The sequence below is a fragment of the Scytonema sp. PRP1 genome (genome assembly GCF_036697665.2).
GTDB lineage: Bacteria > Cyanobacteriota > Cyanobacteriia > Cyanobacteriales > Nostocaceae > Kalymmatonema > Kalymmatonema gypsitolerans.
The window spans coordinates 1-55,124 of record NZ_JBAHYJ020000037.1 but is presented as its reverse complement, the minus strand read 5'-3'; the positions used below and the strand labels follow the sequence as shown (position 1 = coordinate 55,124).

General features: G+C 42.7%; 47 protein-coding genes and 2 pseudogenes. 26 read left to right on the top strand and 23 right to left on the bottom strand.

Annotation, left to right across the window (positions count from 1 at the left end):
- Positions 1 to 686 precede the first annotated feature (686 nt).
- From V5G28_RS07335 to V5G28_RS07320, 4 genes are all read left to right on the top strand, one after another.
- Positions 687 to 905: a hypothetical protein gene (locus tag V5G28_RS07335; RefSeq protein WP_336230034.1), complete on the top strand. Its 219-nt coding sequence runs from the start codon at positions 687 to 689 to the stop codon at positions 903 to 905.
- A gap of 48 nt (positions 906 to 953) precedes the next feature.
- Positions 954 to 1,391 (top strand): nitrogen fixation protein, encoded by a 438-nt coding sequence (locus V5G28_RS07330; protein ID WP_336230033.1) that lies wholly within the window; start codon positions 954 to 956, stop codon positions 1,389 to 1,391.
- 199 nt (positions 1,392 to 1,590) lie between these two features.
- Positions 1,591 to 2,745 carry a phosphotransferase family protein gene (locus V5G28_RS07325; RefSeq protein WP_336230031.1) on the top strand — a complete coding sequence of 385 codons (1,155 nt, stop codon included), beginning with the start codon at positions 1,591 to 1,593 and terminating at the stop codon, positions 2,743 to 2,745.
- A gap of 123 nt (positions 2,746 to 2,868) precedes the next feature.
- Entirely contained in the window at positions 2,869 to 3,972 is a 1,104-nt protein-coding gene (locus tag V5G28_RS07320; protein WP_336230029.1) for a T3SS effector HopA1 family protein, read from the top strand.
- Here V5G28_RS07320 and V5G28_RS07315 read toward each other — a convergent pair.
- Positions 3,969 to 4,328, bottom strand: a complete 360-nt coding sequence (locus V5G28_RS07315; protein ID WP_336230027.1) for a DUF5615 family PIN-like protein — start codon at positions 4,326 to 4,328, stop codon at positions 3,969 to 3,971. The two genes, V5G28_RS07320 and V5G28_RS07315, sit on opposite strands and share 4 nt — an antisense overlap.
- Positions 4,306 to 4,842, bottom strand: coding sequence for a hypothetical protein (locus tag V5G28_RS07310; RefSeq protein ID WP_336230026.1), 537 nt, complete (start codon positions 4,840 to 4,842; stop codon positions 4,306 to 4,308). The genes V5G28_RS07315 and V5G28_RS07310 overlap by 23 nt, the downstream gene beginning before the upstream one ends.
- 84 nt (positions 4,843 to 4,926) lie before the next feature.
- Here V5G28_RS07310 and V5G28_RS07305 point away from each other — a divergent pair, with 84 nt between their 5' ends.
- The 3 genes from V5G28_RS07305 (at position 4,927) to V5G28_RS07295 (ending at position 7,434) form a co-directional block, all read left to right on the top strand.
- Entirely contained in the window at positions 4,927 to 5,085 is a 159-nt protein-coding gene (locus V5G28_RS07305; protein WP_336230025.1) for a hypothetical protein, read from the top strand.
- 537 nt (positions 5,086 to 5,622) lie between these two features.
- Positions 5,623 to 5,769 carry a hypothetical protein gene (locus V5G28_RS07300; RefSeq protein WP_336230023.1) on the top strand — a complete coding sequence of 49 codons (147 nt, stop codon included), beginning with the start codon at positions 5,623 to 5,625 and terminating at the stop codon, positions 5,767 to 5,769.
- Positions 5,770 to 6,093: 324 nt separating this feature from the next.
- Positions 6,094 to 7,434: a tetratricopeptide repeat protein gene (locus tag V5G28_RS07295; protein WP_336230020.1), complete on the top strand. Its 1,341-nt coding sequence runs from the start codon at positions 6,094 to 6,096 to the stop codon at positions 7,432 to 7,434.
- 101 nt (positions 7,435 to 7,535) lie between these two features.
- Here V5G28_RS07295 and V5G28_RS07290 read toward each other — a convergent pair.
- The 7 genes and pseudogenes from V5G28_RS07290 to V5G28_RS07260 all read right to left on the bottom strand — a co-directional run bounded on the left by V5G28_RS07290 (position 7,536) and on the right by V5G28_RS07260 (position 15,252).
- Positions 7,536 to 8,228, bottom strand: a pseudogene (locus V5G28_RS07290) (IS1 family transposase).
- 315 nt (positions 8,229 to 8,543) lie between these two features.
- Positions 8,544 to 9,281, bottom strand: coding sequence for a peptidylprolyl isomerase (locus V5G28_RS07285; protein WP_336230019.1), 738 nt, complete (start codon positions 9,279 to 9,281; stop codon positions 8,544 to 8,546).
- Positions 9,282 to 9,412: 131 nt separating this feature from the next.
- The gene (locus V5G28_RS07280) at positions 9,413 to 10,945 is read right to left on the bottom strand and encodes an HlyD family efflux transporter periplasmic adaptor subunit (protein ID WP_336230018.1); all 1,533 of its coding nucleotides are present in this window, start codon (positions 10,943 to 10,945) and stop codon (positions 9,413 to 9,415) included.
- Between the two features lie 63 nt (positions 10,946 to 11,008).
- Positions 11,009 to 13,738: a peptidase domain-containing ABC transporter gene (locus tag V5G28_RS07275; RefSeq protein ID WP_336230017.1), complete on the bottom strand. Its 2,730-nt coding sequence runs from the start codon at positions 13,736 to 13,738 to the stop codon at positions 11,009 to 11,011.
- A complete protein-coding gene (locus V5G28_RS07270; protein ID WP_336230015.1) occupies positions 13,719 to 14,351 on the bottom strand; it encodes a helix-turn-helix domain-containing protein in 633 nt (210 codons plus the stop codon). Before V5G28_RS07270 ends, V5G28_RS07275 begins: the two co-directional genes overlap by 20 nt.
- A gap of 147 nt (positions 14,352 to 14,498) precedes the next feature.
- Entirely contained in the window at positions 14,499 to 14,840 is a 342-nt protein-coding gene (locus V5G28_RS07265) for a hypothetical protein (RefSeq protein ID WP_336230013.1), read from the bottom strand.
- A gap of 160 nt (positions 14,841 to 15,000) precedes the next feature.
- A complete protein-coding gene (locus tag V5G28_RS07260; RefSeq protein ID WP_336230011.1) occupies positions 15,001 to 15,252 on the bottom strand; it encodes a hypothetical protein in 252 nt (83 codons plus the stop codon).
- Positions 15,253 to 15,489: 237 nt separating this feature from the next.
- On the opposite strand from V5G28_RS07260, the gene V5G28_RS07255 reads away from it, so the two are divergent.
- The 4 genes from V5G28_RS07255 to V5G28_RS07240 are packed head-to-tail and all read left to right on the top strand — an operon-like array spanning position 15,490 to position 21,672.
- Complete coding sequence (locus V5G28_RS07255; protein WP_336230009.1) at positions 15,490 to 17,142, top strand: sigma factor-like helix-turn-helix DNA-binding protein; 1,653 nt, start codon at positions 15,490 to 15,492, stop codon at positions 17,140 to 17,142.
- 10 nt (positions 17,143 to 17,152) lie between these two features.
- Complete coding sequence (locus tag V5G28_RS07250; RefSeq protein ID WP_336230006.1) at positions 17,153 to 18,409, top strand: DUF1822 family protein; 1,257 nt, start codon at positions 17,153 to 17,155, stop codon at positions 18,407 to 18,409.
- Positions 18,402 to 20,852 (top strand): CHASE2 domain-containing protein, encoded by a 2,451-nt coding sequence (locus V5G28_RS07245; RefSeq protein WP_336230005.1) that lies wholly within the window; start codon positions 18,402 to 18,404, stop codon positions 20,850 to 20,852. Before V5G28_RS07250 ends, V5G28_RS07245 begins: the two co-directional genes overlap by 8 nt.
- On the top strand, positions 20,845 to 21,672 hold the full coding sequence (locus V5G28_RS07240) for a DUF928 domain-containing protein (protein ID WP_336230003.1): 828 nt from the start codon (positions 20,845 to 20,847) through the stop codon (positions 21,670 to 21,672). Before V5G28_RS07245 ends, V5G28_RS07240 begins: the two co-directional genes overlap by 8 nt.
- 119 nt (positions 21,673 to 21,791) lie before the next feature.
- Here V5G28_RS07240 and V5G28_RS07235 read toward each other — a convergent pair whose 3' ends face one another.
- From V5G28_RS07235 to V5G28_RS07220, 4 genes are all read right to left on the bottom strand, one after another.
- Complete coding sequence (locus V5G28_RS07235) at positions 21,792 to 22,046, bottom strand: hypothetical protein (RefSeq protein ID WP_336230002.1); 255 nt, start codon at positions 22,044 to 22,046, stop codon at positions 21,792 to 21,794.
- Between the two features lie 450 nt (positions 22,047 to 22,496).
- Positions 22,497 to 22,673 carry a hypothetical protein gene (locus V5G28_RS07230; protein WP_336230001.1) on the bottom strand — a complete coding sequence of 59 codons (177 nt, stop codon included), beginning with the start codon at positions 22,671 to 22,673 and terminating at the stop codon, positions 22,497 to 22,499.
- A gap of 154 nt (positions 22,674 to 22,827) precedes the next feature.
- Positions 22,828 to 25,479, bottom strand: a complete 2,652-nt coding sequence (locus V5G28_RS07225) for a CHAT domain-containing protein (RefSeq protein ID WP_336230000.1) — start codon at positions 25,477 to 25,479, stop codon at positions 22,828 to 22,830.
- A 15-nt stretch (positions 25,480 to 25,494) separates the two neighbouring features.
- Positions 25,495 to 28,545, bottom strand: coding sequence for a two-partner secretion domain-containing protein (locus V5G28_RS07220; protein ID WP_336229997.1), 3,051 nt, complete (start codon positions 28,543 to 28,545; stop codon positions 25,495 to 25,497).
- 679 nt (positions 28,546 to 29,224) lie between these two features.
- Here V5G28_RS07220 and V5G28_RS07215 point away from each other — a divergent pair.
- From V5G28_RS07215 to V5G28_RS07205, 3 genes are all read left to right on the top strand, one after another.
- A complete protein-coding gene (locus V5G28_RS07215; RefSeq protein ID WP_336229996.1) occupies positions 29,225 to 30,082 on the top strand; it encodes a ParA family protein in 858 nt (285 codons plus the stop codon).
- A gap of 22 nt (positions 30,083 to 30,104) precedes the next feature.
- A complete protein-coding gene (locus tag V5G28_RS07210; RefSeq protein WP_336229993.1) occupies positions 30,105 to 30,545 on the top strand; it encodes a hypothetical protein in 441 nt (146 codons plus the stop codon).
- A gap of 66 nt (positions 30,546 to 30,611) precedes the next feature.
- Entirely contained in the window at positions 30,612 to 31,469 is an 858-nt protein-coding gene (locus tag V5G28_RS07205) for a macro domain-containing protein (RefSeq protein ID WP_336229991.1), read from the top strand.
- 54 nt (positions 31,470 to 31,523) lie between these two features.
- Here V5G28_RS07205 and V5G28_RS07200 read toward each other — a convergent pair whose 3' ends face one another.
- Both V5G28_RS07200 and V5G28_RS07195 read right to left on the bottom strand, forming a co-directional pair.
- On the bottom strand, positions 31,524 to 32,945 hold the full coding sequence (locus V5G28_RS07200) for a hypothetical protein (RefSeq protein WP_336229989.1): 1,422 nt from the start codon (positions 32,943 to 32,945) through the stop codon (positions 31,524 to 31,526).
- Positions 32,946 to 33,399: 454 nt separating this feature from the next.
- On the bottom strand, positions 33,400 to 34,485 hold the full coding sequence (locus V5G28_RS07195) for a tyrosine-type recombinase/integrase (protein WP_336229988.1): 1,086 nt from the start codon (positions 34,483 to 34,485) through the stop codon (positions 33,400 to 33,402).
- 283 nt (positions 34,486 to 34,768) lie between these two features.
- On the opposite strand from V5G28_RS07195, the gene V5G28_RS07190 reads away from it, so the two are divergent.
- Positions 34,769 to 35,371: a hypothetical protein gene (locus tag V5G28_RS07190; RefSeq protein ID WP_336229986.1), complete on the top strand. Its 603-nt coding sequence runs from the start codon at positions 34,769 to 34,771 to the stop codon at positions 35,369 to 35,371.
- 75 nt (positions 35,372 to 35,446) lie between these two features.
- On the opposite strand, the gene V5G28_RS07185 is transcribed toward V5G28_RS07190, so the two are convergent.
- The 3 genes from V5G28_RS07185 to V5G28_RS07175 form a co-directional block, all read right to left on the bottom strand.
- Positions 35,447 to 36,337: a DUF4351 domain-containing protein gene (locus V5G28_RS07185; RefSeq protein ID WP_336229985.1), complete on the bottom strand. Its 891-nt coding sequence runs from the start codon at positions 36,335 to 36,337 to the stop codon at positions 35,447 to 35,449.
- A 475-nt stretch (positions 36,338 to 36,812) separates the two neighbouring features.
- Positions 36,813 to 37,958: a hypothetical protein gene (locus V5G28_RS07180; protein ID WP_336229983.1), complete on the bottom strand. Its 1,146-nt coding sequence runs from the start codon at positions 37,956 to 37,958 to the stop codon at positions 36,813 to 36,815.
- A 191-nt stretch (positions 37,959 to 38,149) separates the two neighbouring features.
- Positions 38,150 to 39,106, bottom strand: a complete 957-nt coding sequence (locus tag V5G28_RS07175; RefSeq protein ID WP_336229981.1) for an NAD-dependent epimerase/dehydratase family protein — start codon at positions 39,104 to 39,106, stop codon at positions 38,150 to 38,152.
- A 138-nt stretch (positions 39,107 to 39,244) separates the two neighbouring features.
- On the opposite strand from V5G28_RS07175, the gene V5G28_RS07170 reads away from it, so the two are divergent.
- Positions 39,245 to 40,129: a helix-turn-helix transcriptional regulator gene (locus tag V5G28_RS07170; RefSeq protein WP_336229980.1), complete on the top strand. Its 885-nt coding sequence runs from the start codon at positions 39,245 to 39,247 to the stop codon at positions 40,127 to 40,129.
- Here the strand turns inward: V5G28_RS07170 and V5G28_RS07165 are convergent.
- The gene (locus tag V5G28_RS07165) at positions 40,057 to 41,079 is read right to left on the bottom strand and encodes a glutathione S-transferase family protein (RefSeq protein WP_336229979.1); all 1,023 of its coding nucleotides are present in this window, start codon (positions 41,077 to 41,079) and stop codon (positions 40,057 to 40,059) included. The genes V5G28_RS07170 and V5G28_RS07165 overlap by 73 nt on opposite strands.
- Positions 41,080 to 41,111: 32 nt before the next feature.
- Between V5G28_RS07165 and V5G28_RS07160 the strand changes: the two genes are divergently transcribed.
- Positions 41,112 to 41,258 (top strand): hypothetical protein, encoded by a 147-nt coding sequence (locus V5G28_RS07160; RefSeq protein ID WP_336229978.1) that lies wholly within the window; start codon positions 41,112 to 41,114, stop codon positions 41,256 to 41,258.
- A 105-nt stretch (positions 41,259 to 41,363) separates the two neighbouring features.
- Here V5G28_RS07160 and V5G28_RS07155 read toward each other — a convergent pair whose 3' ends face one another.
- Positions 41,364 to 42,335, bottom strand: a complete 972-nt coding sequence (locus V5G28_RS07155) for an EamA family transporter (RefSeq protein WP_336229977.1) — start codon at positions 42,333 to 42,335, stop codon at positions 41,364 to 41,366.
- Positions 42,336 to 42,486: 151 nt separating this feature from the next.
- Here V5G28_RS07155 and V5G28_RS07150 point away from each other — a divergent pair, with 151 nt between their 5' ends.
- From V5G28_RS07150 to V5G28_RS07135, 4 genes and pseudogenes are all read left to right on the top strand, one after another.
- Positions 42,487 to 42,966: a MarR family winged helix-turn-helix transcriptional regulator gene (locus V5G28_RS07150; RefSeq protein ID WP_336229975.1), complete on the top strand. Its 480-nt coding sequence runs from the start codon at positions 42,487 to 42,489 to the stop codon at positions 42,964 to 42,966.
- Positions 42,967 to 43,262: 296 nt separating this feature from the next.
- A pseudogene (locus tag V5G28_RS07145) lies at positions 43,263 to 44,599 on the top strand (DEAD/DEAH box helicase); the annotation flags it as partial.
- Between the two features lie 18 nt (positions 44,600 to 44,617).
- Positions 44,618 to 44,971 (top strand): hypothetical protein, encoded by a 354-nt coding sequence (locus tag V5G28_RS07140; protein ID WP_336229971.1) that lies wholly within the window; start codon positions 44,618 to 44,620, stop codon positions 44,969 to 44,971.
- Between the two features lie 78 nt (positions 44,972 to 45,049).
- Complete coding sequence (locus V5G28_RS07135; protein WP_336229969.1) at positions 45,050 to 46,093, top strand: hypothetical protein; 1,044 nt, start codon at positions 45,050 to 45,052, stop codon at positions 46,091 to 46,093.
- A 243-nt stretch (positions 46,094 to 46,336) separates the two neighbouring features.
- On the opposite strand, the gene tnpC is transcribed toward V5G28_RS07135, so the two are convergent.
- A complete protein-coding gene (gene tnpC / locus V5G28_RS07130; RefSeq protein ID WP_336229968.1) occupies positions 46,337 to 49,072 on the bottom strand; it encodes an IS66 family transposase in 2,736 nt (911 codons plus the stop codon).
- Between the two features lie 20 nt (positions 49,073 to 49,092).
- On the opposite strand from tnpC, the gene V5G28_RS07125 reads away from it, so the two are divergent.
- The gene (locus tag V5G28_RS07125; protein ID WP_071599780.1) at positions 49,093 to 49,455 is read left to right on the top strand and encodes a hypothetical protein; all 363 of its coding nucleotides are present in this window, start codon (positions 49,093 to 49,095) and stop codon (positions 49,453 to 49,455) included.
- Here the strand turns inward: V5G28_RS07125 and V5G28_RS07120 are convergent.
- Complete coding sequence (locus tag V5G28_RS07120; RefSeq protein ID WP_336229967.1) at positions 49,373 to 52,576, bottom strand: plasmid replication protein, CyRepA1 family; 3,204 nt, start codon at positions 52,574 to 52,576, stop codon at positions 49,373 to 49,375. The genes V5G28_RS07125 and V5G28_RS07120 overlap by 83 nt on opposite strands.
- Positions 52,577 to 53,055: 479 nt before the next feature.
- Between V5G28_RS07120 and V5G28_RS07115 the strand changes: the two genes are divergently transcribed.
- The 4 genes from V5G28_RS07115 to V5G28_RS07100 all read left to right on the top strand — a co-directional run bounded on the left by V5G28_RS07115 (position 53,056) and on the right by V5G28_RS07100 (position 54,683).
- On the top strand, positions 53,056 to 53,232 hold the full coding sequence (locus V5G28_RS07115; RefSeq protein ID WP_336229966.1) for a hypothetical protein: 177 nt from the start codon (positions 53,056 to 53,058) through the stop codon (positions 53,230 to 53,232).
- A gap of 152 nt (positions 53,233 to 53,384) precedes the next feature.
- Positions 53,385 to 53,639: a FeoC-like transcriptional regulator gene (locus tag V5G28_RS07110; RefSeq protein ID WP_336229965.1), complete on the top strand. Its 255-nt coding sequence runs from the start codon at positions 53,385 to 53,387 to the stop codon at positions 53,637 to 53,639.
- A gap of 54 nt (positions 53,640 to 53,693) precedes the next feature.
- Positions 53,694 to 54,335 carry an IS630 family transposase gene (locus V5G28_RS07105; RefSeq protein ID WP_336229964.1) on the top strand — a complete coding sequence of 214 codons (642 nt, stop codon included), beginning with the start codon at positions 53,694 to 53,696 and terminating at the stop codon, positions 54,333 to 54,335.
- A 141-nt stretch (positions 54,336 to 54,476) separates the two neighbouring features.
- Positions 54,477 to 54,683, top strand: coding sequence for a hypothetical protein (locus V5G28_RS07100; protein ID WP_336229963.1), 207 nt, complete (start codon positions 54,477 to 54,479; stop codon positions 54,681 to 54,683).
- 40 nt (positions 54,684 to 54,723) lie between these two features.
- Here the strand turns inward: V5G28_RS07100 and V5G28_RS07095 are convergent.
- Positions 54,724 to 55,124: hypothetical protein (locus V5G28_RS07095; RefSeq protein ID WP_336229962.1), on the bottom strand; the 401-nt coding region annotated here is incomplete at its 5' end.

Genomic DNA, 55,124 nt, shown 5'->3' with positions numbered 1-55,124 from the left:
AGGCGATTACGCAAACGGTAAGTTTGAGTTGATAAATAGTCTTGGTTTGCGACCCCCCACGTCTACCGAGAGATAAATGTCGGTCATTCCAAATAGAGTGCGAATAGATACCGCCATATGTTAGCACAGCCATATCACCAATCGCCTCCAAAAATCCACATATTTTGCACCAAATGGCTACCTAATGGCTGCCTATTCTGAATAATGTTAAAGATGAAAGTCTTGACAAATTGTGCTTAAATTGCACCAATAGTTGTGCTTGGGAGCCATCACGCAATAAACAAAGAGCCTCAGTTTATTGGCGATTTATCACTCAAATTACAGCGTTTGTACCCGTCATAGTAACTGTGGCGGACTACTAGGGACACCAAAAAACCTTGGGATATTTTCGAGACATAAATATTTTAGTTATTTGTATAAATTAAGTTAGATATTCTATGGTGCAGGTGCTTGAAGTTTGAGTAACCGCAGCATGGTACGCAGGCAGTATAACTAAACTCAGTTAAAAATTATTTTATAAAAAAATGTCATCTTTTGGGACAAAAAAGTTTTAGTTGTGTCTCATCTAAAGTTACAAAAAATGGTGTAATAACTTTCCTATTACCTAGAATTTGAAAACAGATTAGGCAATTACGCTGCTCAGTGTTTCAGCCTAACTACAGTTACAAATTAAGAGGAAAATCCAAATGGACGCAAACCAAAGAAAGTACAAAGGTCAAGTTGAAATTAATGATTTGATTGGTGATGCCGTGAAAAATGCGGTCTTCAGACGGCATCAGGTTATAGATTCAGAAGACGCTTTATCAGCTTTGTCTGATCATGAAGCGGGAAGCATTGCAGGTGGTGTTACCGTAGCTGGTGGCATTCGTCGTCCGTTTCCACTAGAGGATTCGGCACTTGCTTAATTGTCAGCCTTCAACTGTAAGAGATACTTTTTGTGGGAGGGTGAATTAATGCAAGAGATTGCTACTGATAAGACCACACTTTGTCCCAGTGCTAGACCAGAATGGCAAGACAGTATTGTCTTCGCCGTAATCGGTGGGACAGTGGCAGAACCTCGTGTAGCTTACCTCAACCAGTCGCAACCAGTCACCGATGAACTCATAGCAAAAGCCAACCCAGTAACACCTACTGAAATATTTAGGACGGCGGCACCCTGTGCGGCTATGGCTTGTCAGCATTTTGATGGCAAAGATTGTCGTCTGGCAATGCGAATTGTCGAGAAATTGCCTGCGGTAGTGGAGGAATTGCCCCCCTGTTCTATACGCCGAGATTGTCGTTGGTGGCAGCAGGAAGGTAAGGCAGCTTGTATGCGTTGTCCGCAAGTTATTACCGATAACTACAATGCGTCTGAAATAATGCGTAACGTGGCGACAGCTACTACTGCTTAAGCGAAGCTACCATAGCACTCTTAAATAATTTGTGAAATACTTCCTGATAACTGTCCTTTGTCAATAGTCATTAGTCATTTGTAATTAATAAGGACTCATAACTATTGACAGCGGATTTACTTGAAGAAGCCGTGCAAGCCGTTGTTGTTTTTAAAACGAAGAAGGCTTTAGACAGAATTGAGAAAGAAGCTGGTGTGTTATGGCATTTCTATTGAACCATCACAATGTTTTTGATTATTTAGTTGAGCTTTGCAATCAGTCAGAGCAACCTCTCAGTAAGGTAGAGCCAGTTGCAGCCAAGAATTTTAACTTATTAGTGACTTTTGCAGACGATCGCAAACTACTGGTTAAGCAGGAACGGCATAATCAGGAAGGGAAAGCGGCTGGTGAGTTTTTAAGTGAGTGGCGAATTCAAGAATTCTTACAGCGATTTTCAGAACTGAATCACCTGCGTCCATTTTTACCAGAGGTGCTGCATTTTGATAGGGAGAATTCCATTATTGTCAAGAGCTACCTCGATGACTATCGGGATTTAATGGATTTCTACACTAAGGAAAATAGTTTCAACAGTGAAATCGCTGCGGCGATTGGCACAATGATTGCAACTGTCCATAGTGAGACTTTCAACCGCCAAGAGTATCAAGATTTTTTCTCTAAAAATCGGGAAAATTCAGCTTCCGACCAAGTGACGAATTTGATACGAGGGTTGGAAAGGATTTCGCCAGAAATTTTTGGTTTAGTACCTGCTGATGGGTTGAAATTTTTTGCCCTCTATCAGCGGTATGATAGTTTGGGGCAGGCGATCGCGCAATTGGCTAGTGCTTTTACTCCCTCTTGTCTCACCCACAATGACCTGAAACTGAATAATATCCTTTTGCAAAACAATTGGGAGCAAGCAAGTAACCCTATTGTGCGGCTAATTGATTGGGAACGTTCTGCTTGGGGAGATCCAGCTTTTGATTTAGGAACGGTGATTGGTAGCTATGTGCAAATCTGGCTGGGTAGCTTAGTTATTAGTAATTCTTTGAGTATTGACGAATCTCTGCGTTTGGCAATAACTCCCTTAGACAAACTTCAGCCTTCGATTTTTAGGTTAATCCAAGCTTATTTTCACACGTTTCCAGAAATTTCAGAACACCGTCCTGATTTCTTACAGCGGGTGGTGCAATTTGCAGGTTTCGCTTTGATTCAACAGATTCAGGCGATGATTCAATATCAAAAATCTTTTGGCAATACGGGGATTGCCATGCTTCAGGTTGCTAAGACGTTGTTGTGTCGTCCGGAACAATCAATGCCAACGATTTTTGGTACTGCTGCTGAATTAAAACAGACTCGGATTGAAATTCCTGGCTAATAACTTAAGCCCGTTAAAACGGACTAAAAACTTATATTTATTTGTAGCAATTAGCCTTGAAGTTAATTTTGGGGCGAACAAAGAAAGCTTGAACATAGGGGAAATCCAAAATACTTGCATCAAATGACACAATTACTCAATTTTCCATCAATTCAACAGTCAACTGGCGTAACTGGGCAATTACTAGATGTTCTAGAAGATATTGTTCACAAAGTTGAAATTCATTCTGATTTCTCCATTCGCCATCCAGATTATAAACCGTTGGAACTGCCAGCAGAGGCGGTTGACCGTTTTCAGAAAATGCCTGAACAGATGCAGCAAAAATATCTGAGTTTGCAACTGCGGAGTTTTCTCTACGGTATATATTACAACGGTTCTATGCGAAGTACCCTGGCACTAGATGGGGAGGAAAATGGTCTAAACCTAGATTTGGAGAATAATACTTTCTTGGGGGTAGATATCGCGTTTTATCAGCAATTACATGAAAGTAATTGTGGAGAGGGCTATTTTGACCCTGGCTGGTCTGTTTTAAGAGAAGAAACTGACGGTACTTTAGCGATGAGTAAGGGCAGTTTGAGGCTGCATATTCAACGGGATAAGCATCTTCAACCTGCTGAAAGATCCGCCGCTGTAGGTGAATTAGTGGCTATCCGGATGCCAAAGAATCTAGTGCAAAATGGCTTTTATATGGCAGTGGGCAATGCAGGATTACAAAGTCAGCAGCATTTAGAACAAGCACAACAAATAGTACGTATTTACTTCAACTTAACCCCCTCTGGTACAGTAGAAGTCATGAGGAATTTAACCCAGCAGTTAAATGCTATTTCTATTGGGTTTAGTTTTAAAGTTCTCTACAACCCAGGAGACTACAAGCGTTACGATTCAGGCGTTTTATATTTTGATAAGAGGGATTATGAGGCAGTTAGTGAAGTTTTACAAGCTGTTTATCAGCAGAAAGAATCGCATTTTAAGTCAAACGTTCCCCTATTCACCAAGCAGTTAGCACTAGGGTTGGGGTTGGCAGAAGAACCAGACCAAAAGTTTGGTGTTCAGGAAAGCTTTGGGATGAATCGCTGTCAGATTGTGGCAAATGGGTTACTAAAAGCTTGGCATCAAGGGGATGACTCGCCAAAGGTAAGAATGCAGGCTATCCTTGGGCAATTTTCTCATTTGGGAATTGATTTGCAGCGTCCTTATCTCAATGCCAATTCAGAGGATATTTATTAGTAGTTCCATTGATTGAGGGGAATAAACTGATTGGCTAGGCTATAGTCCGATGCTTCGATGTTGGCGATGGACTTGACGATACTCAGGTAGCTCATGCTTTTTGATGGGTCAGAGTGCTGGTAGACTGCTAAGATGCCGGGATGATTTGGGTTTGCTTTGTGCAGAGTCTGGAAGTCATCGCAGTTGCGGGTCAGTAATACACGCTCTTCAAGTCTTGCATAGTCAAGTACAACTGAGTCAGGCTTGCTCATTAGAGCTGCTTCGTTGACTGTTATAACATCATGACCTGCACTCCGTAATAAATTAACTAAACGTTTTGCCTGGGAGTCTTCATCAATGAGTAGTTTTAGGCTCAAGGGAGACTCCTTGTTGTTCGAGGCGGTAACGCTCTTCTTCTGCTTCAAGCTTAAGGAGTTCTTGGTGACTTTCGCAATAGTGAATAGCTTCCTCAATGGCAGCAAGGGGGAGGTTCCAATTATCTGCTGCCTCTTCTATTGACATCTGGTTAGCAATCATATCCTGCCAGACAGTCGAGGCAAGTAATTTTCGCCCTTTAATGTAAAGTTGCCGCCGCCAAGGGTGAGGGCGTTCCACTAGATATTGCCAGTCGCCTGTTTGGGGAGATTCAAGTTCTGGGATAAGTAGGCGGACTTGCCCTTCTCTTGTGTGGAGAAATAGTTGAGTACCTGGACGCATGTGACGCTTGAGAGTGACCATTAGGTCGATGGAACGCAGGATTGTTTCTTTGGTATTAGGAGCAGCGATCGCATCACGTAGCCAGTTGAGCTTTGCTTCTTGTTCTGGAGTAATGTTGAAGTTCTGTCGCTTGGTTTCTACCGTTTCTGGATTAGATGATATCGGCGTGGTCATATTACCTTATAACTAGGAATTAGCTTGGTAAGTACAATATGAGTATATCATCCTCATCAAATCTCTTTACCAACGAGGCTCCCCATGTCGAGAGCAATATCTCCGATTGAGCATTTCTTACCGCTTCATCCTCCGAAAGAAATCTTGTCTACCATATATGACTTGCCTTTTGAAGACCCGGAGTCAGCAGGTTTGCTTAACGAGTACCGTCTGTGGCACTCCCAGTTGTGTAGCGCTACATGAGTGCCCACACATCTATGCGATCGCGCAGTTGGCAACACGCTCTTTCATCTGTCGGATTCCTATAGTCCATAACTGTATTATTTATATCCCTTTTATAGCAACTAAAATCTTGAAAAAAGCGAATAAATCATAGACTGTGTTGAGGTCAGAGGACGAAGACCTCACTCATGTAGTTGACTGAGCTTGGGATATTTCGGATTTCCAGAAGAATACTTAAAAGAAATATGGTCAAGTGGAAGAGATAACTGATTAGCGATTGCTCAAGGGGTAGTGGCGAAGTAAAGAGTTATTACAGCGATTTTCTCACCTTGACTTAAATGCCTGTAAATTTATATTTAGTTATTTGTTTTAATATCTAATAATAATTAAATATTATTTGGGCTGACTATATTAGGATATAAATGGATTATTTATGTCATTTTTATTATTAACAAAGCCCTTGAAAAAAAATTCCAAATAATCAATTATAGTTATGGGATAAGGCAATAAAAAGTCTAATCTCGAATGAAATCACTTGACTTAAGAGGACATGGTTCGATGGCTAATATTAAAATCAACAAACTGAAGCTCGATACCAACAAATCAGAAGAGATGATTGATCTGAAAGCCGAAAATACTGATTTTACGGCTTTTAAGACCCTGCGCGGCGGTTTAGCTGCTAGTAAGCCCTGTTGGCGCTGTTAATTAATAATATTCTAAAAAAGTTCCCGACTCACGACAAATCATTGTGAAAAAGGGAAGTATTTTTAGGATGTTTGTTAGTCCCACAGTAGTTATGTTGACTCATAATACTGTGGGTTTATTTGATAAAAATGCTAACTTTTATTTGCTGTGGTGTTTTTTGCCTAGCTTAAATAATAGGAGAAAAGACTAGCATTCTTTTGATATCCTGTACCTTGGATTTAAGTTAAAAATGGATTATTTTTAACGGCATCGTCTACTCTTTAGCATTGCCATTCCTTACGAGTTAATTCAACAATTCAGCATTACAAAAAACAAGAGATATTTATGCTTTTACTCGATACTTCACTGATAGCTTGGCTAAATCAACCGTACATCGATCTAGGTTCTTCCAACGGTGGAGCCTTACATACTTATGGAATAGAATTCAGTTATTGCAATTTAATCAGTGAGACATCATTTACTGATACACCAGTGCCCTACGGAGTACAAGTGATTCTTCCTTCCTCTTTTCGAGAATCTTTGCTAAAAGAAACTGGTATGCTTCAATACCAAGTTAATCACCCATTACAAATTGCCAATGAGTTACGAACTGAGCGATGGAACAAGCTTTGTGATTATTTGACCTGTTACCATGAGCTTCAGACTGTTACAAAGCTCCGGGCTATGAATCTTTTGGGAAGCTTGTGTCTACATCAAACTGTCCTAGAGTACGTACCAGAGATGTCGGGTTCAGAGATAGCTAGTGATCCAGTACTTGCTGCACTGGCTTTTTGTCGAGCTATTTCAAGTCTGCTTTTACGAAGTGAATCCAGCAACCTCAACAACTTGGAGGAGTTTGAAATCATTGCTAATAATGCTCCACATGGCAGTCGGGTAAGGTTGAGTGCCGCTCTCCAGCTTGTAGTCCAGTATGCAAAAACTTTCAGAAATTTGGCAAGTGCAGAGTTTTGGAGATCAATTGCTGCCAAGGAAATCCAAGATATTAAACCTTATATTGATGATTTTGGTTACAGACTCTTAATGAGTGTCTACTATCGTGCTGTTGTTTTTGTTCCCCTTCTACATGGGGATAAAGACAAGGTAATCGAGGAAATGGATCTGTGCGAATTCTATGCAAAAAACCTAAGTTGTAAGAATGAAGTGCAGGAGATAGTAGCGAATGAGAACCGGAATATTGTTTTAGAAAGTCGAACCAAAGAAGCTTTGTGGCTCGGTGACATAGATTTAGCAGAGGAGCGAGCTAGACAGTTAACCCAGATGGATACGTTAGATCCCAGATATCGTCTTGAGTTGGGAGAAATTTTAATTAAGCAGCGCAAAATTGAGGAAGCAGCCAAGGTGTATGCTTCAGCAACTAGGCTAGGCCCGCCAGGAACAGCGATCGCTTGGTTTATGAGAGGTCAATGCCACGAGTCACTGGGTGAAATGGAAATAGCCTGCGATTGTTATCTAGCTTCGCTGCACATAGATCCAGAGGCTATTTCAGCTGTAGAACGACTAACTAATTTAGCTACTTATCTCGGCAACTCAGCGATAGTGAACTGGAGTAGACTGCGTTTAATGGAACTACAAGAGCAACAACAAGGTATGCCAAAACAGCCCAAAGTCTCATATATAAGAGAAGCTTCTTCTGAACTTAAGACGGCCGCAGAGGCAATGATCTGATAATTTAGAGTAAAACTGAATTGATATTAAGTTATCAGATTAGCAATTTAACTAAAGGTTGCAGTTGACGTTGGCTAGGCGTTGCATAAATGCGGGATGATTTAATTCAATATAGGTATTTCCTGATACTTCAAGTAATGAAGTAATAATCGAATTGAATATTTCAGCATATCTACTGATTTGGAATAGCACAATGTTTTGCGATGCAGTCGTGCTAAGTAGTGACGCAAGCGGGTATTTTCGCCTTCTACTCTGGTCATATATGTTTTACTCACAATTTGGTCTCCATCAGGGATAAAACTGGGGTAGACTTTCCAGCCATCTGTCACATAGAAATAGCTCTTCCACTGTTTAACAATTTCCCACAATGGCTCAAACGTTTCGGCACTATGGTCTCCTAAACGAGCGGCTAAAATACCCTGATCGAAGTGATTTACTGCTGTCCAGAGCCAAATTTTGTTTTTTTTGAACCGATGAATGTCTCTAATTCATCCAGTTCTCCAACTTCTGGAATGATATCTTCTTTTGGTACATCTGGAAGTTTTTCTCCTAATTGTTTGACCCAATAAATGATAGTAGTATGATGCACACCTTTAACTCGTTCAATTCCGCGAAAACCCATACCGTTCAGGTACATTTTTAAGCATTCTTGTTTCAGATCCTCTGAATATCCTTTTGGCGGATTGTACAGGTCGATAAATTGGCGATCGCATTCACTGCAAATGTGATGCGTGTTTACCTCTTCGCTTTCCGTTCTTCCGAATCTCCGTAGAACCACAGTATGGACATTGCACAGTAGATAACCTCAATTCCTCCCTCTATTATGCAATGCCGACGTTGGCTATTCTAAGGGATGATTTATATGTGATGATAAACAGTGCAGATATTGCCAAATCATCCCAAAGCGCAACACAGCAAACAAGTTTGTTTTGGGACTTCCAAAAAATAAATTATCCAGTAGTGGCGTGGCAAGACTAAAATGGTGTATGTAATAGCTAAAGGCTCGTAGTAGGGCTTTAGCCCCAAAAAACCATAAATCTAATGCACAAATTTAGCCAAGCCACGCTACTACGGTCATTGGTTGGATATTTTTTTAATTGGAAGTACCTTTAGTCAAGCTTTAAATTAAATTCAACTTGCGCGGCTTGTTCTTTCAGCCAATTAGTATATAAATCGGCAGCAATTTTTTCGCGCAGTTGCTCATCTAATTGAAATTGAATAATGTCTTCTATCAGAATCAAACTTATTCCCGTAGCAGTTACAATTGGTTTAAGGAGATGTGGTGGTTTAGCTGCAAAGACAGCAGCAGAAATTTCTGGCTTTAAATCTTTGCGATGTACTATCCCTTGATATCCACCTTTTCGACGTAATTCCGTATCCTGGATGTATTTGTGAGCAACATCAAAAAAACTCATCTCACCTTCCTTAATCGCATAAAAGAGTTCTATCGCCAAGTCTTCATCATCCAGAACAACCTCATACATGACCACAGCAGCATAATCTAGTTGATTTTCAAAGAAATAGGGTTCAACTTTATCTGCAAACAGATGAGCGGCTAACTTCCCAGAAATGACGGTGCTGTAAACAATTTCTTCATAATCATCTATAGAAAGACTATGTTTTTCCAACCATGCCCAGGTATCATCAGCACTAATAAGTTTGTTCATTAACCGAATTTGGTCTGCTGCTTTTTGCAATTCTTCAGTCTCTACTTTTATACCTGCCTCAGCTGCGGCATTTGCAATAACCTTGCGGGTAACAATTCCCTCAATGAACTCAGGAACTTTGTAGGATAGCTTGACTTGGGAAAGAATATCTTCGTTGGTAATGGTAATAGGTTGAGACATGATTTTTCTCCTATGTAGATAGACGTAGATGCTAAATTTGAGAAGGCAGAGCCGGCAGAGCCTCCAAGCAACGCATTCCTACGCAGAGGATAGGAAAGAGAAATTAGCTGCAAAGCCTATAAACAGACGCTCTACAATTTCAAACCACCCTGCTGCAACTGCTTAAATGGGTCAAGCAGAAAATCAATAATTCGACGCTGGCGCACAATTACCTCAGCAGTCGCCGTGTCCCCAGGACGCAACCCAATACACTTATTAGGAGTGGGAATACAATGCTGATTTAGGGCAATTTCCAAGTTATAAGCTGCCACTTTGCCATTAGGTGTGTCCACTTCTGAGGTAGTAGGAGAAATCTCCACTAACTTGCCTTCCACTATTCCATAATCCTGAAAAGGATAAGCATCAAACTTTAGCTTTGCTGGCAATCCTTTCCGCAAAGAACCACTCTCAGTCGTCGCCATCAGCGCCCGAATAATTAGCGGCGAACCTTGGGGTGCAATCTCCGCCACCATTGTTCCCGGTTGCACTACAGACCCAGCCCTTTGAATCGGCAACTGAAACACTGTACCGTTCACAGGGGCTTTTAACACTCGTTGTCCTAACTGAATCTTTAATGATAAAATCTGACTTTTACTTTGAGCAATTTCTGCCTTCAGCGTACTAATTTCCGTCTCCATATTCTTCTGTTGTTCCTCGCTTTTTAAGATAGCCAGCTTACCGGAACGAGTCAAAGTCTGATAACTCCGTTCCTGTTCCTTTAGTCGCAACTGAGCCTGTTCAATATCCGCCTTGGCTTTGCGAATAGTCCGCTCATAACTACTTTGTTGTTCTGCCAAACGTAGTTTAGATTGCTCAATATCTGACTTACTTTGTTCATATACCTTTTGCTTTTCTTTAGCTATATCTTGCTTTTCCACTAAATTAATCTCTGGAACAACTCCCTCCTGCCTTAGCTTGCTATAGCGTTCAACCTCTCGTTGGGAACTCGCTAAACTACTTTCCACTAACTTACTGGCAGTTTGACTATGCTCAAAAGTTTGCCTTGCCTGATTGACTTGAGCTAGTTTTTCTGACTTTTGTAAGTCATAGGAATTACTAAGAGCATCAAGATTCTGCCTAGCCTGGTCAATTTGAGCCTGCTTTTCCAACTGTTGAGCTTGATTTTGTTGCTGTTGAGTCGCCAAAGCCACAACTAACTGATTCTTAGATGAATTTAACTGAGAAAGCCGATTTAATTGACCCTCTAACTTATCTTGCACCTGCCGCAAGTCCGCCTTAACCAATTCCGATTCCAACACCAACAAAGTCTGCCCAGCCTTAACCGCATCACCCTCCTTTACCGAGATTTGGGCAACAGTTCCTGGTACAGCAGCATCTAGCCTAACTGTCTTGCCCTTAGGCTCAAGTCGCCCTCTAGCAGTACCCGTTTCATCCACCTTAGACAGCATTGCCCAAGGTAAAACGATAGACACAAAAACTACCAAAAAATACAGCAATCCCCTTGTCCAAACCAGAGGTAAACTATCAAGTGATTCCTGAGTTACGTCAGACCAATCATTAGTTGATATTGTTGGTGTTATTCCTGGTGTTTCGGAGGTTAAAACTAGTTGCTGTGCATCCTCATGCACTTCGTTTGAAACCCGTCCATTCAATGTATTTGTCATGATTTTTTATCACACAATTTTGGATTGTAGAGACGTTGCATCCGAAAGTTCTACATTAGGTATTCACGCTGCTGCATCCAACTGCTGTTGATTGAGGTAGAAATAATGCCCTCGCTTCGCCATCAACTCTGAGTGATTTCCACTCTCAATCAACACGCCCCGATCCAGCACCAAAATCAAATCTGCATTCCGCACAGTCGAAAGGCGATGGGCAATTACCAACGTGGTTCGCCCCTTAAGAATTGTGTTCAAATTCCGCTGAATAATCCTTTCGGACTCTGTATCCAGATGGCTTGTCGCCTCATCCAAAATCAACAACTTAGGATTTCCTAATAAAGCGCGGGCGATCGCAATCCGCTGGCGTTGTCCACCAGACAACAACCCCCCACCTTCTCCAATCTGCGTTTCATACCCCATCGGCAACTTTTTAATAAACTCATCAGCACCCGCTAGTTTTCCCGCCTCAATCACCTCTGACAAAGTTGCCCCAGGATGTGCCAAGCTGATATTTTCTCGAATCGTACTGCCAAACAAAAAGGTATCTTGGTCAACTACCCCAACAGAGGAACGTAAGGAACGCAAGGAAATACTGGTAATATCTTGTCCATCAATCAACACTTTGCCATCTGTAGGGGGATACAACCCCAAAACCAACTTAGAAATCGTGGTCTTCCCCGAACCACTACGTCCTACCAGTGCTACCATTTGTCCTGGTTTTACTTCAAAACTGAGATTTTCTAGGACATTAGTATCGCTTTCTGGGTGATAGCGAAATGTCACGTTTTCAAAGCGAATGTATCCCCTAACTCCCGGTAATGATTGTCGCGCTTGATGCTGTAAATCCTCTTCAGGTTCCGCATCCAACACATCATTAATCCGTTCCACCGCAATCACCACTTCCTGCAATTGATTCCACAACACCGTTAAGCGTTGGAAGGGCGTAATAATCTGACCCAGTAGCATATTAAATGCCACCAATTGCCCAATGGTTAGCTGGTTTTGAATCACCTGGTGCGCCCCAAACCACAGCAAGGCAGTAGTTACCACTGCTTGAATTGTGTTGCTGAAAATTTGCAGGCGATTGCTGATAACTTGCCCGGAAAAGTTCGTTTTTATCTCTTTATTTAATAACTCTTCCCAATGCCAACGCACTGTTTGTTCCACCGCTGTAGATTTAACAGTCCGCACACCAGTCAGGGCTTCAATCAGATAACTACTTTCGTTGGCAACAGCATTAAATATTTCTCTAGAAATCTTCTGTAAAAAAGGTGTAGCAATCAACGCCAGCAAGAAAAAAGGCGGTACAATCACCAACGCCAGCAACGCCATTTTCCAACTGTACCAAAACATCAATCCCACATAGATAAACACAGTAAGTAAATCCAGCAGGATAGACAAAGCCTCACCAGAAAGGAAGCGTTGAATTTTGCGGTTTTCCTGCATACGAGAGATAATATCTCCCACATAACGAGACTCGAAGAAATTCAAGGGTAGTCGCAGAGTATGGCGAATAAACCCAACAATCAGTGATAAATCTATCCTGTTCGCTGTGTGGTCTAACAGATATTGCCGCAACCCCATTATCGCCACGCGGAAGAGACTAAAAATCAGTAACCCAATTCCCACCGCCGTTAAGGTTAGTTCAGAACGCTGCACCACCACTCGGTCTAAAATTAACTGGGTGAATAAAGGGGTTATCAGTCCAAATAACTGGATAAACACCGAAGCGATAAACACCTCCAGCATCACCAAAGAGTGAGGCTTCATCAACTCAAAAAATTGCCAAAAGGGAGTCGAAGCCTCTTTGGCATCTTTGAGAAAAACTGTGGGTTGCAGCAGCAGCGTATAGCCAGTCCAATTAGCTTTAAATTCCGCGTGGCTGAGGCTGCGTTGACCAATGGCGGGGTCGGCTACAATGACGTGTTTGCGGTTAATTTCATAAACAACGATGTAGTGCTTCCCTTCCCAGTGGACAATGGCAGGCAATTTTTGCTTCGCTAACTGGTCAAGACTCGCTTTCACAGGTCGCGTGGCAAACCCAATACTTTCCGCCGCCGCCGATAACCCGCGCAACGACGCGCCATTGCGGTCAACATTGGCGATATCCCGCACGCGGTTGATACTAAAGCGTTTCCCCCAATAGCGAGATACCATTACCAAACAAGCCGCACCGCAGTCTGATGCACTCTGTTGGGCAAAAAACGGATAGCGCCGCAACACATGCTGCCATAAATGCCCGACTCGCTGCGTGGGGTTGGGGAAGTAAGCTTTGCTAATCTTTTTCTGGGGCTGGGCTTCTACCGCTGGTGTTGACAAAATCTCATTTTTATGTATTTTGTTCGATTCAGCTGACCTTACTGGGAGGTCATTTGAGTCCACCTGCTCTTCATTACGCGAAAGCGCCTTATTCCACAAATGCTCTCGGATTTGCGGATACTTGGTCATCAGTGGCAATAATACCTCACCCGGAATAAAGCACAGCTGCAAAGAAACTGAAGCCCTAGCAGCATATGGCTTAAACTCAGCCTCCTTAAACAAGGTAAATTCCCCAAATGATGCTCCCGCCTCCAGAGTGATGATTATCTCACCTGCGTCGTCAAGCAACCTCACCTTGCCAGCCACCACAATGTAGATACCAGCGATTCCGTCAGTTCCTTGCCAGAACTTTCCGACTTTCGGCGTTAGGGATTTAGCTTGTTTAAGACAACGTTGAAATTCTCCTTCGGAAAGAGAATGTCCCAAAGTATTACTTAGCTGTTGCAGAGATAACTGCTCAGATAGATTTTGCGTCATGATTGTCTGATGTCCCTAAGAAGGCGAAGTTAACCGACAAAAATTCCTGATTATCTGACGTATTTGCCAGCTTTAGGTCACTAATCAAGATTTTGGAACCCTGAGCCTGAATCGCGGTTTCCTCGACATTATTCGGTTTTGGTAGAGTGGACAGCCCCATTTGTTTGAGGAGGCGCTTGAGGTGGCGATCGCTCACCTCAATCCCCAATTCTTTCGCCAAATGTTTGCTCAGCCAGTTCACTGTCCACCGCCGAAAAGGATAGCCATAATCACGGGGACTACTGCTAAGTAGTTCCTGCAAACGCTCTAGATATTGGTCATTTACTGCCTTAGGACGACCAATCGGACAATCCTGCCATAGGTGAGCCATTCCAGCATGGGCTATGTGCATCCAATACCGTGCTGTTGCTGCACAACACCCCAAGGTTTGACAAATTTCGGTTTGAGATTTCCCCGAATCTGCCAGCAACATAATTTGGATGCGCTGGCGGTACGATGCAGGTAAATCCTCTTGTAAACTTTTTTGCAGCAGTTTGCGCTGAAAGGGGGTTAAACATTTACCACCAGCAGTCTCTGCGTTCTTAATGTCTGATTTCTCTTGAGTGTGCGACATTTTAAGGTTCCAATAAGCCAGGGAGCGAGAATTTAACAACGGTTCATCTCAAAGGTTTCTTGAAAAATAAATTGGGGTGGATCTAGCAACCGTGACACTCTTAGCGAGCGTAGCTTGAAACTTTCTTTGCCCCAAAAAGCACGTTTCCTAGCTCGGATCAAGTGTGCCTGTTAAGAAATCCAGCAAAGTTGCGTAATAAATAACTATAAGAACTACTATGGCTCTTGCCGCTATTTCCAAATTGGACATTTGTTTAGCAGCAACAGCTTGGCTTATGTCAGTATTGGGGTAATTGAAACCATAATTGTTCTGTTTGTTATTATTTGATACTGACAGCGCTGTTAAGTAGATTTCCGCCTCATAGCTGTCGGGCTTTGATGATTGCGGTATACTATAGAATTCGCCAAATCTCACAATGCACATTCTGGTTAATTTGTGTAGTGCGTAACTTCTGCTAAATACAGCAATAACCTCGGTAAATTTACTCATGGCATTCCCAAAATCACTTTACTATTGATTACATTGGAAGCAGCTTTGAGGAAATATGAGGTTGTCTGGATTTTTTTTGTAATTTTTCTGCTTGAGGCTGTGAAACAGGCTCGCTACATCAAGCGGCTGTGTTCTGCTCTTAACCCCTTCAGAACTAGATTTACTTCGGCTTCTCAAAAATCTTAGGGTGCGATTGCACGGATCGCAGCGCCGCAAGCGGGCGATCGCCCTTACTGCGTGTTGCAGACACTCGCCAAAATATCTCTACCTTACGGGGCAGGTCTTTGAACCAAGTATTTACTAATAATTTTCCCCAACCGCAACAGAACCCCTCATAAAACGCCTCAAGCAATACCAATAAGTAAGTATCACACTTGATAAAGCCACCATCTGCGCCACTATGCCATGCCACCCACAACAAAACAGCAGTTTAACTAATGTCCTCCCTTTTGGCAGCAATACCCGCTCTCCAAGTGCCGCATATCTCCCTGAACTGAGTTCCCCGATGTAGTTTATATTACATACTTCTCAGATTTCTCGCTCTAGAACTCCATCCTGGTCGCTATTATAAGAGGGAACAAAATTTTTATACTTTTATCTTGTGTAAAAATACTCCCCTTTGGCTCTCAAAGAAAAAGAAGAGGTCAGGATGTTCACTATCACACCCAAACTGCCCAGCCGTCAAAACCTTATTGGTAGATTTTCGATGTATATGACTGTGGAGAATAATCAGGGTAGATCCACTATTAAATGGAAAACTGAACCTCATTTACAAAGCAATATTGAGTTATACAAAAGCCGACACAAGAAGTTTGCATCGTTATTTAACCAGGAGGATAACGGCAGAGGGTTAGTGCAGTTTTGGATAGATATGGCTTTCAAAGACTTGCCACCAAAGGAAGAATGGGAGCCAGAAAACCGAGTACAAAAGGCATGGAAACACTTAACTGTTTACTGTGAAGAAAGTTGCTACTGGGCTGCTGAAAAGTTGTCGTCAGATATATGGAAAGAGGATAAATATCAATCTTGGGAGGAATATTTATTCTTTGCTAGATGTCTGATTTATGATGACACAAAATTTCGACATATCTTAGCGAAATATAATTCAAAGAATTCTTCTCTAGATACTTATGTGACAGCAGTTTTAATTAAAGATATTAAAAATGAGGCAGCGGTTGCTAAGTTCTCTAAATGGCGGCTGTTGCACAAAAAGAGCGATAAAGAGCTGAAAGAAGCACTTAGCAGAGCCGGAAGCTATGAACCAGAAATTTCCAGGTTTCTCTTGGCTCGGAAATATTTTAAACAAGTTTATCAGATGAACAAAATCCAAAACCCAGCTAAAAGAACAGGACAGAAATGGCAAGAACCTGATAGTGCAGATTTCGCAGAAGCAGCTAATTACTACAATGCACAGATGTTACTACCTTCTGCACCTCATGAAGTGGCTACAGGTTTAAATGTCACAGGCGAGCAACTAAGAGCGAGTATGGAAATTTGCATTAAAGCATTACAAAATTACCCCAAATCAATCACACCACGCATTTCTTTGGAAGCATTGCAAGAAAAAGCTTATGAAGCTGAGCCTGATAATAATTATCTAGAAATTTTGGAATGTGATTTACTAGAAGAAAGCATAGTAGAAGATTCCGAAAATCAGGTAAGCCTCAACAAGCAAACTGAATCAACTTTGCACGAGCAATTGCTTTCTTTGAAAGGGGAGCAACAGGAAATACTACTACTTTATTACGGGCTAGGGCTAAATCAAAAACAGATAGCAGATAAATTTAAAGTTACTCAGGGAGCAATTGCTCATCGACTGAAAACAATTGAACTGAAACTGTTAAAAACTTTATCTGCATTAAGCCAACCTCCTGAATGGGTTTCTCAGTATGTAGCTCTATGGTTATTTCGTAATTACCAAGCTCCTATCTATTCAGATTTGATTCATGATGCTTTAGTTAAGGCGATAAAGAAACTTGAACCACAAGAGCAAGAGGTATTGCGACTTGCCTACGGACAAAAACTGGATGGACAAAAAATTGCCAATCAGCTTGGTGTCAGTCAACCAGAACTTATGGACACACTTCGGAAAACTAAATCTAAATTAGAAGCGGCTTTAATCAAAGAGATTGATAATCTGATTAATAAATATTTACAAATTTGGTTGCCAAAGATATCTAAAGCTGTAGTTAAATCAGCTTATAAGAATTTAGGAATTTCACGAAGTGAAGCAGCATCCTTAGAAACAATGAATGCTGTATTAGAAGAATCGTTAAAAATCTTGCATTCATCAAAATCATGAGGTTGAATTGATGTCTTATTTTTATGAATTAAAAACAGCTTCTGGTAACCAGTTATGGTTGAAGATTTCATCAGCAGAGAAAAATATTGCCTGGGAGCAAGCCCAGAGCCATTCTCATAAACTGGCACGTTACAACGCCTATCTCAATCACCTTTCCTTGCATACCTTTCTCAACTGGCTAAAAGACTGGCTGGCAGAAGAATCCCTACCTCAACCCTCAATTTGCAATGGTGAGGATAGCTTACCCAGTATTTGGGAAGTGGTAAATGGTGCGGCAATTGGGGTGGGTGAGAGGCGAATAGTGCTTATCCCCAGTGAAACAATGGATTTAGAAGAATTGTGCGTACCCCAGGAGTGGGTGGATATTCCCAGCTTTGCAGCTGACTATTACTTAGCAGTGCAGGTGAACTTGGAGGCGGATGAGGATGAGTGCTTTTTGGGAGTGTGCGGGTTTACCACTCATCGCCAACTCAAGAACTTTGGCTCCTATAACTCGACGGAACGCACCTATGTAATGCCAGCAGAAAATTTAACTGCAAACCTCTCCGTGATGTTGGTGACACTGGGACTGTCTGTAAAAGAAGAAATCCCAGAATTGCCAAGTTTATCTGAAGCTGAGGCGCAAAAATTGTTGCAACTGTTAGGTGATGCATCTGTTTATTTTCCCCGTTTACGAGTCGATGTCAGCTTTGAAAAATGGGCGGCACTGCTGGATAATGATGAATGGCGTATTCAGTTGTATCATCGACGGATAGGTCGCTTAGTTGTTGCCACAACTACGACAAGTGCCAACAATTTAAGCAATTGGTTCCAAAATATGTTTCATGCCGGTTGGCAGTCACTTAATGCAGTTCTAAATACAGAATCAGCCAATTTAGCCTTTGCTTTCAGACAACGTGAATTTGCTGTTAGAGAGGTGTCTGTTGGAGGAATTAAAGTTATTGATTTAGGAATGCAATTAGGCAATCAATCTGTTGCGCTGCTGGTTGGTTTGACACAAGAGGATGAACTGAAAGTGGGTATCCGCGTGCAGCTGCATCCAGCTAGCGGACAAACTTACCTGCCACCTAATATCAAACTAGCTTTACTTTCTTCCTCAGGGGCAACTCTTCAGGAATTAAAATCGCGCAGTCAAGATAACTTTATTCAACTGAAACGATTTACCTGTCCAATAGGAAAAAATTTCCGAATTCAAGTGGCTATCAATGATTTCAGTATTACCGAAAATTTCATGATTGAACCACTTGCTTTAGATAGCCATGAGTAAGTTAGTTATTTTGAACCTGGGAAGAAGTACATTGCAGTCAGGCTTTCCTCTGGTTACTGTTGTGCTACAGGAGGAGGGAAATTCTCACTGGAGGCAATTTCAGGGGAGTTTACCTGCTGCTCCAAATATTATCGACCTCTACCGCCGTTGGCAATTGCTTTATGATTTAATCTATGAGGCTCGCTCTATAAATATAAGTTTGCGTCACTCTCAGCTAATTGATGAAGACATCAAAATTGATGAAGCTGACGTGACTCACGTTTCTGATGCTGAGTTTTATGGCGTATGTGAAGAATTACAAAATCAAATAGATAATTGGTTGGATACCGAGGCATTTCGTAACATCGACCGTCAATTGCGGATGCGCTTATCTCCTGATGATGAAATTCGAGTTATTATTCAAACTGAGGATACTCAACTCAGGAAACTACCCTGGCATATTTGGCGTTTTTTTAGGGATTACCCTCAAGCAGAAGTAGGTTTAAGTCCCATCGAATTTGAACCTGGTATTAAGATAACAAAATCGGGAAAAACCGTTAGAATATTGGCGATTTTGGGCGACAGTACGGGAATTGATACAGATGCTGACAGAAAGTTATTGGAGAATTTACCAGGGGCAGAACCAGTTTTTTTGGTAGAAAGAAACCGTTTGGAATTAGATGAGCAGCTTTGGGATAAACAGGGTTGGGACATTCTGTTTTTTGCGGGACATAGTTCTAGTAAAGCCGATGGTGAAACGGGTCATATCTATATAAATACTACCGAGAGTTTAACGATTACCCAGTTAAGAAATGCCCTGAAAAAAGCTATAGAACGTGGTTTACAACTGGCAATTTTTAACTCTTGTGATGGGTTGGGATTAGCACAGCAACTGGATGATTTGCAGATTCCCCAAATAATTGTCATGAGGGAACCAGTGCCAGATAGGGTGGCACAAGAATTTTTGAAGCGCTTTCTTAGGGGATTTGCTGATGGTAAGTCGTTTTATTTAGCAGTGCGAGAAGCGCGGGAACAGTTGCAGGGTTTAGAAAGTGAATTTCCCGGTGCAAGTTGGTTACCTGTGATTTGCCAGAACCCCGCTCTTGTGCCACCGACTTGGAAAGAGTTGCAAGGTAAAACTGAAAGCGATCGCCCTTTAGGGCACTGCGCGGAGCGCGATCGCCCTTTAGGCGGTTCCCTCTGGGAGCATCGCCAACCTTCTCCCCCACCTTTGCGCCAACCCAAACTCAATTTCAAAACAGTTTTGATTATCAGTTTTATAGTAACAAGCTTGCTCATGGGGGTGCGCTGGTTTGGGAAGCTACAAGCATGGGAGTCGCAGGCTTTCGACCATTTAATGCGGCTACGACCTCCTGAAAAACAAGATGAGCGGATTTTGGTTGTCGGCATCACCGAAGAAGATTTTCAACTGCCAGAACAACGACAGAGAAAAGGGTCACTATCGGATCTGGCACTAATGCAACTCTTGGATAAACTTGAGTCTTATCAACCAATAGCGATTGGCTTAGATATCTACCGAGATTTTCCTGTAGATGCCAAATATGCAGATTTAGCAACTCCTTTGCGACAAAGCGACCACTTCTTTGCCATTTGTGAAGTTAGTGAAGCCAATCAAAAACCCGGCATTGCACCACCTCCAGAAATTCCAAGAGAACGCCAGGGGTTTAGTGATTTTGCAGTTGACCCAGGTCGGATTCTGCGTCGCCATTTAATCGCAATGCAACCAAGTTCCACATCTCCTTGTACCACGCCCTACGCCCTCAGCGCTCAGTTAGCATTTCATTATTTGCAGTCTCTGGGCATTTCTGTTAAATACACCCAACAAGGAGAACTGCAACTAGGCAAGGTTGTCTTTAGACAGTTGCAATCGCATACGGGCGGCTATCAAAAAATTGATGATAAAGGGTATCAAATATTACTTAATTATCGTTCCTCTCCTTCTCCTTTGCAAGTTGCCGAGCAAGTCAGTTTAAAAGACGTGCTAACGGGTAAGGTCAACCCTGATACAGTTAAGAATCGGATTATTTTGATTGGCGTTACCGCTGACAGTGCGGGTGATAATTTTTTTACCCCCTACGGTAACGAAATGCCAGGGGTGATTGTTCATGCCCAGATGGTGAGTCAAATCCTTAGTGCAGTTTTGGATGGGCAACCCTTGTTGTGGGTTTTGCCTTTTTGGGGCGAAGTTTTTTGGGTTTGGAGTTGGTCTTGTGTCGGAGGAACAATTGCTTGGCGTTTCCGGTCAATCCCAACTTGTGGGCTGGCATCCGGAGTCGCACTTATGGGTTTATACGGGCTTTGTTATTGCTTATTAATACAAGGCTGTTGGGTACCACTTGTCCCATCGGCATTTGCCGTAATCGTCACAGGAGGAAGTGTAGTAGCCTTCCGTCTCCAGCGTATTCAAAGCAGTGTATTTGAATCAAATTTGAGTCATGACTGAGCATATTGGACTTTCCTTGGCGATCGCTTTCGCACTTGTTAGTTTCACGCCAGTACAAGCACAAACTACCAAACCGATGAATTCTGTGCCGCGCCCAACTTTAAACCTCAGGCAACAATCCAAAAAACCACTGATTTTCAAGACACCCCCGCCACCACCAAATATCGGTGCCCCAAGTCAGCGCAAAGCAGGCGGAAGCCGTGGCTGTATGGACGTGAACGTGCAGAACATGCAGTCTAAGAATAAGATACTCACAGCCTTGGCACCTGAGTATTCTGGTTCGCAATTGGTTTTAGGATCGACGACCCAAGTACGTCCCACCTTCTGGTTTTATGTTCCTTATAAGTCTGACTCTACCTACGCAAAGTTAGTGCTAGAGGATGAATTAAACCAGACTATCTACAAAACTCCTTTGACAGGAACACCAGGAGTAGTCAGCGTTTCCCTGCCATCCACATCTGAGGCGCTAAAAATTGGCAAGCGGTATCACTGGTATTTCAACATTTACTGCAAGCAGGACAATCAATTTCTGACTTCCGTAGAAGGGGACGTGCAACTTTTGGCACTTAACCCCATTGTTCAAAGTCAGTTAGACAAAGCAACACCACAGCAGCAGGTCGCTCTTTATGCTGCCAATGGTATTTGGTATGAGGCGTTGACTACTCTAGCTAATCTTCGCCGCACAGAAGCGCAGGATGCCAACTTAGCCAGCGACTGGGCTAGTTTGTTGGAGTCTGTGGGCTTGCAAAATATTGCCGCAGAACCGATAGTTGATTGTTGTAAACCGCAAGCTGGAATCGCAACAAGTGACTCTAAATAACTGCATTTTAGAAAGGCGATCGCCTTTCGTCTCAAGTCCTAAGCAAAGCTTGAGCAGAGTTAATGTGATGTTTTTTTATCATATCTACGCTCTTTTGTCAAAGAAACGTTCACACTGAACTATTTCGGCGCAGCACAGGTAGTTGGTGTTTGCCAGGAACTGTGGGGAGTGCCAGTGGGCGGGGAGGCTGTGAGCAATACCTCGCCTTTGTCATTAATTACCCATCCTGTAGCTTCGACAATCGGTGCTGGCGTGGGGAGGGCGGGTTTGGTAACGGTTTGACTCCTGCGGTTGTCACTACTTGGGTTGAGAGTCACCCAATCTACTCGCACTGTATCATTGTTGTTAAAAGCTTCCCTGGGATTAAGTGGCAAGCCGCCGCGTCCGGTGACAACGAATTTGCTTTGATTTTGACCCGTACCTGCAGTACAGCCAGAGGCAACTTGCGGCTGTACTGGTTGGGCTGGTAAGTTGATTAATCCAGTGTTGGGGTCGATATCGAGTGTGTTGATTTCTACAGTGCCGTCTTGCCCAAATTCGGAACTGGCGGTGATGTCGCTTTTTGGGGTTGGTTCTTCTTGAAATTGAGTGCCGATAGGCGTTGAGATAGCATTTGGACAGAAAACAACGCTCGACGTATAATTCTTGAAGTGAAATCACCAAGGTAAGCGCAGAATAAGAGATTTCGCGCTCTTGACCGAGTAAGGCTTTAAGTTCTCTCGGAAATATCATTTTTGATTATACGTCGAGTTTTTTGCGCAATAATTCTGGCTTTTTCACGGTTTATACGTCCAATTGCCAAAACTCTGAACGTATAACTTATTTTATACGTCCTGCGTTGTTTTCTGTCTGCTTACTATCGCAACGCCAATTTGGGCAACAGCGGAATTTGTAGAGAAGGCGAATGTCTGCGACACGGCAAAGCAGATCGCTCCCCCCGTCATTAACCAACTTTCTAGCACCACAAACCGACCGCAACAACGCCGCCAATATGTAGTCATCCTGGACATAGCAGACATCAAAAAAAAGCAGTAGTTCATGTAGCTACAGCAAGTTGATTGATAATGCTTGAATTATCTTCGTCAGTTATACTGCTTTGTCCGGCGATGTCGGGCGAATTCTTGATTAAGTTTTATTTCTGACAAGAGGTAATTATTACAGCCAATTTCCTACGAGAACGTAGGGTGCCCAGAAGCTTGGACGCTTGTAGCTGGGATTTTGCAACAAAGCTAGTTGAGCCTGACGAAGTGCTTCGGCTTTAGTCAGACGCGGCGTTTTGGCTAATTCTTGGTAAAACTGGCTCATGAGCATGGCGGTAGACTCATCGTCTACATTCCACAAAGAAGCAAGAGTACTGCGTGCGCCAGCGCGGACAGCTACCCCAGCTAATCCTAAAGCAGCTCGATTATCACCATTTGCCGTCTGACAGGCACTGAGGACGAGCAATTCGACTGCTTCTGATCTGTTTTCCTCTCTAATTCGCAAAAAGTCACTCAACTCGTTGACCTTAATCTGCTTATCCCATGCGACAATAAACGTCTTGTCAGCGTTGGAACTAAACTGTCCGTGGGTTGCCAAGTGAACCACCTTAAAAGGCAGCGATTTCATCTGTTTTTCGAGCGCCTGCGAGGTAAACTGCTGATTGAGCAGCACCTTCGTTCCTACTTGTGACTGAATCTCTTTTAACTCGCGTTCTACGTTGGGTAATGCTGAAAATCCTAAACGTGCCTCAGTCAGTCCGGCGGTTAGCGCCTGCAATTGTTTTCTTGGCAAGGGTTTGGGGTCGAATAGTTGTAAACCGGGAGAGAGAGCGATCGCATACTTGGACACCAGATATTGCTTGCCATCGTAAAGTGATGCCATTGGGATATTCCGCAATGCACCATCCAACACAAACACCAAAGTTTTCACTTGACTTTTGGCTAAGTCTGCCTCACTCTGTCTAATTAACCAATCATACACCCGCCCAGACAAGGACTGAACCATTCGCAGCGTGTGGGGTTGGGCGATGTTTTCACGCAATTGCGATAACGTGCTTTCCACTTCTTGCTTAACTATATTAGTAGCGTAGTGCTTGAGGTTCTTTTGCCCAGGCAACTTGAGAATAACCTCTAAGCGGTCTGGTAAAATAATTGGATAGATAACTGCTGCCGTCTGGTCTTGTTCGGCAACTTGGTCAATCTCTACCTTGGCAGTTAAACAAGCTTGCCGAAAGAAGTTATCTAGTTCTGCCAGTTGTAGAGATTCAATCACAAAACGAGCTTGTTTGAGATTGTCTGGTGGTAGTTCAGAGTTTCCCTCGGCTTGCAACAGCAATTCGACTAACTCTCGATACACCGGTTCCACATTTTCCCGAAAAGAAAACTGAATTTCTGGATTGATGACGACTAAATCGCTACGTAGAGACTGGAGGGTTTTGATTGCTTGGGAATAGTAGGAAATTGCTTGTTTGGTGTCTCCTTTAGTTTTAAGTAAACGTCCCAACTGCCATTCCCACTGATAACCAATGTCCGACGCTTCAATACTCTGCGCTATGAATAAAGCTTTCTCTGTCAGATTTTTGGCATCGGCGAATTGTCCGGTTTGTTCGTACAACCAGCCAAGAGTACCTTTGGCATAAGATTCTGCTCGTTTGTCTTGTAAGCTTTGCGCAAGCTCTCCAGCTTTTGCTAAAAGTTGGGCAATATCTAGCCATGAGGGAATGCCTGCGGTATCATTTTGTTTTAACTTGGCTAAATTTTGGGCAAAGTTAATCCGAGCGTAGACTGCCATCCGACTTGGAGGCAACTTGCTAATTTCTGACTGAATTTGGGGCGATAACGCAACCGCAGCGCTCGATTGCTTTGTTTCTAAAAGAAAGCTAAATTGATTCAACAGCAGCTGAATGCGCGTGCTTGGGGGAACGGATAGGGCAGCAGCTTGTTTGTAAAAATCTAAAGTGGCTTGAGTGTCTCCCTGGACACGGGCTGTATTAGCTAGGCTAAGTAAAGCTTCAGTGATTTCTTGATTTGCTTGCAAGGATGAAGCCACTTCTAGACTGTGCTTCAACACCCGCCTGGATTCATCTAAATTACCAACGACTCGCAAGACATCACCGAGGCTACGCAGTCCTGTGGCTTTCAAAAGTGAGTCTTGTTGGGTTGTGAGGCTTTGCTGAACCTCAGTGAGAATCTTTCTTGCTTGAGGGTAAAGCCCCAAAACTTGCTTTGCTTGAGCTGAGTTAATGCGATTTCGGGTGAATTTATCCTTCTCGCCTATTTGCGTATAAATATCAGCAGCTTGTTGCCAAGAATTGATCGCATCTTCAGTTTGTCCCCTTGCTAATTGCCAGCGCCCTTGAATATCTAGGGTTTGGGCAAGGATTGCTGCACGTTCTTGTGAGTTATTTAAATTTTGTAATAACAGAAGACTTTGGGCGATCGCCGCTTGTGCCTCTGTCCACAAGCCAAGTTCTTGATAAGCCAACGACATATTGCTCAAGGTCATCGCTTGCCGTAGTTTATCACCACTGGCAGCGTAGGTTGCGTTCTCTTGTTGCAAAATCTTGACTGCATCACCAAACCGTTGGGCTGAGTACAAGGCGAAGCCTTGCTCTACCACATTTTCCGTATTGGGCAAACCTTTGCGGTGCGAGTTTTCTGCAACCATTTGGGCGGTGCTGGGCAGAATTGCCGTTACCAAGAACAGCCCCACAAGCATGATGGTGCTGACACGGCGTTGCACTGTTTCAGACCACAACACAAATGCCTGTAAGTACCTGAGTTTGCGTTGGACTCTCCGCCAAAATCCTACTATTTTACATACCATATTTACGCCATTTTGTCAATCATGAAATTTAGAATTGCTGTCTACAGCAGATTTCGGCGTAGTACAGGTAGTTGGTCTTTGCCAGGAACTGTGGGGAGTGGCAGTGGGTGGGGAGGCTGTGAGCAACACCTCACCTTTGTCATTAATTACCCATCCTGTAGCTTCGACAATCGGTGCTGGCGTGGGGAGAGTGGGTTTGGTAACAGTTTGGCGATGGCGGTTATCACTGCTAGGGTTGAGAGTCACCCAACCGACTCGAACTGTATCACTGTTAAAAGCTTCCCTGGGATTGGCGGGTAAGCCGCCGCGTCCGGTGACAACAAATCTGCTTTGATTTTGACTTGAAAGCGCAGTACAGCCAGAGGCAACTTTCGGCTCAACTGGTTCGGCTGGCAAATTGATTAATCCCTGGGTGGGGTCGATATCTGGAGTGTTGAGTTCGACTGTACCGTCTTGCCCAAACTGGGAAGTGGCAGTGATGTCGCTTGTTTGTGGGTTTTCTTCTTCTCGAAATTGAGTGCCGAAGATACCACTCGCATTGATTTGGACGTTGCCACCAGAACCTGTGAAAGCATTGGCGCTAATGTCGCTATTAGAGTTAGGGACAGCGACGATGAAGCCCTCAGGAGCATTGATGGTAATGTTACCACCGTCTCCACCTGAGAGTGCAGTACCTGCAGTGGTGGATATTTGGCTACCACGGCGCATTAACAATAAATCCAGGTCTTGCAGCGTAATATTGCCACCTTTACCGGATGTGCTTTCGGCTGTCAGTTTTGCTTGATTATCCAGATTGATTTTGCGAGTGGAGATGTCTAAGTTGCCTGCATTCCCTTTTCCTTCACTGCTGACATTGACTTGTGCCCTATCAGAGACAAGCAACTGCCCAGTCGCAATTTCCACATTTCCTCCCTGACCAGTGGAAGCAACAGATGTATTGGCAAATATCCCACTAGCAGGATTATCATTACCAAGTACGAACTTTGCCCGAGTCCTACCATCTCCTTGAGCTATTTCACGAGCATAAAGAAGTTCCACCCGAATCTTACTACCAGCTATTTGGTCAAACAGATCAACTTTGCTAGGGTTACTGCCATTGATGGTAATGCGGTCAGTCACTTGGAGATTGATATCACCTGCATCGCCTCCACTAAAGGCAGTGGTGAGAAGTTGTCCACCACCAGTCAGTTCCACTACATTTGCATTAACAGTTATATTGCCACCACGTAAGCCACCTGCACTTTCTGCCCTTAATTGTGCCCCATCTGATACACGTAAAACACCAGTATTAATTCTAATGTCACCGCTTTGTCCCATAGTTCCTTGCTCACTGGTCGTCAGCAATGAACTGTATATTATGCTTTGTGAGCGATCGTTTAATGGGCGTGGGGCTGGAGATTTGCCTGAGATTTCGACATAATCTGGGGCGGAGATCTCAATATTGCCAGATTTTTGCCCGTTAAACGATCTTGCGCTCACTTCTGTCCCAGCAGTTACAGAAACAGACCGCCCGCCTATTTTGATATCACCTCCATAATCTCCGGTGCTAGCAAGCAAGCTATTTTTAAAAGAGACAGGACCTGCGGATTGGACGATGATATTTCCAGAATTCACTCCTAGAGTGGAAGCGGTAAAAAGGGAGGTATTATTAGCTAAGGACACAGAGTTATTGCCAACTAGTAAGATGTTTCCTCCATCTCCCGTGCCACTGGGGGCATACACAGTAGCATTTGATAAAAAAATAGAACCATTTGCCTTGAGTGATATATTTCCGGCTCCCAGTTGCGATATGTCATTGGAGGTGGCAATAACCTGATCCTGCTGGCTGACATCCTGCCCGATTAAAGTGATCGACCCATTTGCTTCAAGTGATATGTTTCCGGGACGTCCCTGTCCTTGGATACTAGTATCTAGTGCTGCTCTAAGAAAAGGATTATTATTCTGCTCAGGATACCTAGCCTGATTATTTATAATAATTTCACCAGCCTGAATATTAATGTTACCTGCATTACCCGTAGCATCTGCAGCCACCACATTGGTAATTCGGCTGTGCTGATTTACTGTTACCACTCCGGTTGCATTGAGCGTAATATCTCCTGGTGGAGAGTTATCTGCTGTCAATCCTTTACCAATGCCAGCATCTATCCTACTTCCTCCCGAAATATTTAGGTTGCGGGCGCTCAGAGTTACACTACCCTGACCTCTATCAGTCACATCAATCTTAGCTGCATTGGAGAGGAAGACATCAGATCGTTGCACATCAATTGGAAAACTCAGACTCAAGTTATTGCCAGTAAAATTTAGCCCAACCGTTCCTGCACCTGAAACGCCTCCCAACTCCACTCGACCACCGAAAGCATACAACCCGGAGCCATCCATGCTGACGTTACCGCCTACTAGCAGCAAACTCCGACCATCTGGAACACGTAGACCGAATACACCCAAGCCTGATCGATCTAATCCTGCTGGGGAAACTGAGTTATTTTGAATCGGCGCAGCAATTTGATTGAATAGAAAAGCTGAAGGATTAACCGTCAACAGTGGAGGAGTATTCGGAGCAGAAGCACTGAAAAAACCTTGAGTGCCAAACCCAATCGCATTGGCTGTCGTTGCAACAAAAGAACCTCCGATATTCAACTGAGCATCTTTACCAAAAAGAATTCCATTTGGGTTAATTAAAAACAGGTTAGCTGTACCCGACGCGCGGATTAACCCCTCAATGTTAGAAATAGACTTACCCGTCACCCGACTAATGATGTTTTGAATATCCAGGGCATTATTAAAGTAAGCCGTACTCCCATTGGGGACAGAAAACTGTTCAAAACTGTGGAACAAGTTGCCCCCAGCTTGCGTTCCTCCTTCAATAATTCTGGTGGAATCCTCTAGTTTTACACTGGAATTATTCGGTAGGGTGGTATCCGGAGTAATTTGGGCAACAGCGGAATTTGTAGAGAAGGCGAATGTCTGGAACACCGCTGCACAGAGCGCTCCCCCCGTCATTAACCAACTTCCTAGCGGCATAAACCGACCGCAACAATGCCGCCAGTATGTAATCATCCTGGACATAGTAAACATTAAAAAAATTAGTAGTTAATTGCTTGTTGACGCTCCTCGACCTGTACAAGTCAAGGATTCCTACGCCACTCTCTAGTGTAGAGAGTTTGCGCTTCTTCTCTTTAATCACTGACAAGAGTGTTACTGAGTCTGTGCGGACTTAAGCTGAGGATAATAACGGCTTTCTAGATATCAGCATTTGTATTAAGTTCTAAACCATTATTCAGTAAAACTTCAGCCGAAGTGTAAAGAGTATATGAAATTCCTCTACTGAATTGCTAAAAGCTTGTAAATTTGAACACATTGAGCAGGCAGAGCGGCAACTTCCATCGTTGGCGTAAGCTCCCACCGAGTCAAGGCTCTGAACTGCTGTGGGCTAGGGGGAGCCGATTTGTTGATCGGATAAACCAAATTGGTATAACAATTTCAAAAAAAAAAAATAAGTTTCCTCGAGAGAGACCTTCATTTTTTTGCTAACCCTATCCCAATACATAAATAGAGCCAAGTTGATGAACGGCAATAGGTCGTTTATTAAACGACCTATTGTAAAAGCTAAACGTTAGAGTCAAACGTTAGTTTAACTGCCAATTGTGTTCCTTAACTTTTGTACAAAAGTGCAATTGTATTAAGTAATTAAAGTACAAAAATACATTTATAGTATTATGCTTGTGTAAGTTTGTATTTTAGTACAATGCAAGTCAACTACACTCCTACAATTGTTACTTTGGGATTGGCAGGGGGACAGGGAAAGTCAACGGTTGCCCTGATGCTGGGTCGATACCTGGGGCGCTTGGGGATTCCAGTACTGTTCGTTGATGCCGACCCCCAGTCATCGCTTACTAGTTTTTTAGGGGTCAAGGTGCAGCCAAATACCCCTACCCTGCTGGAAGTCATCACCCAATCGGAAGAAAAAAGCAAGATTGTTCAGGCGATCGCCCCCGTACCGGATGTCCAACTAGACAACCGCACTATCAGTAACACCAACTTGTTTTTAATCCCTTCAGACGATGGGTTGGAAAATGCCAACTACAAATTGGCATCCAGCGGCATTAGTTTGTTTATCCTGAGAAATCGCCTGCAGCCAATTGCCAACAACTTTGGCGTAATTATTGTAGACCCACCACCAGAGCGATCGCACCTTGCCCAAACTTCCCTCGGTGCTGGTGACAAGTGGATAATCCCCGCAGAAGCCAACGTTAAGGGAGTGCAGTCTCTCGTGAGGACTTTGGAATTGGTGAAGGAATTTCAGTCAGCTTTACCTTATGGCTCACTCTTGGGAGTCATACCCTTCCGTGCCAAGTGGACTGGAGTTAATCCTACTATTGCCACTAAAACCAGCATCTCAGCAATGGGCGAAATCGTGGGGTTTGACTTGATGTTACCCCACCTTCTCGAATCCGATGTATATAAGAATGCTATCAACCAACGGGTATCTCCTACAGACTTAGGACAACCTGGACTAGAATATCCAATCCAGGTATTGGCTCAAAAGGTAAGACCAACATTGTCCGAACAGTACGCTAAGTTAATCCCAACCGAAACCGTTTAATTTACAGTACCAAGAGTTACCCATGAGCCTTTTAGACGAAATTCGCGGTCGTGCTACGCAACCAACTGTCCCTCCACGCGAGGATATTTTGCAGCAACAAACACCTGTTACTGACACATCAATGGATGCGGATGTAGCAACAATTTCTGAAACACAGCAGCCAGGTGAAGTATCGGAACTTAAGCGATTAGAAGAGTTACTTGCCAGTTACCCAGAAATTGCCTCTAGAATTCCCGTGAGGTTAGAAGCTCCCATCAAGCAGGAAATTGACGAGCTATGCAACCGAGAAAAGGTAACAATAGAAACATTACTAGAAGCTTTTTACGCAACCTGTAAAGATAAAGAATCAGTGATGCGGCAAGTTGTTAAAGATGCCAAAAAGCGCCTAAAAAGCCGTAAAGAAGCGGGAAATATCCGCTCTAGTCTTACCAAACTCAATAATTTAACCAAAAATAAAAAGTAGTAACTTTTTTGGGGTTTTTGAAGCAGTAGACAGAAAAGCGTAAATTTTATTATTTGAGAAATCACTGTGGCAATTATTCTCTACCTCAAATTACTTACCAAAGTCGGCATCAAGCGAATTGGAACTTCATTTTTGAGCTACTTTGGTCTTTTCGGGGTGCTGCTTAAACCGGCAGCACTCTTTTTACCAGAAACACTAAATTTTGGATGGAAAGGTTACTTTGGGCTGGTAATTATCTCCTTAATACTTGCTATTATTCAGCGGTTTCCTCGGAGGAGTTTTTGCAGTAAATTATCTTCTCCAGATTCCGCAATCGAAATCAAAATAGGAGACATCTTTGATGAGAAAGATCACCTCGTAATAGGTGCTAATGATGTTTTTGACACCGAATTAGGAGAAGTAATTAAGCCTTCCAGCGTTCAAGGACAATTTCTCGCACGAGTTTACGAGAGCAACTTTGCACAACTCGATGCAGAAATTGAAGCAGCCCTTCAACCTTACAGTCAACTACGCCAAGAAGAACGAAATAAAACAAGAGGCAAAAATTGGCGATATCCCATTGGTACAACCATAACGCTGGGTACGCATGATAAGCGTTACTTTTTAACTGCTTACGGGTACATGAACAATGATTTAACCGTTGAGTCAAACTCCGACTATATCTGGCATTCTCTGAATAACCTTTGGCGAGAAGTTCGCCTTAAAGGTCATAGTATAAATGTTGCAATTCCAATCATTGGTTCTGACTTAGCACGCACCGGTCTGCCTCGAATGGCTCTAGCCAAGCTGATTATCACTTCGTTTATCGTTGCATCCAAGGAGAAGTTTATCACCAGGAAGCTAACTGTAATGGTGTACCCCAGAGATTTGGACTCTGTAGACTTATATGAGTTAGAAGAATTTTTAACATCTGCTTGCTTCTGAAAAGTGGTGAGTCCACTTAATTTTTTCTAAACTCATTTCAACCGCACTTTTACTTTAGGAATCCAAAACGCATTTCCCTTTTACTTTTATTACGATTGATTCTTTATTAGAGTTCAATTGTTGTATTTGCCCACGAAAGTCTACGGAGATAACATTCTTTCTAAGAAAACTCATTTTCAAATCCAAGATATGTTCGACTAGATTATTAATTTTTAAAAAGTATACTGCCGCCAAACGTGCATTTATTAAAAACATCCGTGGTTCATTTTTCCACTTTTTCCATATATCAGTAAAAATACATCCTTTTGCATTTACCTGATAGTCATACCCTCGTCTAATATAATCTAGTGGTGATGGAGAACTTTTCTCTTGATTTTGAGGAATTTGATTTAATAATAAAAAGTGAATTGCCTCAGCAGTTTCTTCATAACTATAACCATAATAATTCACCATATTATAACCATACGATTGTGGAGTTGGCTTAAGCGTAACTATGTAGGAATTTTTACCTTTTATAGATTTCCCCTCAATACTCTCCACCTGCACCATAGATGCATGATTTTGATAAGCATAGATAATTTGTCTTCTGTTATAATGTTGACTATTTGATTGCAGATTGCGTAAATTCGCTTCCTGCTCTGCATTTCCAACTGGTATATTAAGTACAAGGTTTTGATTAGCCAAACTTTCGACTGATTGGGTTTCAAATAAATAGTCATTAAGTAAAACCCAAGCACCAGAATCACTTATACTTTTACTTGTATTAGGTTTTGACTTAGTAGTAGATTTCTTATTAGTAGATACTCGTTTTTTTGTTGCCAAACTGGACGTTGAGCTTACTTGTTCGGGATTATCAGATGACTGTAATTTTCTTGCAGACGATTTCTTTGTTGATGACCTTGTACTCGTTTTTGAACTGACACTACTCTTTCTAACTCTTTTTTTACTACGCTGATTTAACCAGAAAATAATATGTTCGCGTAATTTATCGCGGAATTCAGAAGGTGTTTTATACTCGCGAAATAATCCATATCCATTTTTACTATACCTATTTTTAAATTTCTTAACTTTCTCTTGCTGTTCTAAATCCGTTTTCTTTTTCAGTCCTTTAGTCATTTCCCGAAAATAAAACCATATGTCGGGCTGACCAATTCTATTAAAAGTTCTCCTGGCTCGTTGAAATTCTTCAATTGTTCCGGATATAGCACGCTTTGTTGGAGTTCCAACGCGGTTCCACATAATCCCGATAAACAATACGTAATCTGACATTTTGCCTATCTGCGAGTTTATAATGGCTTGACCGTCTTGACCATATCCAGGGAACGCATTCTCAGAGCGAATTACTTCTAACGTGACACCCTTATCAGGAGCCACGGTTCGATTTATCTCCTCAACAACTTTAACAACGTGATTTCTTTCCGTCCTCACATCGCCAGGAGAAGCAAGAAAAATTTTTAACTTTTCTACTTGCGGCATGGCTATTTTATTCAGTATTAACCGAGGCGAGTCTGGATAATAATATCAAAAACCCTCCGCATCCCCAGTACCCACGGGAGCATTCCCCAAATATCCAATCGCTATCGCCGTCGGAATTCTCCTCCCCCTCAAATTCCGAACTACCCATCAGTTGAGAAATACAGCCTTCAAGCCTAGAAACCGCCTGCGCCAAAGCAGCAACCAGTTCCTTATCCTTCTTAATCTCATTCCACAGAAGCGCCCGCTTTCTGATTCAACAGATCCTGGAAGGTATGCAGTAAGCAAGCATCAAAGCCAACCGCAGTGATTGTGCTATGAGACTCCGATTTGAATTTTGAAAGCATACTGAGACTCAAAAGCTTGTTTGACAAGGGTTATAGGTCAAAATCTTTTCAATAATCAAACAGGATTCCTATATGACGTACCCGTTATTTGATACATTTGGGTCAATCAATCAAAACCTCGGCAACACCGTACCCGTACCCGCATCCTTCTTAGGACGCACATATGCCTTTGTCGTATCTGTTTTACTATGCCCCAACTGGTCTTGCACTTCAAACAGCGGTTTATGCTCCACCGCTCGTGTTGCATGGGAATGCCGCAACCAGTGACAGGAAAACTTCACCTTCGCCACAAGAGAAATCTCTTCAATTAATTTTTTAATAGCCCGTTCGCTCAACGGTAGCCCCCTCTTATTTGGATTCGGCGACACATTGGGAAACACCGGTGCTTTATCCGGAGCCGTACCCCTATACTTCTTAAACAGCAATGATGTCTCGTGGTCTAAGCCAATCTCCCGATACTTACCGCCCTTCCCCCGAAACTTAATCGTATAGTACCCCCGGTGCCTGTCATCCGACGTCGGGTCGGGCTGCCATTTAAAGTTGTGCCAATAAAGACCGGGGTAGTCTTCCTTGGGTTTACCCGGTTCGTCGCCTGGAACCGTCACCCGTCCAACCTCCCCAACCCGCATACCACTGTAAAAAAGCAAATTAAAAACCAACCAATGCAACTCCCCCAACTGTTTCGCAGCATAAGCCAGCTTCGCCATCTCCCAATCTTCCAGATACCGCTCGGATTTAGGTAAATCGCTAAAGTTATCGTAATTTATACTACTTGCAATATTCCTTAAAAAATAGCCAATACTCTCGCTGCTGCCATAACTCCACAGCGAACGCAGCATCAGAACTTGGTTAGATTTAGTATAAGGGGAAACCTCGCCCCAAGAGGCAATAAATTCCAGTAACTTTGGTTGCTGAATTAATCTTAAATCGGGTATGCCTTCATTACGTACCCAATCGAGTAATTTTTGACCAAAGCGATAGTATTTCCGCTTAGTCTGCTCGCGGTTTTGACTTCCCGCCCAAGCCAAGATTAACTGCTCATCATTGCCGACAGCAGGAGTGCGGTAATAATACGAACGTATTACCTCCTCCACCAACTCCGGAGTCACTTGCTGACTAGTATTCTTAGTTACCGTCTTTAGACCATCGTCCGCAAGAATTTCTACGGAGCTGACCTCAACACTCGGAACATCCATATCAAAAAAATATTTACTCGACCATAAACATATAACTTCCTGGAAGGGCAGTTACAGGAAGCTTTTCTATTCTACGACAGCGCCGTGAATATACTGCCCGCGCTATGCGTTAATAATTCCAAAAGTCTACACAACGTAGCAAGCTCCCCTGCGGGGTGAAAGACCCAAAACACGACGGGCGATTCCCGAACGGATTTGTGCCTAAGCATCCAATCCCTGATATGTTGATAGCAATGCTATCTACTTGATATCGATAGCTGTTGCTATCAATTGCGATATCACTATGCTTAACGAGAACAAACCTAGCGAGATGATCCGCGTACCCACTCCCCTAATTCCAGCGGTTAGGGAGTTATCCCGCCTGCACCGACAAGGACGAACAAGCGAGTTACTTCACTCTTTGGATGAATTAATACTGGCGTTGGACAGTAACAGTAGAAGCGCCAACTCTACGAATCAAACGATATTAGCTATTTGCTCACGACTTGATAACCTAGAGTCACAGTTGTCAGGCGAATCTAATAGCAAAGAAACACCTTCAATCCATAATCTCGTCGATTTAGAACAAAAAATTGAGGCGATTACAAATCGGATGGCACAATTCGCCGAGGCGATTATTCAAATTCAAAATCATCTCAACAACCAACCGAGGCGGCGGAATAAATCGTACTACAACAATTCATATTATCAAGGGCAAACTCCTCGAATCCAACCGCTAACGGAAGAAAATTTAGCTTCAAGACTTGGTGTAAGTGTAGAAACTGTACGCTCCGAGCGAATTAACCTACAACCACCGCTTTTTGTGGCATGGTGCAAGCGCAAGGATACATCGGGTATAGGGTGGGAGTTTAATCAGGATACGGGACTGTATCATCCGGTAAGTTAACGGATTCTGTTTGAACAAGTCGGAGAGGTTATCCCCGACTTTGTTGTAAATTAATCTACTGATAATCAGTTATCCTTATTGTTGGTTTAACCAAGTTTCTAAATCAGCAACAGTAGAAAAGTCTAGTAATGCTTCTCCTAAATTCTCTAATTGTTCAATCGATAATCCTTGAACTCGCTCGATTAATGATGCATTAATTTCCCCAATACGGCGATTGAGTTGACGTATAATTAAACGTTGTTCTCCTTGTTTATTTCCTTCTTGTATAGCTTGTTCCCTATCTCTTTGATAAAGTGGTTCTAGTCGCATAATTAACTCCCTATCATCTTCTTCTAATTCTTGATTGACTCTCAAGTTTTCGCGCAAGTTGTAAACTAATTCGAGTGTTGCTTTCTGGTATGGATGATTTAATGGTAACGCTTGCAACTCGACAATCGCTTGTGACTGCACACTTCCCCTACCCAAAAGCCTCAACCACAACGTCTCCGGTGTTTGCGGTAGTTGGTGTATCGCCACAATTACTGTCCGCAAGGCATCTGGCAGAAAATGTACTCCCGACAACCAACCTTCTTTTTGAATAGTTCCAAAGCTAGACAATCTAGTTTCAGATACGGTAGGTGTAAGAACCCACAATTTGGGAATTTCTGACTCCTGAAGTTTGGTTTTATTTGCCTTAGCCTCTCGTCGCACGAGAGCCTTTACTTCTAATAATTTTAGAATACAGTCGCATATTTCATCGGTAGAAGCTGGATTGCGGAATGGTTCTATTATCGCAGGATGTTCAGCAAATCTTCCTAGCAATCCTAGCACTTGTAAATTAGAGCTTTGCTGTTTAGAAGGAGTGAAGAAAACATCTATTTCTTTAATCTCTCCTGAAACTTTTTCCGATGGCTTGACTTCTCCGTAATCTTTTAGTAATTCTTCCAGATAGTCCTTGGCGAATTTGTCATGTATAAAGCGCGTCATTCAAATTGAATATTGGGAATCTTCTTGGATATAGTTAATAATATTAATACATTTGTGTTCATAAGTAAAAACTATTTTATCAATTAATTGAGCCATTGGTGATAATTAAATTTAGTTTTATTTTGGAGATATATAACGAATATTTGTTGTTGGATTATCTACTAACCCAAGTTGCTAGTTATCAAAAAACGCCTCTTTCTAAGTACAAAATTTAAAACTTAAGTACTTGCCAATACTTAAAATAGTTACTATAGTATCATTATGATACCGTTGAGAACCACTAACTAGCAACTTACGTTACTACTTAGAAGTTGGATTTGTGTTGGTGCTTGAGTGAAGTGTTGGATTTGTGTTGGATACTGTAATCTCTATATATCAATGCTTTTGGGTATGTAGGTTGGTTTTGGATGTGTTGGGTAAGAGTGCATATATTGCCCAAAAAGTACAATTTATCCAACCCAACCAACAGTCCAACCTAATCGACTAATCTGTAACTATCTTCACCTATACAAATGACTTTTTCTTTTTGCACAAGTAGCTTAAGTTCTTCGCGTATTTGTACTTCCGATACGCCCTTGAATTTACTACCTGCATTCTGTTTAATTTGACGTGGAGTTTTTGCACCTTTCCCCTTGAGATAATCAACCAGTTTGGTTTGAATCTCGGTTAGTTTGATATCTGGGCTTGCTTGATTGTCATCACTAGCATTTTCATCAACCCGATGATTGGTTGTTTGATTAAGCGGACTATTTATACTAGTCGTGGATACATCAATATCGAATTCCAGCCTGAGTAGATTATCAAGATATTCCGGACTAACTGTATCAAGTTGAATGGCTGGTTTGACTCCTGGTTTGTAGCTGGTGATATCAGGCAGAATATCCAATTGCATGGGGTCAACTGAGATAAATATTAGCGGTTGTCCTAACTGCTTGGATTGTGGTTTTAGTTCGTTGAATCTTTCTTTTAATGAGGAACGCAGTGCTGCATCTTCCACAATCTTGGCGTTGCTAATGAGGTTATATAAAACGCCATAGCTATCATTAACCGTGCCGTCTGGCTCGACGTTATAATTACCTTGAGCGATGATATAGAGGTTCTTCCTAATATTGCTGTCACCTATACCCAAGGCGGCTAAATTAAACGATTGAGTGTCGATAATCAGGCAAACATTTAGTTCTCTACCAACTGTAATAATGGTTGAAATTTTCTTGAGGTAGGGCCCAAACCACTGCTCATCCTTAACTGTTTCGTAGACGGAGTGCCAATCAGCTAAAATTAACCTGACTGGTTGATTGTCAAACTCGTGGCGACGATGTTCCGGTACTCGACGACGTTGGTCGTAAATGGTGTAAACTTGGTCAATTGCCGCCATTGCCAATTGTGGTTCTAGGGGGTCGAATAATAACACCCGACCTTTTTTATCTAAGCCACAGAAGGAATCATTCTTTTGAGCGATTGCCCGAAGGGCACTGGGCTTCGCCCAATCGCCCAAACGGATGCCTCCGAGAAACGTTGAAAGAATTTGGTCAACATATACGACGAGCGTGACAGACTTTCCAGCACCTCCGTGTCTTGCAGGTGTCGCAGCATCCAGGCGTAATGCTAGAGAGTCTGTCATGAAGTGCCACGCAGAGATACTCTCGTTCCGATTTTATTTTTTGTTTTGGAACTTATCCTTGTCTCTCCTGATTTTGATGCCAAAAATTCATCAAGACGCTCGCGCCTTGTGGGAGAAATGTTCCGACACTGGTAGAAACCGGAACTGTGTAAAATGAGCGTGTGCTTTGAAAGAGAATAGCTAAAAGCCAATCATACCAATGTTTTCAACCACTTGGCACCTGGTGACACTAACTCTTGCTTTACGCCATCCAGTAATGCTGGTTCTTTAGGGTTCCAGCCCAACAGCTTGCGAGCTTTGGTTGCCCTGACGCGGCTATTTGAGCCTAAGGCGAAGACAGCCGGCTCAAATCCCCATTCTGCAATTGCCTCTTCAATAGACCAACTCTGTGCTTTTCCGCCTAGACCAAGCTGTTGACTGATTGCTTCGACAATATCTTTAAACTTTGCCTCTCCGTTTTCAACGAAGAAAAAGGAACCTGCCCTTGCGCGCTCTAGTGCCAATAAATAGAGATCTGCGACATCACTAATGTGGACGGTAGACCAAATGTTTAACCCTCTACCGATGTATCGGGCAATGCCGCTCTTTTTAGCTTGATTGATGAGTAACGGCACTTGAATACTATCCGGCTTTAAACCGAGTCCCTGACCATAGATGAGGCTATTGCACAATACGATTGAGCGCACGCCTCGTTGTGCTGCATCAATCACCATTTGGTCAATGGCAACACGGTTGACTTTCTCAGGCACAGGAAGTAAGGGAGTATCTTCATCAAAGATGCGATCTGCTGAAAGCAGCAGCGCTTCGCTATCGCTCGGTTCACCCCCCGCTTTGTCACCCACAATGCTAGAACCACTGGTCTGGATAAACGGTTTGCCTGTTCCTTCAAGAACTGACAGAATTGTTGCTACGACAGAGCGGTTATCGGAGTCGGCAGCATTAATCACTCCGTCAGCATTACGGGCTGCTTCAATCAGCAACTCCTGGTCTGCAAGAGAACCAATGAGGGGTTCAATGCCAAACTCTTGCAGTGTTGCGGCTTTTGCTTGTGAACGCACAAGTCCGACAACCTGATGTCCTGCACTAAGCAGCTTTGCGGCAACTGAACCACCGATATAACCAGTAGCACCCGTTAGGAATAGTTTCATTGCTTGCTCCTCCTTGGATTTGAACTCTCAAGTTCTTTCCTCTGTTACTAGTGTGATAGAGCATTCATAGTAGTACCAGAGTTTGACTATACTAGTAGTAGAACTAATACCCTAAGAGCAACAAGCGGGTGCTGAACGATGGATGACCAACAACGGCGTACTGAGCTAGCCGATTTCCTTCGTACTCGTCGCTCCCGGCTCTCACCCACGCAGGTTGGACTCCCGCAAGGCTCGCGCCGTCGTGTTCCAGGGCTGCGTCGAGAAGAAGTTGCAGAGCTAGCCAATATCGGCGTGACCTGGTACACCTGGTTGGAGCAGGCACGTCCCGTGAATGTCTCACCTCAAACGATTGAACAAATTGCTCAAGCGCTGCGACTAGATCAGTACGAGCGGGAGCATCTGTTCTTACTTGCTGGGCAATCACCACCGCTTGAGCCGCCCTCTACCACATTGGTCACGGCTCCTATGCAGCAGGTATTAGACAGTTTAGGGGAGAATCCTGCTTACATTGTTGAGCCATGTTGGAACCTGCTTGCCTGGAACCAAGCCGCGAGCTTAGTGTTTGGTGACTTTGATACAAAGCCGATTCAAGAGCGCAATCTTATGTGGCTGGTGTACACAGATCCAGCTATGCGTCGGCTCTTAGTAGACTGGGAAGCATTCGCTCGTTGCTTGCTCGTTCAGTTTCGGGCAGACTATGGGCAGCGAGTTGGAACAAGAGAGTGGATGGAGTTAGTGGCAGCGCTCCAGCGTGTCAGCCCAGAGTTTCGCCAGTGGTGGAGTAGTCATGATGTCACTCGTCCAATGGATTGGCGCAAAGAACTCGACCATCCCATTGTCGGAAGGCTATCGTTAGATTCTGTGACGATGCAATTACATGGCACTGCTAATTGGCGACTTGTCGTGTATACCCCAGCACCAGACACCCCTACTGCTGCCAAACTGCATTCCTATTTGTTGCGGAAATCAATTGCAGGTCCAACTGGCACAATTGCCGGATTTCCAGCCTTCAAGTCATCATAGTAGTGCTGTTTGATATGGTCCATCTTCACAGTCGCTGCTACAGATGGCAGATTGTAGATGCGCTGAGTATATGCAGACAGAGCTGGGTAATCAATCAAGCGTTTGAGATTACATTTGAGAGCACCATAGTAGACAGCATCAAAGCGACAAAGCGTACAGAATAGATGCAAGTCACTCTCCGTAATGCGATCGCCCAACAGGTAGAGTTGTTGAGATAAACGTTCTAAGAGCGTATCTAGCGCCTGAAATAGCTCTTGAACTGCTTTGTCATAAGCTTCTTGAGTACTGGCAAACCCTGCCTTGTACACGCCATTGCAAACCTTGTCGAGTACGAATGCGTTCATTGTTTCGATTTCCGAACGCAGGTTATCCGGGTAAAAATTGACAGAAGCATCTCCCCAAGCATCGAAGGCGGAATTTAACATCCGAATAATTTCGCCAGATTCGTTGTTGACAATAGTCTTCGTTTTCTTGTCCCACAGGACTGGAACCGTCACTTTGCCTGTAAAGTCTGGTTTTGCTGCCTGATAAACTTCGTAGAGGTAACGTCTGTTTGCGACATGATCCACAGTGCTTATCGGTGTGTCACCAAACTCCCAGCCGTTTGCTCCAGCCCAACGGGGATGTACTACTGACATCGAAATCACATTCTGCAATCCCTTCAGTTGCCGATACAGAATTGTTCGATGTGCCCAAGGACAAGCATAGCTGACGTAGAGGTGGTAACGTCCGGCTTGTGCCAAAAATCCCGATGAGCCATCGGCTGTTACCCAATTGCGAAACCAATGTTGCTTTTCCTGCTGGCGCATATGAAGCAACTCGGGTGTGTCAGAGATGTCGTTGTACCACACACCGTTAATCAAAGTTTTGATTAAGCCAAAACTCTTTTGTTGTTTATCGTTAGAGCTTGTTAAAGCATTGTTTGGATGATTGACTGTGGTATTAAGCATAACTGTTCTCAATCAAGATTGTTCTTATTGCAATGACTTTCGCCAGTTCTCAACAACTGTTCGATGAAGGCGAATACGGTTATCCCAACACGAGTTGTGCTGCCATACTGTTGTATTTCCGAACTTGCTTGACTTTTGTCACTGCCTCTGGTTGCAAGGCTATCCGTATTTATACATAGACAATCAAAAACAGTCTGTTGTAGTTGATAACTCACGCTAATAGCTAACCTTCTACCTGAGATACTGCTTTGCTTCTTTTATAAGTAGTTGACGGACTGTTGCAATTAATTCTGAGCCTTGGATTTTGTCAGTTGTAATGAAGTGATTGCCACTAAGATAAGTCCGCCACCGATGATTTGCATTGCTGTCAGTGTTTGCCCAAACCAAAACCATGCCAATACTGCTGCAATGACGGGTTCAATAGTAGCGATGATGACTGCACGTTGGGCTTGTACGCGTTGGATACCCCATAAATAGAGTAAGTAGGGAAGCAAATTACCCGCGATACCCATGTAGAGAACTTTGGGAAAATTGGTTGGTTCTAGCAGTTGAGTTGGCATTCCTTGAGTGAATAGGTAAGCGACCCAGAATAAACTGGCAATAGAAAAGATTTGCTGCATAACTTCTATTGGTGTGCTCCCCTCAACGCTCACCTTCTCACTCAAGAGAGTGTAGACGGCAAAGAACGCTGCTGTTGCCAACCCTATAAGTATTCCAAAACTGTTGAACTGTGCCATATCCCCTCTTCGCAATTCTGAAACGAGTAGCACGCCAATAACTGATAGAACTAGCGCCAGCATCACTTTCGGTGAAGGGAAACGCCGATTCGCGATCGCTGTCCACAGCACCACAATCGTTGGTGCGTTAAAGATGAGGACAATGGCAACTGCGACTGGAAGCTTGGCAATGGCGATGTAATCAGCCCCAACGAACAGAGCAAACACAATGCCGAGGACAAACTGTTGTTTACTTATCGTTTTGGTACCACCACGTCCTAAGAGAGTATTGAGTAGAGTTAACCCTAAGGTTGCAATCAGCGCACTTGCTCCAGCTAAATCCAAAGGGTTCAAGCCAATTGAGAACAAGCCGCTGGCAACGTTTGCTGCGATCGCCCACAGGGTAGATGCTGAAATCACAGCAGCAAGACCCAACGTGTTGACGAGGTGTTGCGTTCCTTTGTTCGATTTTTGCATTGCTAACATTTCTGGGGCTACTCCTAGTTGAGAGGTACGGGCTATTCCTAGTCGAGCGGTCACCAAAACAAACTTTCCTTCGCTTTTTGTTGCATTTGCATTTGTTACAATAGAGTTAATTGCATTTGCAACTAATTTCAGTGTAAAAGTATTTTATTGCATTTGCAACTATTTCATCTGTAACCTTTACAAAACTTTATAATTTTCCTTGAATATGAATTTACGTCGGACGACAAACCTTGATGCAGCCAGTAATACAGCTTGGCGAGCTTTCCTAACGGTGCATACTAGGGTCATTGACTTGATTGAGCAGGAATTAGCACAAGCAGAGTTACCGCCACTTGAGTGGTATGATGTGCTCTTCGCACTTAAAGAAGCACCAGAACATAAGCTCCGCCTGCATGAACTGGCTCAAGCAGTTCTCATCAGCCGTAGCAACATGACGCGATTAGTTGACCGTTTGGAAGCAGCTGGACTGATTTATCGAGAGCGTTGCAAGAGCGATCGCCGAGGAGCTAGTGCTGTCCTAACGGAAGCAGGGCTTGCTATGCAGCAGCGGATGTGGTGTGTGTACTCTCAAGGAATTGCAAAATACTTCGCAACTCACCTGAGTGAAGAAGAAGTCGGTGTTCTGACTAAAGCTTTCAAGCGCGTACTTGCTGCAGTGGACGAGCAAGCGAGTGCAACTCAATAACAAAGAGCGAAAAAAAGAGGGGGTTGGTTGACACTCCCAAGGCTCGTCTAAACAACGCTTGCGCTCATTTGTTCGGAAGGCAAGGGGTTTTCAGCCAGCCGTGCTTATAAAAATTGCTAAAACCTATATATAGTAAGGGTTTTTACCCCTTATTGCCGACAATACACGGATCTCGGCGAAATGCCAACTTTTATTAAAAAACTTGACTAACAAACCACGCTTGGCGTAGGAATGACGGAGAATAAACTGCGACAAGTAGTCAAAACATCCGCTCGACGTTACACCAACCACAAAGAATGGATAACTTCTACAGTTTCACATTCAACCCAACGCAAGCACTGACAGCCTTAAAAGGGCGGCAACATGATGATATCAAATACTACAATGCTCGCAACTCGCTCTTCAAATTATCATTAATGGCAGACTATGACCAATTAGTTTGCCTCCCTTCCCTCACCACCATCGACAAACATTGGTATCAAATCGAAACTGCCAGAAAAGTCTTGCGACAATTTGGAGGACGCGCCTTACTCGCCGATGAAGTTGGATTGGGTAAAACCATCGAAGCAGGACTCATTCTCAGCGAATACTTAGCAAGAGGGATGGTTCAATCGATACTGGTGCTGACCCCAGCTTCCCTCGTCTCCCAATGGCAAGGAGAATTAGCTTCAAAATTTGGCATTTCCTCTATCACCACTGATGATGACAGCAGACAACAAAACCCCGAAGAATTTTGGACAGCTAATCAGAGAATCGTAGCATCTCTCAACACCGCTAAATCAGCCAAACACTATCCCCTAGTCACTTCACGTAACTGGGATTTGGTTGTCGTAGACGAAGCGCATCACCTGAAAAACCGCAATACACTCAACTGGAAACTCGTCAACGCCTTAAATAAAAGATTTATGTTAATGCTCACCGCCACACCAGTACAAAACTCTTTGGTGGAACTATTTAATCTTCTGACTCTGTTAAAACCGGGTTTACTCAAAACTGAAGCAGACTTCAAGCGAGAGTACGTTTCCTCGAAAAACGGACGAATTCCCAAAAACCCAGAAAAACTGCGAAGTCTGATGCGGGAAGTGATGATCCGCAACACTCGTTCTTTAGTTGATGTGCAATTACCCAAACGCTTCGCCACCACCATCACTGTCACTCCAACTGAAAGCGAACGGAAACTCTATCAAGATTTAAGCAACTTTTTACGGGAACATTCAGAACACCTCGACAAGTTTTCCCGTACTAGTTTGTTAATGCGTGCAGGTTCCAGCGTTAATGCTTTGGTTGAATCTTTGAAAAATCTCTCTAAAAGATTACCTAGTGACGAACTGAAAACATTAACTCGACGTGCGGCGCAAATTAAACAAGTAGAAAAAGCACGTTCCTTAGTAGACCTACTAAAAAAATCATCTCAAAAAACCATAGTATTTACCACCCACAAAGCCACATCTGCATATTTAGCTAAAACATTTACCGAAGCTGGTATTGAGTTTGCTGAATTTTTAGGGGATATGTCATTAAAACAAAAAGATGCATCAATTGAAGCTTTTCGGGATAGCGTTCCAGTTTTACTAGCATCGGAGACGGGGGAGAAGGACGTAATATTCAATTTGCGAACGCTATAGTCAATTATGACTTACCTTGGAACCCGATGAAGATTGAACAACGGATTGGGAGGATTCACCGCATCGGACAAACGCAGGATGTCTTTATTTTCAACTTTTGTCTCAAAGACAGTATCGAAGAATATATCCTGCGGATATTACACGATAAAATCAATATGTTTGAACTGGTGGTGGGGGAAATAGAAACAATATTGGGGAACGTGGATGATGAATTTGATTTCAGCGAGGTCGTGATGGATATTTGGCTGAAGCATCAATCTAATGATGAGATAAATACGGCTTTTGAGAAACTGGCGGATGATTTGCTCAAAGCTAAAGATAAATATCGAGAAACTCAAGAACTGGATGAGCAGATATTTGGAGAAGATTTTGAAGCTTAAGAAATTAAATATTTATTAGTCAGCCGACAAATCCCTATTTCCTGGATAATAACTCATATTTGACAATTCGTGCAGTGTATGCAAACGGTGGAAGATCCAATTATCAGAACTCTAGAAACAATCATTTCTACCTATGATGGAGTAGCAGAATTAGTAGATGAAAAAACTCTAAATGTGCTGTTACCAGAAGAAATAGCAACAGCTTTAAAAATAGAAGAAGAAACGACTTTTAGCACGGCAATCGATACTCCCAATAGTCAATTTGTCAGCTATAATTCAGAACTCCTCAATAGATTCTCAGAAATTCTGGCTGATTTAGGAAGCGTGGCTGCTTTGGGGGTGAAATATGATGGTTATCTCAAAACTAGTGGTTTTGACAAATTAATATCACAAAACATTGTACCTCACAATGGTTTGATTCGCTTTGTTGATGCCAAACCAGAAATGACCCGTTATATCTTGTGTAATGTCGCTTACACAGCAGAGGCGGATGAGAAAAGAATTGGGATGGTGTCATTTATTATTAATGAATTAACAGGAGTGACGCCTGTAGACATTGGCGATGCTTTATTTTGGGAATCAGATAAAATTCCTGTGGATGATAATTCCCTACCTCAGAAAATGTCAGAGTCGGAATTATCTGCCATTATTGAGAAAACATCTGGGTCGTTAATACAAGCAGAATTAGAAAATTGGCAAGCAAAGTTATATCGAGCTTTAGCCAGGGATGAAGAAAGACTGAAGAATTATTATGGCACTATTAGCGCAGAGATTGCTGCCAAGATTGAATACAAAGGTTTGAGCGGTGATGAGAAAGAAAAAGAGTTAGCACGGATAGAAGCAACTCTTCGCGAGTTGGAGAGGAAACTTGCAGATATCAGAGAACGTTATGCTCTTAAAGTTCAAGCGAATCTTTACAGTGCAATGATTCTACATTTACCCACAGTACATATTAATTGTACGTTGCAAAGGAAGAAAGCGAAAAGAGAGGTCACGCTGGTATGGAATCCTTTTACTAAAATCATTGAGCCGTTGCGCTGTGAAGTATCGGGACAGCCAGTTTATGAGTTTTATTTAGATGATACAGATGCAAAAATTATTGGAAGTGCAAGTTGGAATTGACCTCTCCCCGCCATGAATGACGGGGATTATAGGGTGATCGCCGAGAGGTAGAGTCCTAGCTGTGCCTCTACTTTTTTGAGTATGTTCGCGCTGCCGTTAACATTTATGTATTACATAACATCTACAACGCTTATTTAATAAGCATTATTATGTCGTGTAAACTTTCTACAGCATAGACATTCTCTGAAACTAAAAATGCTTTGCTATTTGTAGAATGTTGATTTTTTTTTGCAAACATCAGAGCTAACGCTTATGAGTTTTGAACTTTTCAATATCTGTATCTCCAGAAAATAGAAACTTAAAAAATGATTGTCCCTGAAAACGGCAGGTTTGCTGAATACTGAGCAGTACTAAGTAATTCCGAGTAGCTGACTCGTGAAAAGGAGATGATGATACATCTCGTTGTATTGCAAGATGTCTAATAGCTCTTTCAGCTACATTGTTATGCCAGGGAATTTCATCTTCTTCTAGAAATCTAAATAGACTATCTCGATATCTGTTAAATCGCTTTTGATATTTGATCACTAGATGAGATCTATAATACTTGTCAGTAATAACTCTTTTGTAAAAATGCTCAACTTCTTTTTGAAACTTATTTAAGATTATCTTTTTTAAACCACATTTTTGTATGGTTTCCATAATTGGAATGATTAAGTTTTTTACCTCTAACACAAATGTTTCATATTCAGTGTCAAATGGTGTTTCTCTAAGGTCATCATTAAGATCCCGGATGAGATGAACCCAACACTTTTGTTGTCTGCATTGGACTGAATCATAGCCAGCATAAAAATCTGACACAAGGATACCTGTATATCCAGATAATAGCTCATGTACAATTGTTGCTTCCCTAGTCTCACTAAGTTTGAATACTACATATTTTTCATTTGTGAAAACCCATCCATACCAGTTAAATCCTTTGATATTAATTGTTGTTTCATCCACATGAATTACAGGACTTTTTAATAAAGACTGAATTATATATTTTTCTGTTTCAGAATAATACTGTGCAAAATCCTTAATAAAGGTTACTATCGAGCCTGCAAGTATTTTTTCACCAAACTGCTCTTGCATCATTTCGCTAATGCTTTCATATGGTAAGCGCATAGCTACTCGATGGTAGATTAACCAAGCCTTAAACCCATGTCCGTAAAGCTGCGAATGTCCATATCTAGAAATAGTTGGTGGATTATAAAACTTGCAGCATTTCGGGCAATAACCTTTGTTACCTAAATATTTTATAATTGTTTTTCTAACACCATTCTTGGTTAAAACTAAATCAATAATGAGTCTTGTAGTCAGTTTTGCTGTAATTTTCAGGGAAATATTGTTGCAAATTGGACAATTCTCTGCGGCAGGAACTTGGAGTATTTTAGTTGCTCTAGGATTAATTCTCCTCTGACCTTCATACCCCTTTTTTATACCACGCTTTTTCTTTTCTTCTTCATTACTAATTTCATTTGTATCCTGTCTAAAATTTATTTTATTTTTATCATAGCCCATATGAGCAAATTTCAACATGGTCTCAAATTGGCTAGAAACTTCAATAGATATTTGAGTTTTTTGTTTTTTATGTTCCTCAGCAAACTCTACTTCAGATAAAGTATCAGCCGAAGTTTTTATTTTAGAAAGTTCATCCACTAGCAACTTTAAAGCATGACAGTCTTCAGCATTGTAGGTGAGTAAGCAATTTTTGTATCGAACTTCACCCGTTTCTTCCCAAGAATGTCGCCATACAAGGCTCTGAAGACCAGATGCAACAGACGATGTCCATGTTGCTCCAATAAAATGACCAATCTCCTTCAACGTATTTGAGTAAACTGGAAAATAGATCTTGCCGTGAATATAACCGTTAACATTGACCAACCGTTGAATGAGAGTGCAACTATCGGCTCCATATCGTTTTGTTAGTTTGGACAAGGCACGGGGTTCATAACTACCATAATGATAAATGGGAGCATCAGAGTATTGATTAGCTATTGTTAACATCTGTTGCCATATCTGCTTTTCTTCCTCAACAGTATTAGCCCAAAAAGAGTAGAATTTTGTTGTATTTGATTGACAAACTAATAACCCAATCAAGTAGTAAAAGTTTTGGTCAGGAACACCTTCAATATCCAAAAATAATTCTGTTGTTTGCCGACATATTGCTGGTAAGTCCTGAAGATATATTTTTCCTGTTCTGATAGCTAACGCTTTTAACTCTAATTTATAAGTGTTATCAAATTGATTTTTGTTTCGCTTTTTACGTTTCTGTGGTTTGAATAGATAGGAAAGTTGCTTGACAGTAAAAATCCCCTTTTTCTCATATCTTTGAATAACTTTGGGGGTAACACCATCAAGCAGGCTGAGGTGCTCATCTTGTTCCGCTTTAGTTCGACATTGCACCTTAAATTGGCATATTGAACAATGCTTGTTCAAATTCATGGGTGGTGGTTCTGACGACAAGCCCGTAGTCCATTCTTGCAATGGCTCAAGTATAGGATTGAGATTGAAATCGCAATTCCTCAAATTGACACTATGGGACTTCCCATCTACAGTTATGATTTTACCTGTCTTCGGTAGGCATCCTTGAACTTGTGCAAGCACATATCCAATGAAGAATAGTTCTAGTTTAGCTATTTCATTAATCTGGTGTGTTCCTAGAAAAATTATTGGTTCATAACTGAATTTACCCAAGGCTGATTCATACGATACTTTTTTGAGAATGCTACAGTTAGCAATTAATATACCAGCCTTTAACTGAGCGTTAATCAAACAATCGATACCATTATTAATGTGTTTTTGGTCATATTGTTGTATATTTTGAATTTCTTTCTGAAGCATATCAATATACTTAGTTTTTATTTTATACTTCTTTTGCTCAATAATTTGCTCATACTCATGTAATTCTCCCGACTGCTTCGCAGACATTATTAGAAATGCTTTGTAAGGACAATGAGCGTAGGCAACCAAAATTTGAGAAGTGATAAATTGAGTCATATTTTTACCACTTGGTTAGAGTGTTAAGATTTAATGTTGTGGACTGGATTCGGCAACGCGAACAGGGACAGAAAGTTGCGCTGGTCGGTTGGGCAACGGGCGGACATTGGGCGGGTATGTACACGGGGAGCAACAACGAGAAAGTGAGTCATTTAGTGATGCTCAATAGCTTGTATGGTGTGAATGCGCCGCGTGTTGAAACCGTGACGATTCCAGGTGGAACGCATTACCTGTTTTTAGACCGTCCAGAACGAGGGCGCGATTGCGCGGAGCGCACTGCCCAAAGGGCAATCGCTTTCTTCAAGCAGTGCTCTCATTCTTGTCTTGAGGAGGTTGTGGAGGCGGTGATACTGTTCGGGATGAATCGTTGTCTAAATCTGTAACACTAGTATCCCTTGAAAAATCATCCCCCGAACTTTCCGCAGGAGGCTCATTTTCTGTGACACCCCCAATTGTATTTATCTCTATATATTCGGGGGTGTCACAAATTTTGGGGGGTGGCACAGTCACATCTTGTGGACTAGCAGAATGCTGTGGCTTAGATAAACCCGCTAAAATATCTCGTTGCTCCCAAGCTGCAAAAATCTCCGCCCTGCCGTCCCACGGTTTTTTGTAGCGGTAAAAACGCACAGGATTTTTCTCACCTGCTACCCGCCGCCGCTCCAACTTCTCTAATTCCATGCCAAGGTTAGACAGCACAATCTGTAGCACTTGGATAGGATAAAGTGTTTCATCAAAGCTTCCTAGCCCCAAATCGTTGAGTTCGGGGGCGAATCGTTTTACCAAATCTGCCCAGGCGATGAGGTCTGGATCATGGCTACTGAGTTCCCGTTTTGGGTCAAACCATTGACCAATATTTAGCACCTTGAGGGCTTCCACTTTGGGCAAGTAGCCTTTAATATCCCAGAGGCACACCCGTCCATTCCCCCGCTCAATATGTCCCTCGAAATGCCGGCGGTCTCGCAGCTGGACAAACTCGGGATCATGGGTCAAAAGGTAATGCAGCCGGATTTTGGGATACCACTCAGAATCGTCTTTTTGTTTTAAGTCTGCTGTCACCTCTACCCCATAGCGTTGCTTGAGTTCGTATTTTCGTACTTGCAACACCTCAGACGGGGTTTTGTTTCGTTTTTCCTTGAGTTCCAAATACTTGCGTTCTGTGGGAAGGTCCACTATCTCTACTGCTTGGTTTTCTGCCGATTGATTGGTGTCGCAGCAAGTTTTGAGTTGGTCTGAGTTATCTTTGTCCTCCTTTTCGTCGTCGGAATCAACTACAGTCACCCGGTGTCCCTCAGCAACTAATCCCTGATACAAACTATCGCGGAATCTGAAGCTGGAAGCATTAATCCGCGATGCCATCTTTGCCCAAGTCGCGGTTGCTACAGGTTCAGTGGCGGCGTCGATGTCAAAATCAAAATCTTTGAGTAACCGGATGTTAGCTTTGACGACTTTGAAAGTTGAGGTCAGCAACGCTTTGTAGTTAGGGCTACCGTTGCCAATTTTACCTAAGCCATACCCCCGCGCCCAAATGAAGCGAGGAACTGGCTCTCGCAGCCGCGCCAGAGCTTGCCGTGTTTCCGATTCGGGGCAAACCCCTTGAGAAATGAGAAACACCTTTTGGAAATGCCCTTTGACATCAATTGACACTCCAGTCCCAATACTGGGTGAGGCTATTATAATCCTATACTGCGTGACAATTTCATTAATTTTCTCAACGCAACCATAGGCTGGGTGAGTGGGGTCAGCGACGCTTTCTGAGTCAATTCTGAGAATTGTCTCGTCGGGAAAGTTTTCTCTTGCCCAGGATTCCAGATTCTTGGTTCCCCATTTGCTTCTCGCTTTTTGACCATCACAGTGAATCATAATCGCTTTGGGTGAAGTAGTGAGCGATCGCTTGATCTGAGTGAGCACAGGTGCGGCATTTGTTGATTTGTAGATGGTTACGTTCCAACGAATCTCTTCTTCTGGTTGCCAGGAGTTGACAACCACCCACGGCTGCAAATCAATCTCAGATTCCCGCTTTATCACCCCTCTGATAAAATCAATACTCAGGTCACTTAAGTCTGCATCTTGAGCAATAATCAATCCTCCGGTAGATGCAACAAAGCCCATTAGCTGCTGGAAGGTTTCAAGAATTGATACACGCTTCTCGTAGCAAGTGGAGCTGTTGAGCAAGTGCCATATTACTTGCTCGACTTCATCGAGTACCACAATTGCTCCTGCCCAGTTTTTGGGGTTAAAGTGAGCTTGGCTGAGGGGATGTACGGAGTCAATGCAAACTCCAAAGCCTAATAAGCCCTTAGTCTGGCTTGAGTGGACATCCTCAATCCAATCTAGCCCCAGGCGATCGCAAATCGCCCGTCCCAGCTGGATGCGGTGCGTAATCACTAGGATTTTTCTACCTTCTCTCTGGGCTTCGGTAATTAACTTGTCCAGCGCTTGAGTTTTGCCCGTTCCTTTGGGAGACTTGATACAAGCAAAACCGGACAAGGGGAAGGGGATATCTCCTAAATAGCGCTGATTTAGCCTCAGCGTCGCCTTGTAGGTCAGTTGCCACAGCAAAGAGGCTGTATACACCTCCAAGCTGACAGCAGCCTTGTAGAGGCTTTCAAAGGCTTTTGCGCCGTTGGCGACGATGAAATCATCAACTCCCTTATGGTCGCCGATTAAGGTGATGACCTTGACATTGCATCCAGCTTGTGCTATTAATCCGCCTGTGCGCTGGATTGATAAATCTACATTCGCCTTTGTGGTGGGTTTTGGGTCATTGTCAAAACAGAAGTAAATTTCGCGCCCGGGGGCGGCGAATTTCTGTAGTTCGGGGATAAGATGGCGATTGAGGGTATGACCTGTTATTGGGTCTTGTGAGCTTCTGATACCGGAAGAAATACCAGGGAGTGCGATCGCCACATGGCCAGCACTCAACAACGCCCCTGCCTTTTTCGCCCCCTCGGTGATAATAATGGGAATTTCCGGGTGCAAGTACACCCATTCCCAAAAGTTCCGAAGCTTACGTCTATCCAAAAGCCGTAGCGCTAGGGGAGAATCATATCGCTTGATTTTGTAGCGCTTGGCAACATGATCCCAAATTTCATTAGGGACACGCAGGAAATATGCTCTCAGGTCAGTTTTTGGCGGGGGTTCATATTTGACTAGCTTCGGCGGTTGACCAAATCCCTTAAATTCTTTACCTTTCTCCGACTGTAAGCGAGGGGTATCCGGCTTGAACTGACCCCAGAGCATCTCTTCCCAAGTCATCGGGTCAATCCCGCCACCGCACCACCAGCCGCCATTCTCCAATGGTCGATAGCGCTTTAAATAGGAGTCGGTGATTCTCCCGCTGTTGCGGCGCTCAATGAATGGCGAGTAGAGCAGGTAATCGTAAATTCTAGCGCCAGATAAGGAAATGACGTTCAAAGCGGTGATTTCAGGATGGACACCGCTTTTGATGACCCACTCTTCCCAGTGCTGAGTTGAGATATGTGTTGGAGGAAGGATGTTCATTGCCTTCCTCCTTGATGCTGGGGTAGCCCAAAAGGCGGGTGTTGCTTATACTTCGGTTTTTCCACCCGTTTTGCGCTTTTGAAGTTTCTGACATCAAGTCCTAGTGCGTTTTTCTGGTTTGTACCGGAGCAAATGCAGCAATTCATCTTGAATTGGCGAAATGTATATAACATTGCCAAATCATGCCAGATCTACAAAAACGGGTTTTGCGACCTGATCTATTGATCTTTACTCCTGGCTGTTTTAAAGGGCTGAAAGTCTTATGTAGTAGGGGTTTTTAAAATAGATTATCCGGGGATACGGGTGTTTTCATCCGGGGATACGGGTGTTTTCATCCGGGGATACGGATGGTTTTGTTTTAAAGCTCAAAGCCATATATAGCAAAGCTTTTAAGCCAATTTTTTGAATTATTTTTTTTAAAACAAGACTAAAACAGAAAACCAGCCAACCACAGGTGATAATCAGCAGGTAATTGGGAAATGTTAAGTACTAATGCTCAAGCTGACCTATCCAGCAGTAAGGATTTCAAAAATGGATTGTCCGGGGATACGGGTGTTTTATCGGGGGATGTGGAGGTTTTTGTTTTAAAGTTCAAACCTTTACTGGGCAAGGTTTTTAAGCCTATTTTTCGGGTATTTGTTTTAGAACAAGGCTAAAACAAAAAAAACCAGCCGACTAAAGTTCATGCCGAGATAATTGCCTGACGGGGACGATTTGTAAAGAATATTAAAAATGCTTACCTTCAATTGATTTACAGCAGATTGCAGGTAGATAGAGTACTCTGAAGGTCAGTACATCAACAGGTCACATGAAAGCCTATTCCATCGACTTTAGAGAAAAATTAATCAAAGCTTATGAGCAAGGAAACACTTCAATTAGAAAATTAGCTTCCAGATTCGATGTAAGTAAAAGTTTTGTACAAAGATTGCTTGAGATGAAGAAAACTCAAGGTCATGTTGAACCAAAACAACAGGGTGGAGGAATGAAGGGTGAACTGTATGGATATGAAACCCAGCTGGCAGCGAGCGATGGTGGAAAAATACCCAGATGCAACCTTGTCTGAGTACTGTGAGTATTGGGGACAAACCTATGATAAGTGGGTAAGTACTAGTACCATGTGCCGTTCATTGCAACGAGAGCAACTGACACTAAAAAAAAGACGTTACGCAGTAGCCAAGGTGCGACGCAAAGAGTCCAAAAACTCAGAAGTGAGTATTGGGAAAAAGTCAAACATATAGACCCTGAAAACTTGGTATTTTTAGATGAAATGGGCGTTTTACTTGGGTTAGCACGCACAAATGCTCGCAGCCCTTATGGAAGTCGAGTCTATGACTTGAAACCATTTTACCGAGGAGCAAAGGTAACAGTCATTGGAGCGCTAAGCCTAACAAAAGTTTTAGCAGTAATGACTTTGAATGGCTCGATGGATGGAAATGCCTTTGAAGTTTTTATCAAAGAATGCTTGGTTCCACAATTATGGCAAGGTGCAGTTGTGGTCATGGATAATGTTCCTGCCCACAAGATCTCTTCAATTGAGACTTTAATTCAATCAACTGGTGCCAGTGTTCTACACTTGTCCCCTTATTCCCCTGATTTTAATCCAATTGAGCATTGGTGGTCACAACTCAAAGCTTTTTTACGTCAGTTCGCTCCAACCACAACAAAAATGGTTGATACTCTGATTGCAACTGCACTCGATTTGTTCAATCCCAAACATTTACGAAACTGGTTTACAAACTGCTGTTACTGTACCTCATAAACCTGCAATGTGCTGTATTTGATCAGCAGAGCCACACTGCTAAGAAATAATCAAGAAACAACAGCCCTCATGTTTCTATCCGGATTATTACTAGCTAGCTGGTATTACTGTAGTAAAACTTACGTACACCAGATTTTCAAAATGGATTACCGCTCGTTGTCTGATGATGAACTGCGTGATGAACACGAACGCCTCGTTAGGGAAAAAATAAGACTGAAAGATGAGCTTTGGAAGTTGGGAGTAGACCAACAAAAACTGGACATTGTAAAAGAAAAGATATTGCAATTAAACACAACGGAAAGAAATATTGAGGTAAGCGATAGTATCCTTCGCTCACGTCAAATTTAAGAGCACTAAAGCTATTTTGTTATGTAGATACTTAAAATTACTAAGTAATTCTTTGTTTTAAGTAGTCTATTCGCTGTTCAATAGTATGTCTTGCCATTTCATTTAAGTCAAAAGGTATCTTACTTTTGAGAATATCCAAAGCTCCCGTATAAACTTTATGGCTAGGCAACATCTGGCGTATACTTGGCACGCGCAACAAATTTGTCCTTTGAGTTAGTATAGAGGTGTAAATGAGCTCTAAATATTGCTCAATTTCAAAGTAAAAACGTTTAACAAGATCCTCATTTTTACTTAATTCAGGAAATCGCTCTAAAGCAGCTTTACCAACTTTTTCTGCTAATATAGCTCGGTCAATCAACAAAAAATCCAAAGCTTCCTTTAATTGTCCGCTAGTATCAAGCTCTAATCGAGATCTTAATTCAGATTCTGTTATAGCTTCTT

Bases quoted from the DNA above. Each gene is read 5' to 3' on its own strand.
- V5G28_RS07335 (WP_336230034.1), top strand. From the start codon at position 687: ATGGACGCAAACCAAAGAAAGTACAAAGGTCAAGTTGAAATTAATGAT.
- V5G28_RS07330 (WP_336230033.1), top strand. From the start codon at position 954: ATGCAAGAGATTGCTACTGATAAGACCACACTTTGTCCCAGTGCTAGA.
- V5G28_RS07325 (WP_336230031.1), top strand. From the start codon at position 1,591: ATGGCATTTCTATTGAACCATCACAATGTTTTTGATTATTTAGTTGAG.
- V5G28_RS07320 (WP_336230029.1), top strand. From the start codon at position 2,869: ATGACACAATTACTCAATTTTCCATCAATTCAACAGTCAACTGGCGTA.
- V5G28_RS07310 (WP_336230026.1), bottom strand. From the start codon at position 4,842: ATGACCACGCCGATATCATCTAATCCAGAAACGGTAGAAACCAAGCGA.
- V5G28_RS07305 (WP_336230025.1), top strand. From the start codon at position 4,927: ATGTCGAGAGCAATATCTCCGATTGAGCATTTCTTACCGCTTCATCCT.
- V5G28_RS07300 (WP_336230023.1), top strand. From the start codon at position 5,623: ATGGCTAATATTAAAATCAACAAACTGAAGCTCGATACCAACAAATCA.
- V5G28_RS07295 (WP_336230020.1), top strand. From the start codon at position 6,094: ATGCTTTTACTCGATACTTCACTGATAGCTTGGCTAAATCAACCGTAC.
- V5G28_RS07285 (WP_336230019.1), bottom strand. From the start codon at position 9,281: ATGTCTCAACCTATTACCATTACCAACGAAGATATTCTTTCCCAAGTC.
- V5G28_RS07280 (WP_336230018.1), bottom strand. From the start codon at position 10,945: ATGACAAATACATTGAATGGACGGGTTTCAAACGAAGTGCATGAGGAT.
- V5G28_RS07275 (WP_336230017.1), bottom strand. From the start codon at position 13,738: ATGACGCAAAATCTATCTGAGCAGTTATCTCTGCAACAGCTAAGTAAT.
- V5G28_RS07270 (WP_336230015.1), bottom strand. From the start codon at position 14,351: ATGTCGCACACTCAAGAGAAATCAGACATTAAGAACGCAGAGACTGCT.
- V5G28_RS07265 (WP_336230013.1), bottom strand. From the start codon at position 14,840: ATGAGTAAATTTACCGAGGTTATTGCTGTATTTAGCAGAAGTTACGCA.
- V5G28_RS07255 (WP_336230009.1), top strand. From the start codon at position 15,490: ATGTTCACTATCACACCCAAACTGCCCAGCCGTCAAAACCTTATTGGT.
- V5G28_RS07250 (WP_336230006.1), top strand. From the start codon at position 17,153: ATGTCTTATTTTTATGAATTAAAAACAGCTTCTGGTAACCAGTTATGG.
- V5G28_RS07245 (WP_336230005.1), top strand. From the start codon at position 18,402: ATGAGTAAGTTAGTTATTTTGAACCTGGGAAGAAGTACATTGCAGTCA.
- V5G28_RS07240 (WP_336230003.1), top strand. From the start codon at position 20,845: ATGACTGAGCATATTGGACTTTCCTTGGCGATCGCTTTCGCACTTGTT.
- V5G28_RS07230 (WP_336230001.1), bottom strand. From the start codon at position 22,673: ATGACTACATATTGGCGGCGTTGTTGCGGTCGGTTTGTGGTGCTAGAA.
- V5G28_RS07225 (WP_336230000.1), bottom strand. From the start codon at position 25,479: ATGGTATGTAAAATAGTAGGATTTTGGCGGAGAGTCCAACGCAAACTC.
- V5G28_RS07220 (WP_336229997.1), bottom strand. From the start codon at position 28,545: ATGTCCAGGATGATTACATACTGGCGGCATTGTTGCGGTCGGTTTATG.
- V5G28_RS07215 (WP_336229996.1), top strand. From the start codon at position 29,225: ATGCAAGTCAACTACACTCCTACAATTGTTACTTTGGGATTGGCAGGG.
- V5G28_RS07210 (WP_336229993.1), top strand. From the start codon at position 30,105: ATGAGCCTTTTAGACGAAATTCGCGGTCGTGCTACGCAACCAACTGTC.
- V5G28_RS07200 (WP_336229989.1), bottom strand. From the start codon at position 32,945: ATGCCGCAAGTAGAAAAGTTAAAAATTTTTCTTGCTTCTCCTGGCGAT.
- V5G28_RS07195 (WP_336229988.1), bottom strand. From the start codon at position 34,485: ATGGATGTTCCGAGTGTTGAGGTCAGCTCCGTAGAAATTCTTGCGGAC.
- V5G28_RS07190 (WP_336229986.1), top strand. From the start codon at position 34,769: ATGCTTAACGAGAACAAACCTAGCGAGATGATCCGCGTACCCACTCCC.
- V5G28_RS07185 (WP_336229985.1), bottom strand. From the start codon at position 36,337: ATGACGCGCTTTATACATGACAAATTCGCCAAGGACTATCTGGAAGAA.
- V5G28_RS07180 (WP_336229983.1), bottom strand. From the start codon at position 37,958: ATGACAGACTCTCTAGCATTACGCCTGGATGCTGCGACACCTGCAAGA.
- V5G28_RS07175 (WP_336229981.1), bottom strand. From the start codon at position 39,106: ATGAAACTATTCCTAACGGGTGCTACTGGTTATATCGGTGGTTCAGTT.
- V5G28_RS07170 (WP_336229980.1), top strand. From the start codon at position 39,245: ATGGATGACCAACAACGGCGTACTGAGCTAGCCGATTTCCTTCGTACT.
- V5G28_RS07165 (WP_336229979.1), bottom strand. From the start codon at position 41,079: ATGCTTAATACCACAGTCAATCATCCAAACAATGCTTTAACAAGCTCT.
- V5G28_RS07160 (WP_336229978.1), top strand. From the start codon at position 41,112: ATGACTTTCGCCAGTTCTCAACAACTGTTCGATGAAGGCGAATACGGT.
- V5G28_RS07150 (WP_336229975.1), top strand. From the start codon at position 42,487: ATGAATTTACGTCGGACGACAAACCTTGATGCAGCCAGTAATACAGCT.
- V5G28_RS07140 (WP_336229971.1), top strand. From the start codon at position 44,618: ATGAAGATTGAACAACGGATTGGGAGGATTCACCGCATCGGACAAACG.
- V5G28_RS07135 (WP_336229969.1), top strand. From the start codon at position 45,050: ATGCAAACGGTGGAAGATCCAATTATCAGAACTCTAGAAACAATCATT.
- tnpC (WP_336229968.1), bottom strand. From the start codon at position 49,072: ATGACTCAATTTATCACTTCTCAAATTTTGGTTGCCTACGCTCATTGT.
- V5G28_RS07120 (WP_336229967.1), bottom strand. From the start codon at position 52,576: ATGAACATCCTTCCTCCAACACATATCTCAACTCAGCACTGGGAAGAG.
- V5G28_RS07115 (WP_336229966.1), top strand. From the start codon at position 53,056: ATGTTAAGTACTAATGCTCAAGCTGACCTATCCAGCAGTAAGGATTTC.
- V5G28_RS07110 (WP_336229965.1), top strand. From the start codon at position 53,385: ATGAAAGCCTATTCCATCGACTTTAGAGAAAAATTAATCAAAGCTTAT.
- V5G28_RS07100 (WP_336229963.1), top strand. From the start codon at position 54,477: ATGGATTACCGCTCGTTGTCTGATGATGAACTGCGTGATGAACACGAA.